Source organism: Flavobacterium chungnamense, from assembly GCF_039539165.1.
Taxonomy (GTDB): domain Bacteria; phylum Bacteroidota; class Bacteroidia; order Flavobacteriales; family Flavobacteriaceae; genus Flavobacterium; species Flavobacterium chungnamense.
In genome coordinates, this window is record NZ_BAABCS010000019.1 from 1 (window position 1) to 47,296 (window position 47,296).

43 protein-coding genes and 2 pseudogenes are annotated in these 47,296 nt (G+C 29.6%); 4 read left to right on the top strand and 41 right to left on the bottom strand.

Translation table 11 applies throughout. The features are described 5' to 3' along the window. Positions 1 to 250 precede the first annotated feature (250 nt). The 40 genes and pseudogenes from ABD771_RS10260 to ABD771_RS10450 form a co-directional block, all read right to left on the bottom strand. Positions 251 to 676 carry a cysteine peptidase family C39 domain-containing protein gene (locus tag ABD771_RS10260; protein WP_345094186.1) on the bottom strand — a complete coding sequence of 142 codons (426 nt, stop codon included), beginning with the start codon at positions 674 to 676 and terminating at the stop codon, positions 251 to 253. Beyond that, the gene (locus tag ABD771_RS10265; protein WP_345094188.1) at positions 673 to 1,296 is read right to left on the bottom strand and encodes a LuxR C-terminal-related transcriptional regulator; all 624 of its coding nucleotides are present in this window, start codon (positions 1,294 to 1,296) and stop codon (positions 673 to 675) included. Before ABD771_RS10265 ends, ABD771_RS10260 begins: the two co-directional genes overlap by 4 nt. 814 nt (positions 1,297 to 2,110) lie before the next feature. After that, positions 2,111 to 2,479 carry a hypothetical protein gene (locus ABD771_RS10270; RefSeq protein WP_345094190.1) on the bottom strand — a complete coding sequence of 123 codons (369 nt, stop codon included), beginning with the start codon at positions 2,477 to 2,479 and terminating at the stop codon, positions 2,111 to 2,113. A gap of 378 nt (positions 2,480 to 2,857) precedes the next feature. Further along, positions 2,858 to 3,322, bottom strand: a complete 465-nt coding sequence (locus ABD771_RS14335; protein ID WP_425556479.1) for a VanZ family protein — start codon at positions 3,320 to 3,322, stop codon at positions 2,858 to 2,860. Between the two features lie 28 nt (positions 3,323 to 3,350). Then, positions 3,351 to 5,014, bottom strand: a pseudogene (glmS, locus tag ABD771_RS10275) (glutamine--fructose-6-phosphate transaminase (isomerizing)). A 17-nt stretch (positions 5,015 to 5,031) separates the two neighbouring features. Beyond that, positions 5,032 to 5,703 carry a sugar transferase gene (locus ABD771_RS10280; RefSeq protein ID WP_345094192.1) on the bottom strand — a complete coding sequence of 224 codons (672 nt, stop codon included), beginning with the start codon at positions 5,701 to 5,703 and terminating at the stop codon, positions 5,032 to 5,034. Between the two features lie 10 nt (positions 5,704 to 5,713). Beyond that, on the bottom strand, positions 5,714 to 6,925 hold the full coding sequence (locus tag ABD771_RS10285; protein ID WP_425556477.1) for a UDP-N-acetylglucosamine 4,6-dehydratase: 1,212 nt from the start codon (positions 6,923 to 6,925) through the stop codon (positions 5,714 to 5,716). An 11-nt stretch (positions 6,926 to 6,936) separates the two neighbouring features. Next, the gene (locus ABD771_RS10290) at positions 6,937 to 8,088 is read right to left on the bottom strand and encodes a LegC family aminotransferase (protein WP_345094194.1); all 1,152 of its coding nucleotides are present in this window, start codon (positions 8,086 to 8,088) and stop codon (positions 6,937 to 6,939) included. Then, complete coding sequence (locus tag ABD771_RS10295) at positions 8,085 to 8,804, bottom strand: sugar transferase (protein WP_345094196.1); 720 nt, start codon at positions 8,802 to 8,804, stop codon at positions 8,085 to 8,087. The genes ABD771_RS10290 and ABD771_RS10295 overlap by 4 nt, the downstream gene beginning before the upstream one ends. Before the next feature lie 4 nt (positions 8,805 to 8,808). Next, positions 8,809 to 9,447 (bottom strand): MBL fold metallo-hydrolase, encoded by a 639-nt coding sequence (locus tag ABD771_RS10300; protein WP_345094197.1) that lies wholly within the window; start codon positions 9,445 to 9,447, stop codon positions 8,809 to 8,811. After that, positions 9,431 to 10,834, bottom strand: coding sequence for an AMP-binding protein (locus tag ABD771_RS10305; RefSeq protein WP_345094199.1), 1,404 nt, complete (start codon positions 10,832 to 10,834; stop codon positions 9,431 to 9,433). The genes ABD771_RS10300 and ABD771_RS10305 overlap by 17 nt, the downstream gene beginning before the upstream one ends. 4 nt (positions 10,835 to 10,838) lie before the next feature. Further along, positions 10,839 to 11,591 carry an SDR family NAD(P)-dependent oxidoreductase gene (locus ABD771_RS10310; protein ID WP_345094201.1) on the bottom strand — a complete coding sequence of 251 codons (753 nt, stop codon included), beginning with the start codon at positions 11,589 to 11,591 and terminating at the stop codon, positions 10,839 to 10,841. Between the two features lie 4 nt (positions 11,592 to 11,595). Then, complete coding sequence (locus ABD771_RS10315; RefSeq protein WP_345094203.1) at positions 11,596 to 11,838, bottom strand: hypothetical protein; 243 nt, start codon at positions 11,836 to 11,838, stop codon at positions 11,596 to 11,598. A 73-nt stretch (positions 11,839 to 11,911) separates the two neighbouring features. Further along, positions 11,912 to 12,985 carry a ketoacyl-ACP synthase III gene (locus ABD771_RS10320; protein ID WP_345094205.1) on the bottom strand — a complete coding sequence of 358 codons (1,074 nt, stop codon included), beginning with the start codon at positions 12,983 to 12,985 and terminating at the stop codon, positions 11,912 to 11,914. A 17-nt stretch (positions 12,986 to 13,002) separates the two neighbouring features. Then, the gene (locus ABD771_RS10325; RefSeq protein WP_345094207.1) at positions 13,003 to 13,989 is read right to left on the bottom strand and encodes a hypothetical protein; all 987 of its coding nucleotides are present in this window, start codon (positions 13,987 to 13,989) and stop codon (positions 13,003 to 13,005) included. A 12-nt stretch (positions 13,990 to 14,001) separates the two neighbouring features. Next, positions 14,002 to 14,634, bottom strand: a complete 633-nt coding sequence (locus tag ABD771_RS10330; protein WP_345094209.1) for a NeuD/PglB/VioB family sugar acetyltransferase — start codon at positions 14,632 to 14,634, stop codon at positions 14,002 to 14,004. Between the two features lies 1 nt (position 14,635). Next, positions 14,636 to 15,379 carry an SDR family NAD(P)-dependent oxidoreductase gene (locus ABD771_RS10335; protein WP_345094211.1) on the bottom strand — a complete coding sequence of 248 codons (744 nt, stop codon included), beginning with the start codon at positions 15,377 to 15,379 and terminating at the stop codon, positions 14,636 to 14,638. 21 nt (positions 15,380 to 15,400) lie between these two features. After that, positions 15,401 to 15,631, bottom strand: a complete 231-nt coding sequence (locus ABD771_RS10340) for an acyl carrier protein (protein ID WP_345094213.1) — start codon at positions 15,629 to 15,631, stop codon at positions 15,401 to 15,403. 90 nt (positions 15,632 to 15,721) lie between these two features. Beyond that, the gene (locus tag ABD771_RS10345) at positions 15,722 to 16,870 is read right to left on the bottom strand and encodes a glycosyltransferase family 4 protein (RefSeq protein WP_345094216.1); all 1,149 of its coding nucleotides are present in this window, start codon (positions 16,868 to 16,870) and stop codon (positions 15,722 to 15,724) included. Beyond that, a complete protein-coding gene (locus ABD771_RS10350) occupies positions 16,860 to 17,798 on the bottom strand; it encodes a hypothetical protein (protein ID WP_345094219.1) in 939 nt (312 codons plus the stop codon). The genes ABD771_RS10345 and ABD771_RS10350 overlap by 11 nt, the downstream gene beginning before the upstream one ends. Further along, complete coding sequence (locus tag ABD771_RS10355) at positions 17,795 to 18,862, bottom strand: glycosyltransferase (protein WP_345094220.1); 1,068 nt, start codon at positions 18,860 to 18,862, stop codon at positions 17,795 to 17,797. Before ABD771_RS10355 ends, ABD771_RS10350 begins: the two co-directional genes overlap by 4 nt. A gap of 3 nt (positions 18,863 to 18,865) precedes the next feature. After that, positions 18,866 to 19,975 carry a polysaccharide (de)acetylase gene (locus ABD771_RS10360; RefSeq protein ID WP_345094222.1) on the bottom strand — a complete coding sequence of 370 codons (1,110 nt, stop codon included), beginning with the start codon at positions 19,973 to 19,975 and terminating at the stop codon, positions 18,866 to 18,868. 2 nt (positions 19,976 to 19,977) lie between these two features. After that, positions 19,978 to 21,090: a hypothetical protein gene (locus ABD771_RS10365; RefSeq protein WP_345094224.1), complete on the bottom strand. Its 1,113-nt coding sequence runs from the start codon at positions 21,088 to 21,090 to the stop codon at positions 19,978 to 19,980. A 206-nt stretch (positions 21,091 to 21,296) separates the two neighbouring features. Beyond that, the gene (locus ABD771_RS10370) at positions 21,297 to 22,532 is read right to left on the bottom strand and encodes a glycosyltransferase (RefSeq protein WP_345094226.1); all 1,236 of its coding nucleotides are present in this window, start codon (positions 22,530 to 22,532) and stop codon (positions 21,297 to 21,299) included. A gap of 38 nt (positions 22,533 to 22,570) precedes the next feature. Beyond that, the gene (locus ABD771_RS10375) at positions 22,571 to 23,980 is read right to left on the bottom strand and encodes an O-antigen polymerase (RefSeq protein ID WP_345094228.1); all 1,410 of its coding nucleotides are present in this window, start codon (positions 23,978 to 23,980) and stop codon (positions 22,571 to 22,573) included. A gap of 119 nt (positions 23,981 to 24,099) precedes the next feature. After that, on the bottom strand, positions 24,100 to 24,717 hold the full coding sequence (locus ABD771_RS10380; protein WP_345094230.1) for a lipopolysaccharide biosynthesis protein: 618 nt from the start codon (positions 24,715 to 24,717) through the stop codon (positions 24,100 to 24,102). A 44-nt stretch (positions 24,718 to 24,761) separates the two neighbouring features. Continuing rightward, complete coding sequence (locus tag ABD771_RS10385) at positions 24,762 to 25,451, bottom strand: hypothetical protein (protein ID WP_345094232.1); 690 nt, start codon at positions 25,449 to 25,451, stop codon at positions 24,762 to 24,764. 4 nt (positions 25,452 to 25,455) lie between these two features. Beyond that, the gene (locus ABD771_RS10390) at positions 25,456 to 26,151 is read right to left on the bottom strand and encodes a CatB-related O-acetyltransferase (RefSeq protein WP_345094234.1); all 696 of its coding nucleotides are present in this window, start codon (positions 26,149 to 26,151) and stop codon (positions 25,456 to 25,458) included. 81 nt (positions 26,152 to 26,232) lie between these two features. Further along, positions 26,233 to 27,366 carry a non-hydrolyzing UDP-N-acetylglucosamine 2-epimerase gene (gene wecB / locus ABD771_RS10395; RefSeq protein WP_345094265.1) on the bottom strand — a complete coding sequence of 378 codons (1,134 nt, stop codon included), beginning with the start codon at positions 27,364 to 27,366 and terminating at the stop codon, positions 26,233 to 26,235. A gap of 504 nt (positions 27,367 to 27,870) precedes the next feature. Beyond that, a complete protein-coding gene (locus ABD771_RS10400; RefSeq protein WP_345094236.1) occupies positions 27,871 to 29,001 on the bottom strand; it encodes a polysaccharide biosynthesis C-terminal domain-containing protein in 1,131 nt (376 codons plus the stop codon). Continuing rightward, on the bottom strand, positions 28,998 to 29,951 hold the full coding sequence (locus ABD771_RS10405) for a hypothetical protein (protein WP_345094238.1): 954 nt from the start codon (positions 29,949 to 29,951) through the stop codon (positions 28,998 to 29,000). The genes ABD771_RS10400 and ABD771_RS10405 overlap by 4 nt, the downstream gene beginning before the upstream one ends. Next, positions 29,951 to 31,360, bottom strand: coding sequence for an MBOAT family O-acyltransferase (locus ABD771_RS10410; protein WP_345094240.1), 1,410 nt, complete (start codon positions 31,358 to 31,360; stop codon positions 29,951 to 29,953). Before ABD771_RS10410 ends, ABD771_RS10405 begins: the two co-directional genes overlap by 1 nt. 72 nt (positions 31,361 to 31,432) lie before the next feature. After that, positions 31,433 to 31,834 carry a WxcM-like domain-containing protein gene (locus tag ABD771_RS10415; RefSeq protein WP_345094242.1) on the bottom strand — a complete coding sequence of 134 codons (402 nt, stop codon included), beginning with the start codon at positions 31,832 to 31,834 and terminating at the stop codon, positions 31,433 to 31,435. 23 nt (positions 31,835 to 31,857) lie between these two features. Next, a complete protein-coding gene (locus ABD771_RS10420) occupies positions 31,858 to 32,889 on the bottom strand; it encodes a polysaccharide biosynthesis protein (RefSeq protein ID WP_345094244.1) in 1,032 nt (343 codons plus the stop codon). A 52-nt stretch (positions 32,890 to 32,941) separates the two neighbouring features. Further along, positions 32,942 to 34,219 (bottom strand): nucleotide sugar dehydrogenase, encoded by a 1,278-nt coding sequence (locus ABD771_RS10425; protein ID WP_345094247.1) that lies wholly within the window; start codon positions 34,217 to 34,219, stop codon positions 32,942 to 32,944. Positions 34,220 to 34,229: 10 nt separating this feature from the next. Next, on the bottom strand, positions 34,230 to 35,618 hold the full coding sequence (locus ABD771_RS10430) for a UDP-glucose 6-dehydrogenase (protein WP_345094249.1): 1,389 nt from the start codon (positions 35,616 to 35,618) through the stop codon (positions 34,230 to 34,232). Between the two features lie 9 nt (positions 35,619 to 35,627). Beyond that, entirely contained in the window at positions 35,628 to 36,599 is a 972-nt protein-coding gene (locus tag ABD771_RS10435) for an SDR family oxidoreductase (protein WP_345094251.1), read from the bottom strand. An 85-nt stretch (positions 36,600 to 36,684) separates the two neighbouring features. Beyond that, positions 36,685 to 37,094, bottom strand: a pseudogene (locus ABD771_RS10440) (adenylyltransferase/cytidyltransferase family protein). A 71-nt stretch (positions 37,095 to 37,165) separates the two neighbouring features. After that, positions 37,166 to 37,624 carry a UpxY family transcription antiterminator gene (locus ABD771_RS10445; RefSeq protein WP_345094253.1) on the bottom strand — a complete coding sequence of 153 codons (459 nt, stop codon included), beginning with the start codon at positions 37,622 to 37,624 and terminating at the stop codon, positions 37,166 to 37,168. Positions 37,625 to 37,699: 75 nt separating this feature from the next. Then, positions 37,700 to 37,948 carry a hypothetical protein gene (locus tag ABD771_RS10450; protein WP_345094255.1) on the bottom strand — a complete coding sequence of 83 codons (249 nt, stop codon included), beginning with the start codon at positions 37,946 to 37,948 and terminating at the stop codon, positions 37,700 to 37,702. Positions 37,949 to 39,058: 1,110 nt separating this feature from the next. On the opposite strand from ABD771_RS10450, the gene ABD771_RS10455 reads away from it, so the two are divergent. Beyond that, the gene (locus ABD771_RS10455) at positions 39,059 to 39,805 is read left to right on the top strand and encodes a LytR/AlgR family response regulator transcription factor (protein WP_345094257.1); all 747 of its coding nucleotides are present in this window, start codon (positions 39,059 to 39,061) and stop codon (positions 39,803 to 39,805) included. Positions 39,806 to 40,005: 200 nt separating this feature from the next. Here the strand turns inward: ABD771_RS10455 and ABD771_RS10460 are convergent, their stop codons facing one another. After that, the gene (locus ABD771_RS10460; protein ID WP_345094269.1) at positions 40,006 to 40,173 is read right to left on the bottom strand and encodes a hypothetical protein; all 168 of its coding nucleotides are present in this window, start codon (positions 40,171 to 40,173) and stop codon (positions 40,006 to 40,008) included. A gap of 31 nt (positions 40,174 to 40,204) precedes the next feature. On the opposite strand from ABD771_RS10460, the gene ABD771_RS10465 reads away from it, so the two are divergent. From ABD771_RS10465 to ABD771_RS10475, 3 genes are all read left to right on the top strand, one after another. Next, entirely contained in the window at positions 40,205 to 41,794 is a 1,590-nt protein-coding gene (locus ABD771_RS10465; protein WP_345094267.1) for a polysaccharide biosynthesis/export family protein, read from the top strand. 5 nt (positions 41,795 to 41,799) lie between these two features. Continuing rightward, positions 41,800 to 44,184, top strand: a complete 2,385-nt coding sequence (locus ABD771_RS10470) for a GumC family protein (protein WP_345094259.1) — start codon at positions 41,800 to 41,802, stop codon at positions 44,182 to 44,184. A 409-nt stretch (positions 44,185 to 44,593) separates the two neighbouring features. After that, a partial coding sequence (locus ABD771_RS10475; protein ID WP_345094261.1) for a beta strand repeat-containing protein occupies positions 44,594 to 47,296 on the top strand: 2,703 nt, incomplete at its 3' end.

The window sequence follows — 47,296 nt, forward strand, 5'->3', positions numbered from 1 at the left end:
AGCAAAAGTTTAGTTAAAATATTAAAATTCAACACTTTAAATATACTAACTTTTGCTTTTTTACCCAAATATTTTTACACTTTTATATCGAACTCACGTTATTTAATAAAATTCTAAACAATTAACTTATAGGTATTTAAATACAGGATGTTTTTTTTACAAATAGAGACAAAAAAATCCTCATAAAATTGAGGAAGTTTTATATACCTGTACTAGTAATTTACAAATTGATTATTAAGGAATCTATAATTTAACAAATAAATGCGAGACAATCCTTTTCAAACCAAACGTCTTCAAAACTTTCTTTTGTAAGAGAATAATATCCTTTTCTAGAATCCCAAATATGAAAGCCATTTGTATTACTGAAAGAATTAAAAAGAACATAATGTATATTCCCTTTTTGGCTTAAAAATTTAATTATTATGGGATGGTTGTATTCAATTATATCATTTAATTCAATATCTTTGCAAATCACGCCGATTAATCCACTATTTTTGGCAACTTCATTTAATAATGCATATGAAGTTTTAGGATAATACTTTTGAATCAAAAAATTTAAATTATTTATAGAAGATGTCCCATTATAAAACTTAATTACCTTTAATAGTGATTCAAGTCCTCCATCTGAAGGTTGTTCAGTTTGTACAATATATTTTAATAAAACATTATTAATCATTGTAGAAGTGTTTTATAATTTGATTTTTTGAATAATTTGGCTAACTCTATAATGTTATTCACTTTGGTTTTTTCAAAGACTCTTTTTCTGTAGGTACTTACAGTTGATGTTGCAATTGATTTTTTTTCTGATATAGAAGTTATCGTTTCCCCATTAATTAACATCAATCCAATTTCCAATTCTCTCTCAGACAAAAGCATCTCAAGTGTTTTAAGTTTGGTGAATTTTTTGATTTTGAAAGAGTTTTTACTTTTAAAATTTTGTAAATTGAATACAATTTTTTTAACTATTTCTTTTTGAGTATTAGAAACTGTAATAATTTCTATTGAACTGTGTTTGATTAATTTTACTGTTTTAATATTTAAAGCTGTATGCAAAAAAATATAAATTTTTGTTTTTAACTTCAGTTCTACTATTTTTTTTATCAAATCAATATCCTGTTCATTATTATTTTTTAAATCAAATATTAAAATATCAAAAAAATCAAACTGAATTTTTTCAATAATATCAGAACTTTTGTGATAGTGAATGCAGCTTCCTAAAACTGCTTCTCGGATTATTGAAGATAATCCTTTTTGAACTATATCGTTGTCTACTGATAGCAATACATTAATATTCATGGTAATAAAATTGAAATGTCTTTTTTGTTAAAGTATAATAAATAATGACCTTGAAATTAGTTGCTAAGATTGATAATAGATTTAAATTTTATTAAGAGAATTGTTTTTTAAAGTTTAATTAAATTCACATTTCTATTCATAGCTAATTTTTTTGTTATAAAAAAAGTCAGGCAAACTAATGTTAAATTTGCCCCCAAAAAAACATCAAAAATTAATTTAAAAAATTAATTTGTTTACCTGACAAAGAATTTTGTTTACTTACTTTTAATAATGAAGTAAACAATTAAATATTTTTTTCTTACCGCTATTTCTTGAAATAAATAAAAATATAAGAAATATTATTTATGTTGAATTTAATAAATCATAACTATTCAACAATAAATTAGTTCTTTAATTCTTTGTAAAATTATTGGATATGTATCGCTGTATCTTATTTATTCGTTGAGATTGACTTAAGTATAGACGAATAATATTTATTTGTAGGCAAAAAAGTTGGCAATAAATGTTAAGAAAGAATTAATGTTAATAATTTAAAATAAGAGTTAATCTAAACCCGTAATAAATTAATAATCAGTACACAATAAATCTCTATTTTAATAGCATTTTTGTTGTCTACTAAAAATAAAGTAACGAAAATTTTGTTTTAACTGCTTGAATATTAAATTAATTTGCCATCTAATTTTGTTTAATCCATTGTATTAAATCGGCTCTTAATTTATATAAATTGGTTAAAAATGCTATTCATTAATATTTTATATGACTCCCGAATTTAAATTAATCTTATTTAATAAAGCTGACTTTTTTCATCTAAAAACTATTTAGTAAATTTAACATCAATACTATTATTTATCTTTCTTTTTGATTTCTTTTTGCTTATGTCAAGACAATGTATTACCAATAGATCTAATAATATAGATATTTTTAATTCTAAATTATTTTGATTAATATCTGCACATGGTAATAAATATATTGCATCACTTTTAAATAAGTTTTGAATATTTTTAATTTTTAATTCGTTATTAAGACCTCTTGCTTCTGGATTGATTTCTGACAAAGGATTATATACTCTAAATCCCTTAGACATCATGTCTAATTCGGCATTTTTGAATTTTTCTATTGTGTCATCATGGAATATTGCTGGTATATCACCTATAATATAGATACTTTTCTTATCTGTTTTCATTATTGAACATTAAATAAAATTGTTTAGATTGGAATTATATAAGTTATATCAAGATTTGATTCTAATTTTATTTTTATTTCTGAAACCATTATAAAAAAAACTAAAAGAATATAAATTTCTAAACTATTTGATTTATATCTATATCTTAACATATTTATAAATATTAGCTTAAAATTACTTTTAAGCAATAGCTCATAAAATTGAGGTTTTATAAAAAACGGGTAAAAAGAAATCTCTATTTAACCAAATCATAAAAAAACTGAAAATTAGCAATCTATTAAAATCACTAAAAAACATTCTTATTTACCCGTAAAATTTATATTAAGTATTAATTTTCTATAAAATTTTGATTGTCTTGACAACCCTATAATCTTATCTTTAATATGGCTTAGTACATTTTTTAAACTTAAAAACTTTTTTTGGACAATTTAGCAAGTAGGCACCTAAAATACCACCTGAAAAATTTAAAATTATATCATCTACTTCCATAATACCTAAGTTGAAGAGATATTGTGAAAATTCTATACTAAACGATGTAATGAATATGTAAAAACATTTTTTCTTAAATGTTAATTTTTTTTGCAATACAATTTCTAAAGCTTTAGAGAAAGGGAAAAATAAGATGATGTTACCGAAAAACTCTCTTAAAAAACTTATTTTATGGCAAAAATTTGAGTTCTCACAATTTAAAAAAAAAATATAGCTTTTATAAAATGGAATAATATTGATACTACCGTAAAAGTTTTCATTCAATCTGTAGTCCAGAAGAAAAACTATATGAAAAACTAAAAAAAAATATAAAAGACATATTATAATTAAATAGCTCCTTTTTTTTTGAGTCATTGTATTATCAAAAAATTTGAAAACTTTACTATTCAACCGTTACCGATTTTGCTAAATTTCTTGGCTGATCAACATTACATCCTCTTAACACAGCAATATGGTATGATAGAAGTTGCAACGGAATTGTAGTTAAAAGTGGTGAAAGCGCATCAGAAACTTCGGGAATTTCAATCACATGGTCTGCAAGACCTTTTACTTGAACATCACCTTTGGTTACAATGGCAATAATTTTTCCGCTTCTTGATTTAATTTCTTGAATATTACTAACCACTTTGTCATAATGTCCTTGCTTAGGAGCAATAACAACTACTGGCATTTTTTCGTCAATTAATGCAATCGGTCCGTGTTTCATTTCTGCAGCTGGATAGCCTTCTGCATGAATGTAAGAAATCTCTTTTAACTTTAAAGCTCCTTCTAAAGCAACTGGGAAATTATATCCTCTACCCAAGTATAAACAATTGGGCGCATCTTTATAAATAGTAGCAATTTCTTTANAGCATGAGTGTATGCTCCCGCATGAGTTTCTCTAGATATTGACGAACCTACAACGTTACAAACACCAAAAACAAAGGCCCCTTTTTCTTTAGCTAATTTGATTGCCGCTAACGTATCTGCCGTTTCTCCAGACTGTGAAATAGCGATAATTACATCTTTATTTGTAATAATTGGGTTTCTGTATCTAAACTCAGAAGCATATTCTACTTCAACAGGAATTCTTGCAAATTCTTCAATAACATATTCGGCAACTAAACCTGCGTGCCAAGAAGTTCCACATGCAATAATTAGTATTCTATCTGCATTAAGAAATTTTTCAATATTATCCTCAACTCCAGCCATTTGAATCAAGCCGCTGTTAGCGTGAAGTCTTCCCCTATAAGTGTCTTTTATTACATTTGGTTGCTCATAAATTTCCTTAAGCATAAAGTGATCGTAACCCCCTTTTTCTATCTGCTCTAAATTCATTTTCAATTCTTGAACATAAGGATCAACTAAAGAATCGTCTTTAATTTTTCTTATTTTCATTGGCTTGTGTAAACGCACAATTGCCATTTCTTCATCTTCTAAATAAATAGCATTTGAAGTATATTCTATAAAAGGAGATGCGTCTGATGCTATAAAAAACTCACCTTCGCCCACTCCAATTGCCAAAGGACTTCCTAGACGAGCCACAACTATTTCGTTTGGCTTTTTTAGATCAAAAACACAAATTGCATAAGCTCCGACAACTTGATTTAAGGCAATTTGAACCGCTTTACCAAGTTTTAAATTGTCTTTTTTCTGAACATCTTCAATAAGATTAATCAAAACTTCGGTATCTGTATCCGATTTGAAAACATAGCCTCTTTTGATTAATTCTTTTTTAAGTGGTTCATAATTTTCAATAATTCCATTATGAATAATTGCTAAATCTCCAGAATTAGACAAATGTGGATGTGAGTTTACATCATTTGGAACTCCATGGGTTGCCCAACGTGTGTGCCCCATACCTATGGTTCCATTAGTTATAATTTCTTTGGATGATTTTTCTTCTAAATCAGAAACCTTTCCTTTAGTTTTGGAAACTTTTAAATCTGTTCCGTCATACAGCATGATTCCAGCACTATCATAACCTCTGTACTCTAATCGCTTTAATCCTTTTATAACGATTGGGTAAGCTTCTCTATACCCAATATATCCAACAATTCCACACATATATTACTTTTTGTTAATTAAAATTCTCTTTTGGGAAGAGATTTAAAGATTTTATAAACTAAATTACTTTTCGAATTAATAATGACCCATGCAGTTATCACAATTGTTTTAAAGTCTACACTAAAACTTTGATTACTTTGATACCAGATTTCTAATTTACCTTTAAAAGGATATAATTTATTAGAATAAAAATCCCAAGTATCTAATCCTTTTTCCTTGATATTAGAAATTAATTGTTCCTCATCTCTAAAAACAATAGATCCAATACCTGTCAAACCTGGTTTTACATTATAAATGACTTTTTTAACATTCTCTGGATAGGCATTAAAACTTTGTGGCATAACAGGTCTAGGTCCAACAAAACTCATGTCACCAAGAAGAATATTGATTAATTGAGGTAATTCATTTATTTTACTTTTACGCAAAAATCCTCCCATCGGAGTTATTCTTGGATCTTTTTTTGTTGTCATGATGCCTCCTGCCATGTTTGGGCTATCTTTTAGCATGGTCGCAAATTTTAGAATAGAAAAGTTTTGGTTCTTAAAACCTACTCTTTCTTGTTTGTAAAAAATGTATCCTTCACCTGTTAATTTTAATCCAATAACTATTGGAATTAATAAAGGAGATAGAATTAATAGCATTATGGACGACATTAAAATGTCGCAAGTACGTTTGAATATTAAATACATTTTTTATTATTTACATTTTTTGGTCTAAACTTTTTCCAGTTTCAATATGTTGAAAATCGGGTAAGTATTTTTTTAAGCTATCAACTATAGATTGTTTATCATATTTACCCAGATTCATAGTGTTTTTTAGATCCGCGACACAATCTTCAATTTGTGAAATAGGAAGTTTTCGAGCATTTTTTATCACTCCTAAACTTTCAAATTGTTCCATTTCTATTTCGTCTATTTCTGTATAAAACTCTTCATACAATTTTTCTCCTGAGGTGTCTGAATCGAAAAAGTAAACCGGATAAGGTTTGCTTTCTTCTAATTGATGAGCAAGAGTTCTAGCTTCATCATCTGAATTACAAAGTTGAATGTCTCGATTAGAAGCCTTAAAAAAATCTAAAGTGATTGTTTTAAAAAAGGCTTGTTCTTCTTCCTCTAATTTTGGAAAGAATATTTCACCACTCTCACCAAGCATGCACGCTAACATACAGATTTGGCCACTTTCTTCTGGAGATACAAAAAAGCGTTTTACATCGGAAGGACATGATATGGGTTGATTTTTGAAAAGTCGTTCGATATAACCTGCCAATAATGAGCCATTAGAAAAAGCAACGTTGGCAAATCTTGCGGTTGTAATTTGAATTTCAGAACTGTATGCCATGATTACTTCCTCCATTAATTTTTTGGAAGCTCCCATAACATTTACAGGATTTGCAGCTTTATCTGTTGAAACACAAAAGAAATGCTCTGGTTTATGTTTTAATAACAAATCTAAAAATGCTTTGGCTTTAAATACATTGTTTTCAATCATTGCCTCAATAGAAAATTGATCTTTTTCACTTCTAACGTGTTTATGTGCTGCAAAATTGGCAACAATATGAAAAGGACCATGCGTCAAAAACATTTTTTCAAAAACCGGATCACCAAAACTCATTGGATAGGTAATGTAGTCTTGCGGAACGTATTGATTTGGTGCACTTCTTAAGTCGCGAGTTAATTCGGTTAATCCGTTTTCATTGGTATCAACTACTACTAATTTACTAGGTTTGAATTCTAGAATTGCTTTGATGTATGACGAACCTATAGTTCCAGCACCTCCAATAACTAGAACATTTTTGCCCTTAATTTTTTCAGTTAATTGCAATTTGTATTTTTCAATATCTGGAGCAAATAAACTTGTTGGCCTTTTCGTAATATATTCCTTAATAAACATTGGAATGTCTATAATATTCATTTTTATATGATTTAAAGTTTTGAATAAAATGTTTTTATTGTTTGAACAACAATTGCCATTTCTGCTTTAGTTATTCCTGCCGAGCTTGGAATACTGATAGAAGTTTGATAGATTTCATTAGAATTGTTATTTTCAGTGACATATATATCATTTTTAAACATTTCTAATTGATTCATTGGTAACCAAAAAGGACGAGATTGAACACCATTTGAATTCAAATAATCTAAGAGTTCACGCATGTATTTAGTTTTGAAAGTAAACAACCAGCAATTAGCTACTACACAAGGCAAAACCATTTGAAATTCTATATCACCAATTTCAGAAAGCTCTGAACGGTAATAGTCATCCATTCTTTTTTTATTTTCTAATAGTGTTGGAAATTGCTCCATTTGTGCAACACCAATAGCGGCTAAGATATTAACCAATCTATAGTTATATCCAATCTCATCGTGAATATATTCCATCGCACTAACTTTTGCTTGAGTTGTTAGATGCTTTGCCTTTTGGGCTAACGCTTCGTCGTTTGTTACAATAACTCCACCTCCACCTGTTGAAATAATTTTATTTCCATTAAAACTAAAAACACCAAATTTTCCAAAAGACCCTGCATGTTGCCCTTTATGGTAAGAACCAAGGGCTTCAGTACTATCTTCAATTATAACAAGATGATAAGCAGTTGCAAGTTCTTGTAATTTATCCATATCACCCATGTTCCCCAAAACGTGTACAGGCATAATGGCAAATATGCGTTTACCATCTTCTTTTCGATACGAATTCCATTGTCCGTTAATGCATTTCAATTCTGATTCTTGGGATAAAAAAGACTCTAAAAGAGCTAAGTTCATTTGCCAAGAATCGGGTAAAACATCAATCAATATTGGACTTGCACCAGTGTATTTAATAGCATTTAAAGTGGCTATAAAAGTAATGTTGGGTGTGATAACATAATCTGAAGCTTGAACACCTGCAACAACTTGTGCTATATGTAAACCAACGGTACCATTCATACAAGCAATACCATATTTTACACCTGCAAAATCAGCAACTAATTGTTCAAATTGGTTTACATACGAACCTGCTGAAGAAATCCAGCCAGTGTCTAAACAGTCTTTTACATACTTCCATTCGTTTCCTGCAAGTTGTGGTACTGATAAAGGAATCATATTTTTTTTAATTTTAATAAATAATTTTGTGTTAGTATTTCAGGTCGATTTGGCAAAGAAGGAAATAATCGAAAAATAAAGTTGATTTGATTGGTAAGTACCGACCAGAATGTGGCAAATAGAATTTTAAAATCTAATAAAAATGATTGACGCGTGATGTACCAACTTTCCAACTGTCCTTTGAAAGGAAATATATACAATTGATAATATTCTTTTGAGTCATATCCTTTTTCGTTGTAGATGGTGACCAGTTTTTCTTCATCTCTAAAAATTAATGAGCCAATTCCTGTAATTCCTGGTTTTGTGGAAACTATCTTTAAACGAGCCTCTTCACTGTACATTCCAATTCCTTTGAGTAACAATGGTCTTGGACCAATAAACGACATATCACCAATTAAAACATTCCATAATTGAGGCAATTCATTTATTTTTGTTCTTCGTAACCACACTCCTGCTTTAGTAATTCTTGGGTCATTTCTAACTGTTAAACTACCATGTCCTATTTTAGAACTGTTTTTTAGCATGGTTGCAAATTTCAAAATATAGAACGATTTCATGGATTTTCCTATTCTCTCTTGTCTATAAAATATTTCTCCTTCTGCTGTAAACTTTAATAAAATAATTATCGGAATAAAAACAGGAACTAATAATAGTATTCCAATTAATGCAAACAGAAAATCAAAAAAGCGTTTTAAATAAAGGTATTTACTATTCATTTTTCTAATGCTCTAGGGTTAATTTTAATTTTTTTCTAATGCTCTCTGTCATTTGAAAATCATCTCCATGTCCTGGAAGTATGGTTTGGTTTTGTATTCGATTTAATAATTTAGTAATTGAGATAAGATAATCACTTTTGTTACTATGAGGAAATGCTAAATAAGGCTTTCCTTCCTCTAAAATAGTGTCGCCAGTAAAAACAAAGTCTTTTACAAAAATTGAAATCCCTCCAGGACTATGTCCCGGTGTTATCATTATTTCAAACGTTAAACCTCCAAGTTGTATCAATTCTCCATCGTATACTTTTCGCTTTTTTTGAAGGATTTTAAAAGGTTTCAAATCTTGAATATAACAAGATAGATTCTGCTTTTCATTTTCAATATTTATTGCACAAGCTTCAGAACAATACAAGTCAAAATCATGATAATCTCCAAGTTCATTAATTCCAGAACAATGATCGCAATGCTCATGAGTTAAAAAAACTGCTACTAATTGCTTATTATTATTTTTTAAATATTCATTAAGCAAATCGGTTGGATAATTGCCAAAATCAATCATTACAATTCTGTTATCATCAATAGATACCAAGTAAGTATTTGATTCTTTGTAAGGATTTATTAATCTATCAATCTTCAATTGCATTCAATAATATTTTTCCTGTTTCGTTTCTAGGAAACTCAACAATGTATTTAATTGTAACACATTTGTGATACAAGCCGGTTTTTTGAATTATAAATTCTTTTACTTCTGACAAAAGGTTCTCGTTAGCTATGTAAACATTCATAATAGAATCATTTCCTTTACAAACACATTCTATATGAAAGTTATCTTTAATCAATAATTCTAACTCGTCTAGTGAAACTCGCAAACCAAATAATTTCAAAAATCTTGATTTTCGACCTATTATAAAATAAAATCCTTCATCGTCTCTTCTAACAATATCTCCAGTTTCAAGGTATCCTTTTCGTTCATCTTCTTTATTTAAATCTAAAATATTTTCTGCATAACCAAGTGTTACATTTGGTCCTTGAAAAACCATTTCACCAGTCGCCTCGCCATCGTTGGTAATTATCCCTTGATTATCAATAACAGTTAGTTTTCCGTTTGGAATTGCTTTTCCAATACTTCCTTTTTTTCTTTCCACTTCGCCACTATCAAGGAAAGCCATTCGAGCTGTTCCTTCTGTTTGACCATAAGTTGGAATAAACTTTAGATTATTATCTTTTGCATATTGAATACAATCTTGTAATAAATCTTCAGACATCTTTCCTCCACCTTGTGTTATTAATTTTAAAGAAGGGAAGTCCATTTTAAAAAATCGTAATTTTTTAAGAATTTCAAAAGTATAGGGAACACCTGTTATACTTGTTGGTGATTTGCTTTTAAGCATATTCCAAAATGAAGTATCTGTCATACTACCATTAAAAAGTAATAGTGTTGCTCCTGCTTCTAAATGACTATTTATTACAGACAAACCCATGGTATAATACATTGGTAATAAAACTACAGGACGATCATTATGATTCAATTGGAAAAACGAAGCTACATTTGATGCGCTTGTACAAATATTTTGATAACTGTGACGCACCATTTTAGGACTTCCAGTAGAACCAGACGTTGGAAGTAATAAAGCTAAGTCTTCAAACAGTGTTATTTTGGTTTGAGAATATTCTATAATTCTATAATTTTTGTACTCATAAACCACAGCTGTGTTAAACCAACTCCACATTTTTTGGGGAATTATTAAATATTGTGGTTGGTAATTATTTAACAACTTATCTATTAATTCTTGATTTGTTAGAGGATTTAATAATACTGGTACAGCTCGATTTGATAAACATGCTAAATAAAGTGCTACAGATGGTACGGAATTCTCAGAAAAATGAAAAACCAGTGATCTAGTAGGAATTAAATCCTTTACAGAATTAATAAAACTGGATAACTCACCGTAAGTTAGCGAAAGATTTTGCTCATCTAGTAGAGCAATTTGTTCCTGATTGTGTTGTTGGAAATTATAAAAATATTTCATAAAATTAAAAAACTATACTACCATCAATTCCAATTATTTGTCCTGTGATATAGGCTGATGCATCAGAAGCTAAAAAGACGCTCAGATTAGCAATTTCATCTGGCTCAGCTAATCTGCCCATTCCTATTTGGTCTGTTTTGTTTTTAAATCTTGATTCCATTTCATTTAAAAAACGATCGGTTGCTACCATTCCTGGAGCTATAGCATTAACCCTAATTCCTAGCGGTGCCAATTCTTTGGCAGCAGATTTTGTTAAGGCAATGACTGCGCCTTTAGTTGTTGCATAAGCGGTTTGACCAGAAGCACCTTTTTCGCCTACCAAACTTGAAATATTTATTATTGAACCTTTTTTTTGTCGAGACATAATTCGTGAAACAAGCTGCGTTAAAAACAATACTGACGTTACATTTACTTCCCACATTTGCTTAAATCGATTCATGTCAATCATAGGAATCATTTCATAGGTTACCATTCCTGCATTATTAACCAACACATCAATTCTACCTTCTTTTGATTTTATTTCGATGATTTGTTTTTTTACAGTGTCATAATCTGTTACATCCAAACATAAAAGAATTACTCTTGTATTATAATTGTTTGATAATTCTATAGACCAATCTTCTAGGGAAGCTATGTCTCTTGCTACAGCGTACACAACTGCACCTTTTTTTGCTAACATTGTTGCAATAGCCTTTCCAATTCCTTTGGAAGCACCTGTTACGACACAAATTTTGTTTTCCAACAATCGTTCTTCCATACTATTATTCTAATACTATATCGTATTTTTTTAAAATTATTTTTCCGTTTTCAAAGGATTTAAAACCAAGAATATCTTCTGTATCTAAAATTACGTCAAACATATCTTCAATTGATGTTACCAAATGAAGTTGAGTAATTGAATCCCAACTATCAACATTTGTGGAAGAAAATGAGTCATTGAGTACCTCATCTTCAACTTCAAATACATCCTTAAAAACAGTTTTGTAATTCTCTAAATTTTCCATATTTATATATTTTTGAAAGTAATTGACCAAAAGTCATTTTATTATTAATTTAATTATAGACACAGTATATCGTCTAGTTGTACCTTAAATCATATTCATCTGTAAATAAAATCGGTAAAATTGCATTTGTATTAATTACTACATCTGCACACGCCCATGATAGACCAGCTCCAAATCCGCTAAAAAACAAACTCATTGTAAGGTTTTCTGTGGCGGAAAAATGATCTGCCAAAACAAGAGGAATAGAATTACTGCTATTATTTCCATATCTATCTAAAGAAATAGGAATTTTCGACATCGGGATTTTATTTTTTCTAGATAATTGCTTTAAGATGTAAAGGTTTGCTTGATGTAAAACAAAATGATCAAAGTTTTCGGGAGTCTTATTAATTTCTATCAAAAAATCTGAAATTAACTTCGGAACATCTGAAATTGAAAATCCGAATACTTCCATCCCTTTCATGTGGGTGTTATAGTCCGATCTTATTATACCGTCACTCCAACTTACCGACTCAACAGAAGCGTTAAGATTTCTATATGCCCCAGACGGAGTAATAATGCTTTTAAACCTATTTCCATCCGAACGAACACCAAAACTTGCTTGGATATTTTCATCTGTTTTTTCTAATAATAAAGTAGAGCCACTATCTCCAAAGAGCATTATCATTGTTCTGTCATGTTCGGAAATTGTTTTTACAGAAGTATCAGCGGTAATTAATAATGCTTTTTTAGAATTGGATGAATTTAGAAGACTCATTGCGGTTTGCAATCCAAAAAGGAATCCTGAACATGCTAGATTGATATCAAAACACATACAATTTTCGCTAAGATTCAATCGTTCATGGATGATATAGGAAGAAGCAGGTGTTCGATAATCGGGCTTCTGACTTACAAAAATTAATAAGCCTATTTCAGAGACGTCTATATTTCTTTCATTTATAAGTCGTTTTGCCGATAAATAACCTAAATCTGAAGCTGTTTGCTCAGGAACAGAACGACAAACGCTACCAACACCAGTCATTTCAATAAATTTATCTACGTTTTCTTTACCAAACTGACTATAATAGGATTGGCTTTCTAATAGCTTAGTTGGTAATGCAACAGAAACTCCAGAAATTTTAATGTTATTTATTTTACTTAAAATCATGTCTTTTGGTTTGATTTTTACATTTCATGTGTCACAAAGCCATTATCAAAAAAATTATTTGTTGCAATAGTTTTTACTATTGCTGATTCATCTATCTTGAACTCTGATATCATCATTGATAATCCTTCTCCAAAACTTATGGTCATCACATCAATAATTTCTTGAGCTCCGTTTTCAAAAATTTTTTCAAGCAGCAAAGGAATAGAAGCAGAAAAAGCGTATTGATTAGTATCAATAAAATAACAAGTTAAATTATTTAATGTACCTATTTCCTTTACTGCAAGTGCAATATTTCTATTCCATGAATTAACCAAAACAACAGGCTTCACAGAATTTTGCTTTAACTTATCAGAGATAATATTGGTTATTTTTGTTTTAAATGCGGTATCAATCTCTGGAAAATCTATATGAAGATTTTCTTTTGATTGACAATCTCTTTTGTTAATTAGATGATCAAATAAGTTATTTGTTCTAAATCCACCTGATGGGATTACATATTTTTGCCAATGATTGCTCAATGATAAATTTTCTATTTTAAATAATTCATCAGAATCTAATTTTTCAAGGAGCATTGCAGATGAACCATCAACTATTTCGTTTTGCAAATAATCATTATCAGAAAGTTGTTTGGATGTAGTATCTCCAAAAATGCATAATGCAAATTTTGTATTATTTGTTGTTAATAAGGCAGATCCAATATTTAAAGCTGTTTCAAAACCACAAGCACCAATAGGAGTATCAAAAGCTAAACAATCAATAGGTAATTGCAGTCGGTGATGTAAAACTAGAGCAGTAGCCGGTCCGCGATAATCAGCGGTTTTAGAAATAAAAAGTACTATCCCAATAGTGTTAATGTCAATAGTATGTTCATTAATTATTTTAAGTGCTGCTTCATATCCTAAGTCGGAACTAGTTTGTTCACTTAATGAATGTTTAGATTCGTTAGATGGTAAAGCAGTAGCGATAGCATTTATTTTTATTGATTTATGTTCAAATTTTACCATGTGAGAACTTTTTTAAAAATTAATTCTTTTGGCAGGATTTCCGAATACTGTAGTCCCAGCTTTTACTTTAGAAATTACTACACTACCCATTCCTACAATAGCTTGTTCTTCAACAACAACGTTTTGTAGCAATTTTGCTCCGGCGTTAATTGTAGCATTATTGTTTATTTTCACATAACCCGCAAAAAAAGCAAAAGAGTTTATCTGACAAAATTTTCCGATTTTCACATCGTGTCCCATGATAACCGAACTCTGCAAAAAAGAAAAACTATCTATTTCGACATCGCTAGAAATCACGCAGTGACTTTTTATACCAATCCCTATACCTAGTTTTACACTAGGTGAAACTATTGCTGTTGGATGAATTAAATTGATGAACTCACCACCCTTAGAAATTATGGTTTCAACAACTCGTTTTCTAACAATTACATCGCCAATAGCACAAAAAAAACAATCGTTTTCTTCAACTGAGTAATCAATAACAGTCGATAAAATTTTTGGATACCCCATCGCTTCTATTCCAGTATCATCCTTACTTAAAAATCCTTTGATTTTGAATAGAGTTTCATTTTGAGAACATATTTTGGCTAAATCATATATTTCTCGAGCCAGTCCACCTGCACCTATAATTATTAAATTTTTCATTTTATTTTATTGAAAAGCCTCCGTCAATTACTATTGAACTCCCTGTCATCCATTTGGATTCATCAGACATTAAGTAGATTGAAAGATGTGCAACATCTTCTGGTTTTCCGAATCTACCTATTGGATAATTTTTTTTGTGTGTTTCTAATTGCTCCTCACTAATATTATTTTCCTCCAAAATATTTGTTTCTACAAATCCTGGCATTATTGCATTCACTCTAATTTGTTTGGGAGCTAATTCGAGTGCCAAAGCTTTCGCAAAAGAATTTACTGCGCCTTTTGTTGCTATATACATTGCATTTCCTAGAGTAGCTTTTTGAGTTGCAACTGATGATATAAAACAAATAGAACCTCCGGAGTTAATTTTTTTATTTTTTAATAATTTCTGTATTAATAAAATTGAACTTTGAATGTTTACATTAAACATGTAATCTAAAACATTCTTTTTTATATATTTTACCGGCATCGTTTTTACAATTCCAGCGTTTAAAACTATTCCATCAAGCAAAGGAAGTTGTTCAACAAGCATGTCTAGGCTAGCCTCATCACTCAAGTCAGCATCTATAAACAGATGTTTACCCTCACTAAGCATTTCTTTAGTCTCTAATAATTTCTCTTTATTTCTTGCTGTCCCAATTATATTTGCTCCTTGTTTAGAATTCTCGATCGCAATTGCTCTTCCTATACCAGAAGACGCACCAGTTACTAAAATATTCTTATTGGAAAGACTAAAAATTGTTTTCATAAATTATAAAACTCTTGGTAATTATGATTTATTTTTTGCTTTGATAGTTTCTATAAGATCGGCAATTGTTGAAAGATTTTTAAAATCGCTATGTTGTATATGAACACCAAAATCATCATCTATCATAGCGATAAGAGATAAATTTGTTAATGAATCCCAATTGTCAAAATCTCTAAATTTGTCAGTTAAATTTACATCTTGATCTTCTGCTTCTAAAACTTCTTTGAATAATTCAATAAATTTTTGTTCCATGATTGTGTGTGTTTTTGTTATTATTATATTATTTCTACATTGATACAGAATAAAAAATTTTTCAAATATTTAATTCTTACCCGTTACCTTCTATCTTTTTGTGTAGAGTTGGTTGATGCCATTCCAAATTATTGTTCTTTCAAAATTTCTGGACCACTCTAAACCATTTTCACCATATTGGATTGTGATTTCTTTGTTTAATAGCAAATGTTTCATTGCGAATTCAAGTTCCATCTCGGCTTTTGGATTCACTAAAATTCCATTGAAGTTATCAGAAACGGCGTCAATTGTTCCTGTTCCTGTGGTACTTATAACAGGAATTCCCATTGCAGCTGCTTGCACCAGAACATTTCCAAAACCTTCCCACCATGCCGGTAAAACAAAAACATCTAACGCCAAAATATATGGAGGCACTTCGTCCTGTAAAACACGACCTATATTAAATATTGCTGGGTGATTATTTATTTTTTCTAACAAGGTTTTATCAGCAATTTGATCGGTCTCAAAAGGGCCAACTAAAAGCAATCTAGTATTTGAATTCTCTTCATAAATTTTACAGAAAACATTATAAAGTTCATTAATTCCTTTTCTATCTACTATTCTACCAAGAAAGCCATAAACAAATTTATCTTTCAAGTCATATTTATCAACAATCTCTTGTTTCTTATCTATGTATGTTTGATTTAAAGGATCGAATAACTCAAGATTTACCCCATTACTACTTCCTTTATTGATAACATTAGATTTTTTTTTAGAGAAAATATCGGCGGCAATTCCTAATTTTTGAACTGAATCGCTGATGCAAATAACTTGATGTGCACACAAAGAAGTTATTTTTTCCATAGCAATTAAAATCTTTCTCTTTACTCCATTTTCATGTTCAAAGCGAAAACCTCTACAAGTATAGATTCTGTTTTTTATACCTAAAATTTTACCTGCAATCATTCCTAAAAGAGCTACTTTAGGAGTTCCTAGATTTATTATATCTGGTTTTACTTCTTTAAAAATTCTAATTATTTTTAGTAAAGTTTTCAAATCCTTCCATAAAGATATTTCTCTTTCTATATTTATAATAAGATGGGTGCAACCTTCCTTTTTACAAAAATTTGCAGATCGTTCGCTATACGGAGCTAAAAGGTAAGTTTCATAACCAAGAGACTTAAAATAAGCTAATTGACCTAGTAATAAATTTACAGAGCCTTCTGCAGTTATTCCTACTATTAGTTTTTTAGATTTCATCTTGAAAATGGTTTTCGGTAATGTTGTAAAAAGCTATCATGTTTTTTAATTGGGCGTCATTTCCGCCATTAATTACATTTTGGGTAACCAATTTCACAGTTTGCGTGCCTTTAACTACCAAGGGATCTTTATTATATTTACTATTTGTTACCAATTTTTTACTACCTAATAACACCATTATTTTCATCCATAAATCGTCGGCATGAGGTGCCAATTCTTTAATTTTTTCAATATCATTAAAATCTTTGTAAAGATCACTTTTACTGTAGAGTGTTCCATAACCTCCAGTTTGAACTATTAAATTAGAAGGTTTTGTATCGATGCTGTTATGCAACCATTTTTTGTATGGTTCAACTTTACCAGAATTAATTTTTAATTTATGAGCTCTATTGGTTGGTACACAATTAGAATATTTATTTTTCAACGCTACTAAATTTAGAATTAAATCCTTTTCATAATATAAGTCATCATCTAATGTAATTATATAATCATTAGGAAACTCTTCAAGTGCATAGAGGTATTTTTTATGTGATCTTAAATCCTCCTTTATAAATTTAATGGTCAAGCCTCTATCTTGTAAATTCAATAAATTTTGAGGCAATTTTTCGTCCTTAAATTGGTCACTTGATAGCCAAAGTAAAACCATATCGGGTTTAAAGGATTGTCTTAAAATGGTCTCAATAGAAATCCAAACATCATTTATTCTAGCAGGAAAACTTGTAAGCGATACAATATATTTTCGCTCTCTTTCTTCTGTTTTATTTATTCCTATACCTACACTTTTTGCAGTTTTTTCAAAATAATACGGTAGTACGTTGTCATAACAGCGCTTCACCACTTTTGCGGCAACTCTATTAATAATTTTGGATACAATACCAAATCTTGTATCGTGAGGCAGCGAATAATAAATTTTATAAAAAATGTTCATAACAATTTTAGGAATTCCATGTATTTATCTACAATTACATCTTTTTTCCAATTTCTTGCTCTTTGGGATGCTTCTTTACTAAACTGTTCTCTTAGTGTTTTGTCTGTCATTAGTTTTTGAAGTGTTTTAGACAATCCTTCGATGTCTCCTAAAGGTACCACTTCACCAGATACGCCAGGTTCAAATAGAGATTCATAAGGAATACTATCAAAACAAACTACTGGCAATCCTGCAGACATAGCCTCGCACAAGGCATTAGGAAAACCTTCTAATAACGAAGGTAAAACAAAAACAGATGCTTTACACAGCCACTCATCTATAGTAGTAATGGCTCCAAGAAATAGCACTTGATCTATAATTTTTAATTCTGAAGTAAGATTTTTTATTAGTTCTAATTGAGGACCTTCTCCAGCCATAACTAATTGCCAATTTTCTTTTTCTGAAATATTAGCAAAGGCTCTAACTAATGCTTCTGGATTTTTCTCCCAAGAAAAACGTCCAGCATAAAAAATAATTTTCTCTTTTTCAACGTCATATTTTTTAATGGCTCTTATAGCATTGGGTATTATTATTTGATTAAAATGTACACCAAATTCTTTTCTTTTGTAATCAAACGACCTCTGTGTTTGAGCTATAAATCCAGATGCTTTTGGATAGAATATTTTTTTTAACCAATTTATGTACTTTGGAAATTTAAAATCTGGACTTGTTCTATCTGAGATATAAACAGGCACTTTTAAACCTATTGATGCCATGAGAGCAAGTGGATTAAATAAATCACCAAAACACAATACACTATTAGGCTTTTCAATTTTAATTTGTTTTCTTAAATAAAGAAACAATCTAGGATAAAAAAGTATTTTATTTAGTAATCCTCCACTTCTTTTAAAGTTAGGTTCTTTAACAATAACAGCTGCATCTAATTCATAGAATGAAATACTATTTAAACAGGAAACATAAGTTACTTTAACGTTCTTTTTTATAAATTCATTAGACAAAACCGATAATGCTCTCTCTATTCCACCCATTTTTCTAGATGGAGCAATTATTAGTATTTTTTTCATTTTCTAACTATATAATTCATGAAGAGCGGCACTATGTAAAAACTGTACGTCTGGCCACTTCTTTATTATTTGTTTTAATAACTCTTGTAATAAAATAAGATTTCTATCACGATTAGTCTCTTCTAATCCGCCACAAAAATTAATTCTATGGGTTCCAATTATGGCTGGTTTATTCCATCTAAAAGCTATTGCAATACTCTCCATACATTTATCAACCCAATCTATATCATGATTTAATGAAGGTTCAAACAGGCAGTTTCTTTGAAAATAATATTGTCCAAATTCATTTTTTTGACCATTAAAATGAAATATTTTCTTAAAAGAAGTACCTCCTTCAATAGGTGAATTTTGAAATCTAGATCCTTGTAAAAACTTCACCTCGTTTTCTTGGAGTATTTGTTCAATTTTTTTATCCCAAACATAGCATGGCGCAATGGATGATTTAGATTTAAAACCAAAAATGGATTCAAACAAGGCAAGACCTTCATGAATACTTTGTTTAATAATTTCTAAATCTGCTTCCGAATTGTAATCATAAGAAGCCATCAAGTTACTTCTCTTGTTAAAATGATTTTCAAAATCAATTGAAAAACAATTGTGTTGAAATGCTCTTATAAATGCAGAATTATTATTTTGTAATCTTTGCATCCACATAGTTAGATTTAAATGTTCTCTGCAATGAAATTGAGGAAAAAAATACTTCTCGTCGATCCCTTTATTAAACAACTTAAAAGCGTTTTCAGAACCTTTATTATATGAATAGGTCTTTGTAAATGGCTCAAAGAAATAATATTTATAATTGGACTCCTTGATTTTTTGAAAATCTGGATTCGCTACAACAGTATTTGCTGTTATAATAGGTGGATTTTTATTTTGGTCTTTAAATTGACTTAAAACATCAAATAATTTATCTAAATCTCTTTCTGACTCAATTGTATCATACATTGAGAATGGATCATTATTCTTGATTAACCCTTGCTCTAAAAAGCTATTTCGAGTTTTTATATCTGGAATACGAATAGAACCCCAATCGTCAGATTCTAAAACCAAATATTTTGAATTTAGTTTTTTTCCTCTAAAATTAATAAGATGTTTTTTTAGTATTTCTTTCAAAATTATTGATTCTGATTTAAAATTATTTCTGTTAATTGTTGACTATTAACAAATTCAACTTCTGGCCATTTCTTTAAAATTGCTTTTAACAAAACTTCCAAATCCGATAAAGTTTTATCCCTTAGAATTGAACTAATTCTACTTGTAAAATTAATTCTATGACTATTGATTACTGCAGGTTTCCCCCATCTAAATGCTATTTCAATTTCTTTTAGACATTCGTCTACATGGTCTACACGATTCTCTTTATAAGTTTCGAATGTGCAATTTCGACGCCAAAAAATCAAACCATTCATTGTGGTATCACCCCAATAATGATCTATTTTTTTTAAACTCAATTTTTCTGGTCTAAATTGCTGACCAGATTGTATGACATGAACTCCGTTGTTTTTTAAAACCTCAAAAAGGTGCTCACCATAAATAGATTGTGAAGGACAAAAAGATTTTGATTTGAAACCAAATAAAGTTTCAAAGTCTTTTAACCCTTCTTCTGTTCTCATTTCAATGTTTCTTTGATCATCCTCTTTATGATATTCAAAAGCTGCCATAAAATTTTTTACTCTTGAGTTTTCTACACCGCCTCCAATAATAGAATTATTTAAAAATCCTTGATGCTCAATATCATTGATATCTTCAATTCTTGATATGTATCGCTCAGGGTGCAAATGTTCTTTTCCATGGAATTGCGGGTAAAACAAATTACTTGAAATACCTACATTTTTCCATAATTCAATTAATTTAGACTCCCCATACTTTTTGTAGGTTTCAGTAATTGATTCGGAATGGTATTCAAAATTAGAATTTTTAATTTTCTGGAAATCGGGATTAGATGTAAGGGACAAAGCAGTAATTACTGGCTGATTTCCATTACAATCTCTAAACTTTGCCAATACCTCAAAAAGTAATTCCAAATCTTGAGTTTTTTCTAAACCATCTAATTGAACAAACTTGGATTTAAGTATATGAGGGTTAACTTTAGCGATTTTTTCTAAAGCCTCTTTGGAAGACATCCTAATACTACCCCAATCATCAGACTCAATAACAACAATTTTACGGTTAGTTTTCCAACCTCTAAAATTTATATAATTTTTTGCTAATTTGGTTACTAATTTCATTTTTTGTACTTAATATTATTACATATTATATATTAAAAACTCAGTATTTTCTTTAAAACAATGTTCAGTACTTTGTTTTAACTTTTAGACAAATACAATTTCTATCAAGGTTGAGCAAATTAATTCCAACAAGTATTTACTTTAAGATTATTTATTAATAAATACCCATTCTTCATCGGTAAAATCAATATTTTTCAAATCAATCCTTAATTCTTCTTTATTTCATGAAAAAAACTATTTAATCTTTTCGCTTGAACATCTTTATTAAAAATAGTTTCTGCAACTTTTCTTCCATTTACACCTACTTGATAAGCCAATTCCTCATTCGAAAGTGCTAATTCTAAAGCCGTTGTCAACGAAGAAACCGAACTAGGTTCACAGAAAAAAACAGAATCATTGTCTTTTAAATAAAAAGGAATCTCTCCTACTCGTGTTGCCACCACAGGTTTACACGTTGCCAAATATTCGCCCAATTTAGTTGGAAAACCACCTTTTGCTTGATAAGAATCGGGACGAGGTAAGACTAATAATTTTGCGTTCATAACTACCTTAATTACATCTTTAGCATCTATGGCCTTTGCATACAAAATTCTTTTCTCGAGTTTTGCCTTCTTGATAAGCGATAAATGTTTGCCTGTATCATAAGTCCAAAAACCAAACAAACACAAATGTATATCTGGATACTTTGCAGCAATTTCTCTAAAGGATTCAATAAGGATGTTCACTCCATCTTTAGCATCGTTCATCGAACCCAAAAAAGCAATATAAGGTGCTTTTACATTTTCAAACTTTGGGTAGCTCAGATTCAAATCAAAACGCTCTAAATCAACGGTCATTGGAAGATGGATGACTTCTGTATGTAACCCTATTTTATCCTTAAAATAATCACAAAGCGTTTGTGTCATCAAAGCAAGACCATCAAGCTTTTTCAAAATATGCCCTTCAAAATACGCATTAGTCTTGTTTGCAGCACTTGTTTGCCAGAAAAAGCGAGTACTATTGTTATGTAAATGAATATCAGGAAATTCGTTAATTTCCATGAAAAAAGATTGTAGTGAAGTTTTTTCAAGACTGTTAACCACTTTAAAATTAATAATATCATTCTTGATCCATATAATATTTTCAGTATTTAAATCAATGAAATATTTTTTATAATTTTTTTTTATTTTTAAGTACGTTAAATGTTTAAGACCATACTCATAAAGCCTTCTTTTATTGAGCGACGTGTTTTCATATTCAGAAAGGTATACATAGTTTAGACCTTCATGAATACCCTGCTTTTTGAATAAAGTCTTTTCAGATAAACTATAGTATCCTCCAGTAATCAACAAGGTTATTTTATAGTCAAAGTTCAGAAGTCCATTTAGCAATCCAAGTAATCTATTTGAAGAAGCACCAGGAGTAGAAAAAGGATTTTGCTTAGTTAAAACAGTCAAACGCATGTTGCTTAGTTTTTTAAATGAATAATTCAGCACCTATATCAGTGTTGTATCTGTAATCTTTGGTTAAATTTCCAGTTAAGCGAAATATTTTTCGTAAATAAACGAGAAAAAATAAAAAACATTACTAACCCTTCTATCATGTAATCGGCATAAAACGAATTAAAATTTGATGCTGCCCAAAAATTAAAGCACATAAAATACCAAAATATAACATAGATGCTAATAGTATCTTTGTTCTGTGTTTTCAAAAATAATTTGTGCGTATAACGTGTAAAAAACAATAAAAATAAAATTGTTCCTACATAACCGAAATCAAGTTTTAAATCTAAATAGATAGAATTTGTCGTGTAATATCCCTCTTTATCATTTTCCCATAAATAAAAATAATCAATTGGATTTACATCATATCCGAAAAAGTTTCCAATATTTTTTTCAAAACCAATATAAGTAGCAAAAGGCACTTTCATGTCGAATAAACTATTGAATGTAAAATACCCATAACCAAGTTTAGCTTCGTCAAAGGTATCTACATTTCTCAGCTGATAACCATAGTAGTGAGCACCCATATATTCAATCAATCCGGATACAGAGTTCAAAATAGGATTGTCAAAATTACTTGAAAAACTATCTTGATTATTAAATTCACTTCGAGCATCAGAAACAAAAGTAGAAAAAATTGATAATGTAATGGCCAGAACAGCAATCCTAACTAGCAACCATCTTCGCTTCACAGCAGGAAGAACAAGAGGCAACGTAAAAAAAAGACCTATCGCATATAATTTAATTCCAATGAACAACGGATTTCGACCTCCACTGGTCAATACATATAATAACGCTACGATTAAAGGAATATAGATAAAAATATCTTTAAAGGGCAATCTCTGATTGGATAAATACTTAAGTCCTAAAAAATATCCAGAAAAAATGGAAAGAACGGGATAAAAAAATTGGGTATACTTGATTAGACTTAAGAGTAAATCTGCTTGAGTCCCAAAGTAATTGGTCTTATCACTTGTATTTAAATCTCTAATTTCTGCAATATTAAACGATGAAACACCAATACTATACCATGTATATAGCATCTGAAGTATTGCCCCAACTAACATAACAATTAAAAGCTTTTTATATAAATTGTAATTGATTTTAAAGTTAAAGGTTTTATTGATTGAGTAGCTTTCATATTTATAAAATAATTGCCAAAGAGAAAAAAAAACACTCGTAAAAATTACAAAAATATTTAACTCATTGATGGAATCAATATCTTTAATAATCGCTAAGTCAAATTTAATTAGGAAATACTGTGAAATAGTAGAAAAAAGCCAAATTAAAGCAAAAAAAGTCCCGGGATGTGCAATCATTTTCAAACCCAACTTGAAATAGAAAATAACAAATTGTGCTAGTAAAACAATAAAAGCAATTATAAAAAGTATAGAATCAAATTGTAACATTCGTTTAGATTAAAAAAGCAAACTTAGAGGTTCTGCTTAATTTTTAAAGCAATTTCCTTCGTATCTTGCTGATCAACTGTAGAATTGAAAAGCATAAAATTAATAGATTTGAAAAACAATCAATGATTAAATATCCCTTTAGCGGTTCCGTTCAGTATTTTTCTAGATTGTATTGGTGCAATAATTACTGTATATAGTGAAATCAGCAATAATGCTATAGGAATAGATTTCAACCCTAATTTAAAATTTTGAATCAAAACTATTACTAGAGGAATATAAATTATAGTTAAAACAGTTAGAGAGATTGTTTGTAATAGGACTTTTCCTGTACTATTTACAAAAACATTAAAGATCATTCCAAACGTAAATACACTCATGTAAATAAAAATTAAAAGGGAAAGGGAAAAAGGAATCTCAACCTTATCACCAACCCATAAATGATAAATTCTGTCTGAAAAAAGTAAAACCAAAAATGAAACCAAACATATAAATAACCACACTTTTATTAATTTTTTTTGTGCACTTTTAATCCAATCTAAATCTTTTTGCATCCAGGCATTGGTATAGGCAGACCAATAAGGTGAAGAAATAGCTGAAAAAACAATATTCATCATAGAAAAAAGGTTAAAAGCAACATTATAACCCACCACTTCGCTTGATCCAATGTAGTTGATAATTATAAAATTAGAGGACTGAAAAAGAACAAGCATGTTTAATTGTACAATAAAAAACTTCAATCCTAATGAGTATAAATTTTTTAGAAGTTTTAATTCTACATACTTTATACTTGGAGATAAATTTTTATTTTTAAAAAAAAAATAATACTAACAATGACCAAAATAAAAACTGGAGAAAATGAAAATACTAAACCCAAGGTAAAAATATTTGCATGGAAATTATTTTTTACAATAAGTAAAGAAATCAAAACCAAAATCTGACTCAAAACCATAATCAACTTCGTTGTAAATAGTTTTTGAAATGCATCAAAAATTGGATTAATCAATTGCAAAATAAATCGAACTATAAAAACATAAACTACTATATTTGCCGTATAAACTAAAAGCTCTTTTGAAACAATAGCCTCATTTGGGCTACCAAAAATTTTAACAAAGTCTAGCTTTGTAGCCACAAAAAAATAGACCAAACTAAGCAAAGACATTATACACAACATAGTAAAATAGGAGGTACTTATTAACTTTCTTGCTAGTAAAGTATCCGAATTTGCCAACGCTTCTCCGAGTCTGTTTTTGAGACCAGTACCCAATCCCAAATCAAAATAGCCAAGCCATACGAAAACAGAACTTATAGTCAACCAAACGCCATACTCTTCTACTGGAACAATAGAAAGTGAAATAGGCAGAATTACGAAACTTGTTGCTACAGTTGCTAGTTGAAAAATTAATGTTAATATAATATTTTTCCCTAGTTTCTTGTTTCTAACATTTTTAAGATTAAATAATTTTTCAATCATTTTTTTATTTATTACTTGTTTTTAAACTTAGACTATAGTCTTTCAACTTATCTAAATCCTGCATTATTTCAAAATTTTCTTCTAAAAAAGAAATATCAAAATCCCACCACTTTAGTTCATTTAAAAAAATAATATCATCGGTATTGAATCTATATTTTACTATTTTAGCTGGAATTCCTGCAACAATTGCATAATCAGGAACATCTTTTGTTACTATCGCACCTAATGCTATAATTGATCCATTTCCTATAGTAACATTATTAAAAATGGTTGTATCTGAGCCAATCCAAACATCATTACCTATATTTATATTCCCTGACACCTCATTAAAATACATTTTATCCGCAAATGTTTTAAAGCCTTTATTATTTGCATAAAATGCTGGATGAGTAGAAGGCATTTCTATTGGGTGTATTCCTATGCCAATTTTAACATTCGAACCAATACTGCAAAACTTTCCTATTATTGCATCTTTTACACGAGTGTTAGTATTAAAGTAGGTATTGTCCCCAATCTCTGCATTTACGATAGAACAATCAGCACCGATAAAAACATCTCTCCCAATCACAGAATTCCTTATAATACAGTCATAGCCTATTAAAGTTCTTTTTGCTTTATAAAATTTAGACAGTTTATAATGTAAAAATGCTTTTCTAATTCTATTATTACCAAAAATATACTTAAAATATTGAATATACATGATTTTTTGTTTGTTGTTTTAGTTTAAATGTTTTGACGGAGTAAAACAAATAACAATACATATAATATTAAGTAAAAATATTTATTCGCGCCAAACATTTCTTTTGACATAATCAGTATAACTAAGGATAATTCTCACTACTTTATCAGAAACATTGGGCATCGAATAATCAGCCACGGCTCTAAAATTTCTTTCGTTACCCACCTTTTGTCCTAAAACTTGCGTTAATCCTTGCAATATTCTTTCTGGAGATAAACCAACCATCATTACTGAAGCTTCTTCCATTGCTTCAGGACGTTCGTGGGCTTCCCTAATATTTAAGGCTCTGAAATTTAAAGTTGAAGATTCCTCCGAAATGGTACCACTATCGGACAAAACTGCAAAAGAACGCATTTGTAAAGCATTATAATCATGAAAACCTAAGGGTTTTAAAAATTTAATTTCTTCACTTACTTCAAGTTTCATTTTCTCCATCATGTTTTTAGTTCGAGGATGTGTTGAAACAATAATAGGCATTTTGTAATGTTCTGCAATAGCATTTAGGGAATCTATTAATCCCCTAAAGTTTTTTTCAGAATTAATATTTTCTTCTCTATGCGAAGAAATTACAAAAAAATTTCCTTCTTCTAAGCCTAATTTATCTAAAACCTTTGAGGCCTTTATTTGTGGTAAATAATGATGCAATACCTCAAACATTGGAGAACCTGTCTTGATAATTCTATCAGCAGACAAACCTTCACGTAATAAATATTCTCTAGCTATACTGCTATATGTTAAATTGATGTCGGAAATATGATCTACAATTTTTCGATTAGTTTCTTCAGGTACCCTCTGGTCAAAACAACGATTTCCTGCTTCCATATGGAATATAGGTATATGTCTTTTTTTGGCAGGTATAGCACACAAACAAGAGTTGGTATCTCCTAAAACCAAAAAAGCATCAGGCTTAACTTGTTCTAATAATGGGTCTATTTTAATCAAAATAGTTCCAATAGTTTCGGTTGCAGTTTTACCGGCTGCATCTAAAAAATAATCGGGTTTACGCAATCCCAAATCCTCAAAGAAAATTTGATTCAATTCATAATCATAATTCTGACCAGTGTGAACAATAACATGTTCTATGGCGTCAGAAGCATCTAATGCATCTAATACTCTTGATAAACGGATGATTTCTGGACGGGTTCCAACTACCGTCATTACTTTTAGTTTAGTGATTGGTGATTGGTGATTGGCGATTGGTGATGTCATATTTTTTGGTGATTAGTGATTAGTGATTAGTGACTAGTATTAAACTACTAATTACCAATTACAAATCACTATTGAACTAAGTAGATATTGATTGATTTAATTAATCCTTAAAACATTCTTGAAATGAAGATTAATTATTCTATTTTTTTTACATCTCATAAGAGATCTATTTTAGATTGCCGAATATTATTAATTGGGTTTCTAATTCCTAAGCACTTGCTAATACTATGTGTAAAAATTGTTTAAATTCTGATTTTTCTTTTCAAGTAGTTCCTTCCGCAATGTGAGAAGGAATTGAAATAGCAGCGCTTATCATTTATGAAACTAATCTAAATAACCTTTCTTTTGGATATTTTTAGTAATTCTTTATTAAACAATTAAATATTCAATAGTTTTTACCAAACATTTAAATCTTTATGTGTTTTTTTTGTGATTAGTTATTAGTAATCAATCGTTGTGACTAGTTACTAATTACAAATCACTAGTCACTGATTCAAAATACGTATCTGGATCCTTTGGATTGTAAAATTCATTTATCCAAAAATTGGTATAGAGTAGTTCTTCTCCTATATTTTTTATGTTATGTGTGTACCAGATTGGCATATCCACATATGCAGGTTGTTTACCATCTAAATAAAAATTCAAAACTTCATCTGTTCCTATTTTTCTTAGCTGTATTAACGCTTTTCCTTTTATAACAGCGAAGCGTTCAATTTTTCTCGTATGAAAATGATTTCCTCTTGTGATTTCGGGTACAGTAGTTGAAAAAGATACTTGTCCTCCAACTCCTAATCGTGTCACTTCTACAAATGAACCTCTTGAATCTGTATGTTGTATAAATTTTATAGGATAATGTGAAGAATAATCGATATAAGATCGATAAGTATTGAAAAGATTAACTTCAAAAATAGAATTCAACATGGGTATTTCTCCATTATCAAAATATCTTTCCTTATAATCTTGTAACATAGATAATACTTCTGAAACTTTATATCTTGCGGTAGGATTTACCGTATAACTTTCGTTTGTTTTACCTAAATTTATTTGATTTAGAATTTCATTTACTAACTCTCCAACATAAATTAATTGTACTTCTCCATCGATGTCTATAGTAGGAGTTTCATTATGGGTTAATTTATAACAAAACGTTGCAATAAAAGAATTATAATTTGGAAAGCAAAATGGACCAAAAACATTCGGAATTAACATTCCAGTAAATATTCCTCCAACTGAAGTTGCCCAAGTGGCTAATAATTGTCGTCCTTCTTTTTTGGATTTACCATATAAATTATCGCGTTCTTCTTGCGATGAGGAGGAAAATAACACATGTGCTTTAGACTTAGTTCTTTCTAATGAAGCGGTTAGACGTTGCACCAATTCAATATTGTTCTTATAAATAAATTCTTGACTCTCATGCCTATTCATTGCTGCTAAATGTACAATCACATCACATTGAGATACAAATTTATCTAAAGCATCAGAATCTTCAAAAAAATCTTTTTTAAACTCAATGCGTTGGTAAATTTCTGGCGTAAGTCCAATAGTATTATATAAATGCTGCCCTACAAATCCGTTTTGTCCTGTTATACCTATTTTTTTCATTTTATTCTCTTTTTCGATGCAGATAATAAATATTTAACATTCAAACTATCAACAACTTGATTTGAAAAAAAAGTAGCACCTTTAACGTTTAAATGCAATTGATCGTGAAATAATTCAGGATTTTTTGAAAATAAGTTGCTTTCAGTAAAATTTATTACTTGTATCTGATTATTTTTTAAATAATCAAATAATTTATTCTTTATTTTATTAGTCTTATCATAATCAATATAGGATGGAGAAATTATTACAAGAAATTGTACTCCCTTTTTGTCACAAAGTTTTTTCATTTTTGTAACATATTCTAATTGGCTACTTAAAATGGTATTTATTTTTATTTTCATTTCATTTGAAAATAATTCAGGTTTATAATAGAACTGAACAAACGTTTTTAGATTTATTGATTGCGGTAGTGCAGTATAACCATCTTTCTTTTTTGCTGCAAACTTGTCATAGAACAAATCAAATAAAGTAGAATTGTATTTTAGTGTATTAATCCAAAAAGTTATTTCTTTATTGTCCGGATTCTTTTTAACAATTTCTGAAAAACTTGGATATAGAGAGCATAAAGGCATCAAAGAAGTTAATTTTTCAAATTGTTTTTCATCTACCAAAATATTTGGTGCTATGTCTAAAATTACAAGTTGAGGGGAAGATTCTTTAAGTCGTTCGTTTAAAACAGCATGAGTATATAAAGTTCCATATCCTCCTTGCCCTCCGTTGAAAGTACTTAAATTACATTTTTTTGATATCAGTTCAGAATTATAGTGATTTTGAGCTCTTGAACTACCTAAAATTAATATTTTGGAAGTGTCTTTTATAGTATTGTTTACAACACCTAAAAATCCTGTTTTTAATTTTAAAACGCTATTTTTTGCAACAATTCCAATAGTAAAATCGATTCCAAAAAAAAGAATTAAAAATAAAAGTACATTGATTAAATTTTTTTTCATTAGAATTGAAAATATATAAATTGTCCTCCATCAAATACCCCCATATAAAAAATTGCTAGAACTAAAGCAACAAATAATGTAATAATTCCAAAAGAACATTTTTCGTTTTGCAAGAAATTATCATTACCTTTTCTTTCTGCAAAAACATCTAATACTACTAAAATAGAAATTGCTATAAACCCGTAAAACAAAGTTTTAGGATCTAAAAACACGTTGTTATCTATTTGTACCGCTTTTTTTAGAATTATTATAGCGTCAGAGACACTGTTGGATCGGAAGAAAATCCAAGCAAAACTAACCGCTATAAAAATAAACATACGCTTTAGGATTCGCAAACTAAGATGTTTCTCCAACAAAGATTTCTTTTTTTTATTTTTTAACAGGTTTTCAATAATTAAATACAATCCGTGTAATCCACCCCATAACAAAAAAGTCCAATTGGCACCATGCCAAAGACCACTTATTACAAACGTAATCAACAAGTTTAAATATCTTCTTGAAACACGAACCTTGTTTCCTCCTAAAGGAATATAAACATAATCGCGAAACCAACTAGATAAAGATATATGCCAACGTTTCCAGAAATCTGTAAAAGACAAAGCCATATATGGGCGATTAAAATTGAGCATAAGATCAAAATCAAACCATTTTGCTATACCTTTTGCTATGGTAGAATACCCTGCAAAATCGCATAAAATCTGAAAAGAAAAGCAAAAAGTAGCTAACCACATTGTTAATCCATGATGTGAATTCACGTTATTGTAAACACTATCAACATATAAAGATAATCTATCGGCTATGACTAGCTTCATGAAAAAGCCCAAAATAATATATTTAGAACCTTGTATGAAATTAGTAGCTTTAAATTGTTGGACCTTTCTAAATTGGGGTAATAAATTTTCACTTCGCTCTATTGGTCCTGCAACCAATTTAGGAAAAAAAGCTATAAAAAGAGCATAAATACCAATATTACGTTCTGCTTTTAATTTGTGATGATACACATCAATTGTGTAACTTAATGTTTCAAAAGTATAAAAGGATATTCCGACTGGAAGCAACCATTCTATCAGAGGAAATTGTGAAGACTTACTTAATAAAGTAGAATTTAAATTTATTGAAAAAAAATTATAATATTTAAAAAAGAATAATACCGATAAAGAAGATAGTATTGAACCATAGAGATATCTCTTTTGTATGTATTTTTCTGAAGTATTCTCAATTTGAATAGCAGCAAAAAAGGAAATTAAAGTAGTAAATAGAATTAATACTAGGTAATTATAATTCCAACTCATGTAGAAATAATAACTGGCAACCAACATCAAAATCCATCGAAATCTTTGTGGAATAATCCAGTATAATGGAAAAAGAAATAATATAAAGTAGATGAAATGGAACGAATTAAATAACATAATTGTATTTTAGTAATAACTATTTCTAAGTAAAAATTTAATAGTTTTTTAAATCAAAAAGGTAAACTGCCTTTATAGCATGTATTTCCATTCATCTTTAACAGCACCTAATTCAAAATCAGAAAAAGCCAAGAGTTGTGCCTTTTTTTCTAGAGTGTGAATACAAGTAACGAATCCTGCTGGAATATGTAAAACATCTAAGGAATTGGACAATAGTTTAAATGATAGAATTTCTTGAGAATAATCTTGATTTTCAAAAGCAAGAATTGGTTTCACGTCAATTTGAAAACTTCCCACAATTGCTATAAACCAACGTTGCTCTATTTTATGACCTTGCCAACCTCGGATGCTATTACTAGTGTTGTTTTCAATGGTGTACATTCTTTTAATGACTGACATATTAAAATCATTATTAAATTTCACAATACCTCGCTCATCTTTATGACAACCACCGAAAATTAATTTTGGTTTCATAGATTATTTAGTATATAAAATATTTATCCTAAATACGAATCTACTGCTTCTCCAAATACTTCTTTACGAATTAAAGGCAGTTTAGATACTAATTTTTTCAATCCTTCCACTCCTTGTTGGTTCGCATTATGGGAATGGTAGTCTTGAATTACTGCAATTTCTGCGTCTCCCTCGGAGAAATACTTAGCATAATTTAAATCGCGATTGTCAGCTGGGATACGATAAAAATCACCCATATCTTCGGCTTTCATCATCTCTTCTCTAGTACATAACGTTTCATATAGCTTCTCACCATGACGGGTCCCAATTATTCTGACTTCTGTTTGTTTCTCAGTCAATTCCATTAAAGCAGTTGCCAGGTCACCAATAGTTCCTGCAGGAGCTTTGTTTACAAATAAGTCTCCTGAATTGCCATGTTCAAATGCAAATAAAACCAAATCAACTGCATCATCTAACGACATAAAAAATCGGGACATTTTAGGGTCGGTGATTGTAATCGGCTGGCCTTTTAGAATTTGATTTAAAAATAATGGGATAACAGAACCTCTTGAGGCCATCACATTTCCATAGCGGGTTAAGCAAACAACAGTATCGGTTAAGTTCCTTGCCTCTGCAACCGCTACTTTTTCCATCATTGCCTTTGAAATACCCATAGCATTAATAGGATAAGCTGCTTTATCGGTACTTAAACAAATAATTTTTTTTACTTTGTTAACTGCTGCAGCGCGAATAACATTTTGGGTTCCTTCAACATTTGTTTTAACCGCTTGCATAGGGAAAAATTCACAAGAGGGCACTTGTTTTAATGCTGCTGCATGAAAGATGAAATCTACACCACGAGTTGCAGGTTCGACACTATTAAAATCACGTACATCGCCAATATAATATTTTATTTTATCGTTTTTATATAAATTTCGCATATCGTCTTGCTTTTTTTCATCTCGAGAAAAAACACGAATTTCTTTAAAATGATTCGTAAAAAGGAATCGATTTAGAACAGCAGATCCGAAAGATCCTGTACCACCAGTTATAAGAAGGATTTTATCAGATATCATAACTTTATTTTAATATTTTTTATTATAAATTAAATTTTACTAAATCAATATCCTACAATTTTGCATCTGCTTCTCCCAATACTCCTTTAACATCATACAAAATACTAATAGTATTTTGCAAAGTAGTAAAATCAATATCTATAAATTCCTTGTGAGATACCCCTAAAACAATCGCATCAAATTTTTGATTGGGTATAGTATTGGTTGATTTCAATCCATACTCATGAAAAACTTCTGCTGGATTTGCCCACGGGTCAAAAATAGAAACTGAAACACCATAATCTACTAAGGCATTAACCACATCTACAATTTTAGTATTACGAACATCGGGACAATTTTCTTTAAAGGTTATTCCTAACATTAATAACTTAGAACCTTTAATAGAAATCCCTTTTTTAATCATCAACTTCACTACTTGCGAAGCAACATATTCTCCCATACTATCATTTAAACGACGACCTGCCAAGATAATTTCTGGATGATAACCAGCTTCTTGCGCTTTTTGAGCTAAATAATAAGGATCAACACCTATACAATGTCCGCCAACTAAGCCCGGTTTAAAGGGTAAAAAATTCCATTTGGTACCTGCAGCTTCTAGTACAGCATGAGTATCAATATCAAGTAGATTAAATATTTTTGCCAATTCATTTACAAAAGCAATATTGATATCACGTTGTGAATTTTCAATTACTTTAGCAGCTTCTGCAACTTTAATACAAGGTGCTAAATGCGTTCCTGCTACAATAACGCTTTTATATAAATCATTTACTTTTTCTCCAATTTCTGGAGTAGATCCTGCGGTGACTTTTAGGATTTTTTCTACTGTATGCTCTTTATCTCCGGGGTTAATACGTTCAGGTGAGTAACCTGCAAAGAAATCCTTATTGAATTTTAGACTAGAAACTTTTTCTAAAACTGGAATACACTCTTCTTCAGTAGCACCAGGATATACAGTCGATTCATAAATAACAATGTCACCTTTTTTTAATACTTTGCCTACTGTTTCACTGGCTTTGTAAAGTGGTGTTAAATCGGGACGATTGTTCTTATCTACGGGTGTCGGAACGGTTACAATGTAGTAGTTACAATCAACAATATCTGTTAATAAATCTGAACAATGTAATCCAGTTGTGTCGGTATTAAAATCTTTTACCAAAACAGCTTGCAAGTCTTCATCACTAACTTCAAGGGTTTTGTCAATTCCAGAATTTAATTCTGTTATTCGGCTTTTATTGATATCAAAACCTACTACTTGATACTTTGTGGCAAAAAGACGTGCTAAAGGCAATCCTACATATCCTAAACCAATTACTGCAATTTTAGTACTCATTATTTCACATCTATGAACCAATGGCTTTATAGATAAAGCCAATTTGTTCTAATTCTTTTTTATTTAATAAATTTCTACCATCAAAAATAAATGCAGGTTTTTGCATTTGGTCGAATATCTTTTTCCAATCATATGACTTAAATATATCCCATTCGGTTACTATTAGAATCGCATGAGCATCTTTACATGCATCAACATAATTAGAACTTACTTTTAACCCTTTTATATTTTCAATTTCCGAGCGACTTTTCAAGGAATTTAAGTCTGAATATATTTGATTTTCTTCTACTTTAGGGTCAAACACAACTAAGTTTGCTTGTTCTTCAATCAAATCATTGGCAACATAAATGGCAGGAGATTCTCTAGAGTCATTAGTGTCTTTTTTGAAAGACCATCCTAAAAGAGCAATTTTCTTTCCAGATAGTGTATTATATAAAGTTTTCACTATGTTTTTTGAAAAGCGTCTTTTTTGATAATCATTCATAATGATTACTTGTTCCCAATAATCAGCTACTTCATTTAATCCATAGGATTTTGCAATGTAGACTAAATTTAAAATATCTTTTTGAAAACAAGAGCCACCAAAACCAACAGAGGCTTTTAAAAATTTTGAACCAATTCTACTGTCCATACCAATAGCTCTGGCTACTTCGTTGACATCAGCGCCTGTTTCTTCACATAATTCACTTAAAGCATTAATAGAAGAAACTCTTTGCGCTAAGAATGCATTAGCAGTTAACTTTGATAATTCAGAAGACCAAACATTTGTTGTTAAAATTCTATCTTTTGAAACCCAATTTGCATAAATGTCAACTAACTTACTTATAGCTTCTTGACCTTCAGGCGAAGATTCTCCTCCCACTAGAACTCTATCTGGCTCTTGTAAATCTCTTACAGCAGTTCCTTCGGCTAAGAATTCTGGGTTGGATAAAATCTGAAACTTAAAACCATTTCCCGTATTTTCTAATATGTTTTTTATAGCTTCGGCTGTTCTAACTGGCAATGTTGATTTTTCAACAACAATTTTGTTGCCTTTAGAAACTCTTGCAATTTGTCTGGCACACAATTCAATATACTTTAAATCTGCAGCCATACCCTTTCCTTCACCATAATTTTTTGTGGGTGTATTAACGGATATAAAAATCATATCGGCTAAATCAATAGCTGAATCAACATCAGTAGAAAAAAATAAATTTCTTCCACGAGACTGAGAAACTACATTGGCTAAACCTGGCTCGTAAATTGGAAGATTATTTAAATCGTCATCATTCCATGCGGCTATTCGTTTCTCATTTAAATCAACAACAGTAACCTTAATGTGTGGACATTTTTGGGCAATAACAGCCATGGTAGGTCCTCCTACATAGCCAGCTCCAATACAACAAATATTTTTGATCATTTCTTGATATTATAAATTTTTCCAATACCAATCTACAGCTTGTTCTAAACCTTGCTTCATGGAAAATTTTGGGCTATATCCTAATAATTTTTTTGCTTTATCAATACTTGCTAAAGAATGTGGTATATCACCGGCCCTGTTAGGACCGTGAAGTATTTCTACAGACTGTATTTGAGTATTGTATTTTGATAAAATTTCTTTTAAACTTCCTACTAATTGATTTAAAGTAGTTCGATCACCAAAAGCTGTATTATAAACTGTATTTATAGCGTCCGGATTGGTTGTTAGCATAGCCAACTCATTCATTTGAATTACATTATCGATATAAGTGAAATCTCTTGAATAATTTCCATCTCCATTAATTATTGGATTTTCAAGATTCATAAATTGCTTTACAAATAATGGAATCACTGCTGCATAGGCACCATTTGGATCTTGTTTGCGTCCAAAAACATTAAAATATCGTAAACCAATTGTTTCTAATCCATAAGTTGAGCTAAAAATTCCAGCATAAAGTTCATTTACATATTTTGTAATTGCATAAGGAGAAAGTGGTTTACCAATTACATCTTCAGTTTTTGGTAATACCTCTGAATCGCCATAAGTTGAGGAACTTGCAGCATAAATAAAACGCTTAACCTTAGCGTCACGTGCGGCAACCAACATATTTAAAAAACCCGAAATATTTACATCATTAGTAGTTATTGGGTCTTTGATAGATCTTGGAACCGAACCTAATGCCGCTTCGTGTAAAACATAATCACAGCCTTCAACTGCAATTTTACAATCTTCTAAATTCCGAATATCACCTTCAATTAATTGGAAGTTGGAATTAGTAAATAAATGTTCTATATTTTTATGATGACCGGTAGCAAAATTATCCAAACAAACAACAGCGTATCCTTTGTTAAGAAAATGTTCACATAAATTGGAGCCAATAAAACCTGCTCCTCCTGTGATTAATATGTTTGTTTTTTTCATTAGTTTTAATACAATTTATGAAACTCTATTTTTTATTTTTTGACGGATCTCAACTAATAAATAATGATAAAGAAATTAATTATTATTATATTTTTGAAGCAATTAAATGTCTTAAAGCAGAACTTGAAAAACGATGGGCGCGTTTGTTAAAATACAAAGTGATGTTAGAACTTTCGCAATAAGCACGAGCCGTAAAATTTTTATCCTCATATTCATCCCCAACAATTCTAACTTGAATAGGAAAACTTTTAAGTATATCTTCCAAATCCTGTTCGGTTGTATAAGGAACGATTTCGTCCACATGTTTACAGCCCTTTAATTGAATATATCGTTCAACGACCGATGGATGGGTTTGTTTTTTTCTGGACGATCAATAGTTGGATCAGTTTGCAATCCAACAATCAAGTAGTCGCATTGGCTTTTTGCTTCTTCAAGCATTTTTACATGACCTGCATGCAATAAATCGAAAGCGCTAAAAGTAATTCCTATTTTCATTTTTTCCACGGCTTCGCCATATGAGTCACACAAGTGATGCATATGGTACAAACTATTTTACTATTTTTAACTTAATATATTATCGAAACCAATACTCCTAGCTGTTCTAGAGCAATAGTTACATGCTTTGCATTTACCTTTACAACCGTACCCTCGTTATTTTGGAAAGGGCCATCGTTTATTTTTAATCTTGAACCAACAGCAATAGTCTCGATTTTTAATGAGGAATACGACTTAGTCAAAGATTCTCTTAAACCAATAATCTCGTAATCATATACAACTGCAGGTTTCCCCATCCAAAAAAGATAACGAACTACTCCTGGAACATCAAATACCTTAAATCTATTTTCAAAATCAACTCTAATAAAAACATAAGATTTTATCAAAGGGACAATTATTTTTTTCTTTCGATCCGACCATTGCCTAACTTCTTCAACAACAGGGCAATAAGCCTCAATATTAATTTTTTGAAGACGTTCAAGTACCTTTAGTTCTTGCTGTGGCTTAGTATATATGACGAACCAATTCAAATTATTTATTTTTTTATGTTTGAAGAACTTGTGTTTTAAAATTTTAATCTAACGGAAAGAATATTAAAATCATAATTATTGATCAATCAACTTACTCAGATATTCTTGATCAGCTTTAGTGTTTTCTTCTAAAATATCTTTATTCTTAATGATACGTCTTAATAAAAAAATAATTTCTTTTTTTACTCTTTCATAACTTGCCTTTCTTCTATCGTCTTCGTAGTTAATCAACTCTTGTTCATAAAACAATAATGATTTATAATCTTCTACAACTTGGTTGAAAGCCGTGAAGTGCTTAATTGAAAGTATAGCGACATTGTTCATTATATATTTTTTTACTACAAATTTTGAATAAATAAGCAGTAATAAACCTTTCAAAGTAATAAATGGAATTAATAAGGGAATATTTGAAATAAATAAACGTTGTGTCAATTTTGCAATTGAATGTTATAAATAAATAATACAATGATTAGAATTAATTATATTTGTAGTAAATCTGTTTTCAAACAGCTTATTTCTTTAACTGATGAAAAAAATTAAAGATGCTGATAAAAAACTTGATTCCGATAAATCTGCAAAACAATTTAAGCAAAAACCATTTAATAAGCTTCGTGTTTTATTCGTTTGCAAAACGCAATTTAAATAGAGAATTTTAAGATGCAATGCAATAAATTTTAAACAAAACATCGCTTTTTTCAATTTAGTGATATTATAAAAAGAAGTACATTCTCAGCAACATTCAATAATACAAAAGTGGAGTTCTAAGTAAATAATTTAAATAGTTAACATCAGTATTGCAGCATGCATAAAGACATTTTGAGTTGCTTGGGAAAACCTAAAGAAGAAAAACAACAATAGCTTCTTAGAAGAGTAAAATGACATTATAATTAATTTATGTTTTGACAAAAGATAAAATGATTATAAAGCATTTGAGATTTTACAACCCAAAAATAAGTTTTATAACTCGAATAAAAGATAATGCTTCTTATACAAGGGTTGATAAGAAAATTTATAAAGGTTTTAAAAAAATGACATTATAAGTTAATAATAAAAAAAGGTAAAGACTTAAGCTCATTAAGATTACAAAAAAGTTACTTTTTATTATCAAGAAAACAAAAGAGAATTTACATATATAATCCATTTTTTTATCGAAGATTAGTAACCATTCGTCTACACTTAAGTCAATTTCAACGAATAAATAAAACACATCAATACATATCCAATAAATTTATAAAAAAAAACTAATATTTAAAATCGCTTTTTTTATAAAACTCCTTTAAATACTTACAATGAACTATCTTTATAATTACTTGTTAAAACTTCTTACAATAATTAAATTAATGTCCGAATATTACCTAATAAAGACCAAATATTAAATTAAACAGATGAAAACAAGGTAATTTTTATTTATTTTGTATTTAAAACCCCTAAAATATGAAATTAGACATAATTTTTTTCAAAACCGAAAAGTTACTAAACGATGAGATAATTAACTTTACAAATTCTTTTTCAAACCACACACTAAATTTAAAATTTGCTAATTCGTTAAAAGAATTAAATAGTGTCTATGATGTAAAAAAAATAAACATTCTTTTATTAGACACATCAACTGATTATCTTGATGTAATAAGTTTTTTAAACGATACCCAAATAATTGTATCAAAAATTATAATTTTATCAAAAGTTAAAGAACAAATTTTTGATTTTTTAAAATATAATATCTTTAATTTTTTGGTTCTACCTTCAAGTATATCTGAGATTTTATCTTGCCTAAATAAATGTATTAATAAAATAAATGATGAGATAAACCTGCATGAACTAAAAATTGCTGAAACTAAATTCCAAAAATTCATCCCAATAAACTCAACAAAAAAGATTGAACTTATTAGACTAGATGAAATAATCTGCTTTGAGGCAGATGGCAGATATACACTAATTTATTTGAACAATGGAGTAAGTAAAATGGCAAGTAAAAACTTGGGCGAATTTCAAAAACTATTAGATCCAGATATATTTTGTAGAATTCATCATAAATTCATAATTAACTTGAATAATTTGGTAAATATCATAAAATCAGATGGTTATTATTGTGAGATGAAAAACAATAAAAATGTTCCAGTTTCAAAAAGAAAATTAGATGATTTGAATGCAGCCTTAAATATTGGAAAACATTTATTTTAGTTTAAATCAATTTACTGCCATTTATTCAAAAATATAATTCACTTATTACTAATCTAAGAAAAGCAATTTAGTGGCTTCATACCTTTGTTGTACTTAAAGAAAACTAAGGTGAAAAATATATTAAGTCATTTTTTAAATTCTTATCAAATTCAACAGGAATATTGGTATCTCTTTTTTTTTATTGTTTCCTGGTTTATCAGCTACGTATCTTTTCCAGTTATTATAAATATTTCAAACGAAAAAAATCTTGTAGCTACACCTTCTGAAAGAAGTGCACATATAATCAAAACTCCAACGTTGGGAGGCGTTGGAATTTTTATAGGTTTTATTTTATCATTTACTTTATTTGGAGCAATATTTAAAAACATACAAGCCTATCACTTAATAGGATCTGTAGTGGTGTTATTTTTTTTAGGACTAAAGGACGACATATTAGTTTTACCAGCTAAAACCAAATTTTTGGTACAATTTTTAGTTGCACTTTCAGTCATATTAAGTTCCAATTTAACAATTAACAATTTATACGGGTTTTTAGGAATCTATCAGATAAATGAATTTTTATCCGTTGTATTAACAGTTTTTGTATTTATTCTCGTAATTAACGCATACAATCTAATTGATGGAATAGATGGATTAGCTGGAATAATAGCCATTTGTTTTCTAATTTTTACTGCTGTCATTTTTTACTGCTCAAAAAATACAGCTATGTGCATTATAACGTTAACACTACTAGGATCTATTGTGGCATTTTTAAAATATAATCTATCAAAGAAGGACAAGATTTTCATGGGAGATACCGGATCTATGATTGTAGGGTTTCTATTGGCATTTTTAACAATTAATTTATTAACAATAAAACAAGTAATTATTTTGAACGCAACATATGAAATAAATCCAATATTAATGATTTCATTATTGTTTTATCCTTTAATAGATACTGCTAGAATTTTTTTTATTAGAATTTTTATATACAAAAAAAGTCCATTTAAAGCAGATAAAAATCATATACATCACAGACTTTTAGAGTTAAATTTTAAACATTGGCAAGTTAGTGTTTTTGTTGGAATTGTAACGCTAATATTATCAACTTTGAGCATCTTAATTGATGATTTAAATATTCATTTTCAACTGTTAATTATTGTAATTTTAGGAACAACTTTTTTTTCTATTCCACAATTAATACAAAAAAAAAGACAATTGATGCTTAGTTCTTTGAGAAAAGGAATGTTTTTTTTAATCGCTACACTAGCTTTTATCTCAGCAACATCATGTTCTTCAAAGAAGGATTTATTATATTTCCAAAATGGCAAGAAAAATGCCATTGAAGATAATAGAATATTAGATCAGAAAATCGAAACTAACGATATACTTTCAATAAAAATTGTATCATTAGATATCGAATCTTCTAGAATTTACAATATTGATTTGCTAAACGGAATTACTAGTGGTACAGTAAATCCTGAAATCATAAAAATTAATGGTTATCTGGTGAATGACGAAGGTTTTATTACATTACCAGTTTTAGGTCAATTAAAAGTAAACGACAAAACCACAAGAGAACTTGAACTGTTTTTATCTAAAAAATTAATGAATGACGGCCATTTAAAGGAGCCAACAGTAACTGTAAGATTACTAAACTCAAAGTTGACTGTATTGGGTGAAGTTCGTCAACCAGGGACATTCACTTTTTATGAAAAAAATTTAACGTTATTACAAGCTATTGGAATGGCGGGTGATTTAACAATCAATGGAGAAAGAAAAGATGTTTTACTAATAAGATATGAAAACAACACTAAAACTATAAATCATATTGACCTTACTACTACTGACTGGATGAGCTCCAATCTTTTTTACGTAAAACAAAATGATGTAATTATAGTGAACCCTAATAATGCAAAAATCAAATCTGCAGGAATTATTGGCAATGCAGGAACATTGATTTCGGTATTTTCTTTATTACTAACTGGATTTTTATTAATAAAAAATTAAACACATTGGATCAAAAATTTGAAGAACAATTAGATTTAAAAAAAGAAATTTTTAACTACTTATATTACTGGAAGTATTTTGTCTTGTCTACTATAATTACATTAACATTTGCTAGTATATATTTAAGATATTCTAATCCGATTTATGTTGTCGAATCAAAAATAAAAATCCTACAGGAATCCGACAAAGGCTTAAAATTACCTTCTGAACTTCTAGGTTTGATGGCTGGTAAAGCTCAGGTAAACATGGATAACGAAGTAGAAAATATAAAATCTAGAAGATTATTCGGTCCTGTGGTTTCAGAGTTAAATCTTACTACTTCTTATCTTTCAAAAGGAAAATTCAAAACTATTGAATTGTGGAATGCTCCTATAAAAGTTACTTCTCTTTGTAATAAAGATTCATTAAACAGCGTAAATTTTACTTTGACCATAAAAAAAAATGGTTATTTAATTTCTAGGCCTAATGAGAAACCGATTTTTTTTAACGGCTCACATGTGAAAGGTAAAATTAGTAATGTAGATTTCATTATTGAGCCTAATTTAAATTACGATAAAAACATAAAACAAAAAACGTTCTTAATTCAAATAAACCCTTACATATATACTGTTGAATCTCTAAAAAGTAAAATTAGTGTTGAAACTGTTGGAAAAGAAAGTGAAATACTGTCTATCAAAATCCAAGAAAGTAATAGAAAAAAAGGGGTTGAAATTCTAAATAAAATTGTTGAAATATTCAACATTGATGGTATAAAAGATAAAAGGGAAGTAAATAAAAAAACTGTAGATTTTATTGATAACCGATTTAAGAATTTAACATTCGAATTGGACAGCATTGAAAATCAAAAAAGAGATTTTAAAAAATCTAAGGATATGAGCTTTATTGAAGCTGATGCAGGAATAGAAGTGACAAAAAAAGCTAATTCTGATTTAAATTTATTTAAAATTGAAACTCAAATTGAATTATCCAACTTGCTTAAGGAAGCATTAAATACATCTAAAACAACTATTTTGCCAGCCAATATTGGTTTAGACAACATTATTATAACTAACTTAATTAGTGAATATAACACCTTTATATTACAAAGAGATAAGTTAATCAAAACAGCCGGAAATGAAAATCCAACATTAAAAGGATTAGAATCTCAAATAAGTATATTAAAAAGCAACATTAATGAATCAATAACGACCTACAACAAACAATTAAAAATTAGTTTATCACAACAACAATATGATTTTTCAAAATCATCAAATGATGTACTTGAAATCCCTTCTAATGAAAAAATATTAAGAAGTATAGAAAGGCAACAAAAAATCAAGGAAAACTTGTACCTATTATTACTTCAAAAAAGAGAAGAGTCTGCAATAGCTTATGCAGTAACTGCACCTTCAATAAAAGTTATTGAATATGCTTTTGCTTCTCTTAAACCTATTGCACCAAAAAAGAATATAATTTATTTAGCAGCGCTTGCACTTGGACTATTGATTCCATTTAGTATTATTTATATTTTGAATCTTTTTGATAATAAAATTAAAGATCAAAACGACATAGAATTTAAAAATTCACAAATACCTGTTATTGGTGAAATCCCTTTCTTCAAAGATTTCAAACTATTTGCTGAAAAAAACGATAGATCAGTTAATGCTGAAAGCTTTAGAATTTTATCATCAAATGTGAATTTTTCTCTACCTCCTAAAGAAAATAAATTAGGACAAGTGATACTGGTAACATCTTCTATTATGGGTGAAGGTAAAACTTTTATAGCAACAAATTTAGCCTTAGCAATGGCAAGTTATAATAAAAAAGTTCTTCTTATTGGTGCAGATATGAGAAAACCAAAACTTCATAATTCGTTAAATATGGATAAAATTGAAAAAGGGTTATCAACATATTTACACAACTATGAAATTAATTGGAAAGATACTTTAGTAAAAGAAAATCCCTACAATGAAAACCTTGATATACTATTTTCAGGATTAATTCCACCTAATCCATCTAATTTAATATCCAATGGAAGATTTGATAAGTTAATTAATGAAGCCAAAACAGAATATGATTATATTATAGTAGACACAGCTCCAACAATATACGTAAATGACACTTTATTAATATCAAACAACGCTGATTTAACTATCTATTTAACAAGGCATGATCATACAGAAAAAAATCTTATTACCTATGTTGACTCTTTAAATGAAAACTCCAAGTTAAAAAATATTGCTTTTATAATAAATGGTATTGGATCTAACGGTAAATATGGCTATGGTTATAATTACAAATATTCGTATAATTATGGTTATGGTTATGGTTATGGAGAAAATACAGAAACTAAAAAAAATAACGCATACTGGAATGCTTTAAAGTTAATTGGGAAAAAGGCTAAAAAATAGGTTATTTTGTAAAAAAATTAACAACTTTTACCAATTCTTACAAAGAAATGTACAGTTATTACAATGCAAAAAAAACATTTCATTAATCCGTTAAATTTACAAATGTTTATTTCATAGTTTTTCTAATTTACTCAATGTAAATTATATAGTAACTCTTATTTAGGGTATAAAGTTACTTTAAACCTCCTCTTCACAGAGGAGGTTTTTTTATACACTTATTTAAAAAAATGACCACTTATTAACTAGTTAGAAAATGACCTATTTAACATATTAAATTTGCAAAATTATACTATAAACTTATTATATTTTTTAATATAGATTAACATTTATAATTTATTGTAAAGCGAAACTATAATGTACTAGTGTTTATAATAATTTTAAATTGTGTAGTTTACTCATTTTTATTTATATGAAAAGATTTACAAAATTTGATTCCTTGTATCTGCGAATCATTTATTTATTATTTTTTATGTTTAGTGTTGCGATGTCAGGGCAAACCTTTTCTGATAATGCTTCAAATTATAGTAATTCATGGTCGAATGGTTCAAATCAGGGTTCGGGTTTTGGCTCATGGTCATTAACTTCGGGAGTTAATTCCGGAAGTTTTATTGGAAATCCAGCAAATAATGGTATGGGGACCAATGGCATTGGTACAACTGCTTTTGGAATGTATGCAACAGGAAGTGGATATTATAACGCTTATCGTTCTATCAATAATGGAATTCAAATAGGTGATACTTTTACCTTCTATTGGGCGATAAATTGGGATGCTTTAAGTGGAGCTAAAGGATTTGATCTTAAATCTGGAGGAACTACTATTTTCAATGTAAATAATGGCAATTCGGCTACCATAACAACAACTAACGGTACAGCAAATACGAACTATGGTACCGCTGCAATGCTTGTGACAATCACGAGAACAAGCGCAAATCTTTATTCTTTTTCGATGACTTCTAGAAGTGGTGGTGCAACCTATACTACTACTATTACTAGTACAGCAACTATTGATGGATTTAATATATATATAGGTAATCAAAATGGGGATGCGCAAAGAAATATGTATTTCAATGGTTTTTCAATAACTAAACCAATTACAGTAGCAAATGGTAATTGGAATCAAACCGCAACGTGGCTAAATAATACAGTTCCGCCGGCAGGTGCTTCGGTTACTATTGATCATAATGTTATAGTAAATACTGATATTAGTTTACGATCTGTTGTTATTAATTCAGGAAAAACACTAACAGCTTCTGATGCTACACCCCGAACAATTACAATCTCAAATGATGGGTCAATTACTAACAATGGTACTTTAGTTGGAAGTAATGGTACAATTTCATTTGCTGGGGCAGCAACCGTTTCTGGAACGATTACATTCAATAATTCGAATCTTTCGGGCGGGGTAAATTTTGGAACCGGTTCAACTATTAATGGAACTTTGACTATAAATAATGGTGGTTTTGTAAATTCGAGTGCTCCTTTTTATAGTTCGAGTTCTATTCTACGATACTCTATAGGTGCAAGTTACGGTAGAGGCGCCGAATGGTCTGCAACTTCTGGCAGAGGTTATCCTAACCATGTTCAAATTTCTGGTAATACTACTTTAAACGCGCACAACAACGACAATACGCAACGACAAATAGCAGGTAATTTAACAATTGATTCAGGTTCTACTTTTACTACAGGTTCAATGGATATTGCTAATCAATCAATAAGTATTATTGTTTTAGGAAATGTTATAAATAATGGAACATTTACCTTAGCCACTTCTTTGGACAGGGTTCGATGCGCTAATTTTAATAATAATAGCGGTGCTATTACTACTTTATCCTCATTGTCTGGTGGGGATCTAGAACTAACAGGAAATTTGATTGACAATGCAACCTTTAACGCCAATACAAGGGCAGTATTTTTTACAGGTACTGGAACACAAGAAATCAGCGGAACCGGTATATTTAACATCGATTATATGGTAGTTAATAAACTTAGTGGTTCTGTAAAATTATTGAATAACTTACTTTGCGAAGGACCAAATGGTGGCAATGCAATTACTTTAACTAATGCATCAGATATTCTAGATCTTAATGGTTTTACTGCCACATTTGGTAAAGCAGGCATCACATCTACTTTTGCTGGAAATGGTTTTATAAGGTCAACTGCAACATCTAATTTGATTGTTAATGGTCTTGGTGCTTTCGGGACTATTCGTTTTGAATCTGGTAATAATATTATCGCAGGTCTTACAATTAATAGAACTGGTTCAGGAACACCAGGTGTAACTTTAGGTACTGCTTTAAATGTTAATTCAACGTTTTCATTAAATAGTGAGGCAACCTTAACTTTAAATGGTAATTTAACGGTTAGTTCGGCCTCAGATAATTCTGTATTAGGTACCATTGCAGGAACTGGAAATTTAGTAAAAACAGGTGCTGGTAATTTAATTTTTTCTGCTGCTAATGGGAATAATACAAGACATACCTATTCAGCAGGAACCACAATTAATGGTGCTGGTACTGGTACTATTACTGTTACAGGGCTTGCAAACATAACCTCTGCTGCAATTACATCAACTACACAAGTGATTACTTTCACATCTTCGACTCCCGCTAATGGCACCTACCAATTATTACCGGGAAATCTAACAGTAGGTGCTCAAAATTTTACTCATAATGCAAATGCTACTAAAATTGTTTCATTTGACTACAGTAATAGTACAATTACTGTTGGAACAGCCACTATTACAACAGGTATTATAAACCCAACTACAACTTGTGCTGGTTCAGTAGTTACAGTTCCTTTTAGTTCTAGCGGAACTTTAACAGGTACCTATACAGCACAATTATCTAATGCAAGCGGTAGTTTTACATCGCCTGTTAATATTGGATCAAGTACAACGTCGCCAATTTCAGCAATAATTCCAGGAGCAACTGCTTCGGGAAATGCTTACAGAATTAGAGTTGTTAGTCTAACCATCCCAATAACTGGATCAGATAATGGTACCAATATCACAGTAAATCCAATTTTAACGGCAAGTGTTAGTATTGCTGCAAGTGAAACAGCAATTTGCCAAGGAACAAGCGTTACTTTTACTGCTACACCTACAAACGGTGGT

Coding starts and splice junctions, on each gene's coding strand:
- ABD771_RS10260 (WP_345094186.1), bottom strand. CDS start 676: ATGATTAATAATGTTTTATTAAAATATATTGTACAAACTGAACAACCT.
- ABD771_RS10265 (WP_345094188.1), bottom strand. CDS start 1,296: ATGAATATTAATGTATTGCTATCAGTAGACAACGATATAGTTCAAAAA.
- ABD771_RS10270 (WP_345094190.1), bottom strand. CDS start 2,479: ATGAAAACAGATAAGAAAAGTATCTATATTATAGGTGATATACCAGCA.
- ABD771_RS14335 (WP_425556479.1), bottom strand. CDS start 3,322: ATGACTCAAAAAAAAAGGAGCTATTTAATTATAATATGTCTTTTATAT.
- ABD771_RS10280 (WP_345094192.1), bottom strand. CDS start 5,703: ATGTATTTAATATTCAAACGTACTTGCGACATTTTAATGTCGTCCATA.
- ABD771_RS10285 (WP_425556477.1), bottom strand. CDS start 6,925: ATGAATATTATAGACATTCCAATGTTTATTAAGGAATATATTACGAAA.
- ABD771_RS10290 (WP_345094194.1), bottom strand. CDS start 8,088: ATGATTCCTTTATCAGTACCACAACTTGCAGGAAACGAATGGAAGTAT.
- ABD771_RS10295 (WP_345094196.1), bottom strand. CDS start 8,804: ATGAATAGTAAATACCTTTATTTAAAACGCTTTTTTGATTTTCTGTTT.
- ABD771_RS10300 (WP_345094197.1), bottom strand. CDS start 9,447: ATGCAATTGAAGATTGATAGATTAATAAATCCTTACAAAGAATCAAAT.
- ABD771_RS10305 (WP_345094199.1), bottom strand. CDS start 10,834: ATGAAATATTTTTATAATTTCCAACAACACAATCAGGAACAAATTGCT.
- ABD771_RS10310 (WP_345094201.1), bottom strand. CDS start 11,591: ATGGAAGAACGATTGTTGGAAAACAAAATTTGTGTCGTAACAGGTGCT.
- ABD771_RS10315 (WP_345094203.1), bottom strand. CDS start 11,838: ATGGAAAATTTAGAGAATTACAAAACTGTTTTTAAGGATGTATTTGAA.
- ABD771_RS10320 (WP_345094205.1), bottom strand. CDS start 12,985: ATGATTTTAAGTAAAATAAATAACATTAAAATTTCTGGAGTTTCTGTT.
- ABD771_RS10325 (WP_345094207.1), bottom strand. CDS start 13,989: ATGGTAAAATTTGAACATAAATCAATAAAAATAAATGCTATCGCTACT.
- ABD771_RS10330 (WP_345094209.1), bottom strand. CDS start 14,634: ATGAAAAATTTAATAATTATAGGTGCAGGTGGACTGGCTCGAGAAATA.
- ABD771_RS10335 (WP_345094211.1), bottom strand. CDS start 15,379: ATGAAAACAATTTTTAGTCTTTCCAATAAGAATATTTTAGTAACTGGT.
- ABD771_RS10340 (WP_345094213.1), bottom strand. CDS start 15,631: ATGGAACAAAAATTTATTGAATTATTCAAAGAAGTTTTAGAAGCAGAA.
- ABD771_RS10345 (WP_345094216.1), bottom strand. CDS start 16,870: ATGAAATCTAAAAAACTAATAGTAGGAATAACTGCAGAAGGCTCTGTA.
- ABD771_RS10350 (WP_345094219.1), bottom strand. CDS start 17,798: ATGAACATTTTTTATAAAATTTATTATTCGCTGCCTCACGATACAAGA.
- ABD771_RS10355 (WP_345094220.1), bottom strand. CDS start 18,862: ATGAAAAAAATACTAATAATTGCTCCATCTAGAAAAATGGGTGGAATA.
- ABD771_RS10365 (WP_345094224.1), bottom strand. CDS start 21,090: ATGAAATTAGTAACCAAATTAGCAAAAAATTATATAAATTTTAGAGGT.
- ABD771_RS10370 (WP_345094226.1), bottom strand. CDS start 22,532: ATGCGTTTGACTGTTTTAACTAAGCAAAATCCTTTTTCTACTCCTGGT.
- ABD771_RS10375 (WP_345094228.1), bottom strand. CDS start 23,980: ATGTTACAATTTGATTCTATACTTTTTATAATTGCTTTTATTGTTTTA.
- ABD771_RS10385 (WP_345094232.1), bottom strand. CDS start 25,451: ATGATTGAAAAATTATTTAATCTTAAAAATGTTAGAAACAAGAAACTA.
- ABD771_RS10390 (WP_345094234.1), bottom strand. CDS start 26,151: ATGTATATTCAATATTTTAAGTATATTTTTGGTAATAATAGAATTAGA.
- ABD771_RS10400 (WP_345094236.1), bottom strand. CDS start 29,001: ATGAAAAAAATAGGTATAACAGGACAAAACGGATTTGTAGGGCAGCAT.
- ABD771_RS10405 (WP_345094238.1), bottom strand. CDS start 29,951: ATGAAAAAAAATTTAATCAATGTACTTTTATTTTTAATTCTTTTTTTT.
- ABD771_RS10410 (WP_345094240.1), bottom strand. CDS start 31,360: ATGTTATTTAATTCGTTCCATTTCATCTACTTTATATTATTTCTTTTT.
- ABD771_RS10415 (WP_345094242.1), bottom strand. CDS start 31,834: ATGAAACCAAAATTAATTTTCGGTGGTTGTCATAAAGATGAGCGAGGT.
- ABD771_RS10420 (WP_345094244.1), bottom strand. CDS start 32,889: ATGATATCTGATAAAATCCTTCTTATAACTGGTGGTACAGGATCTTTC.
- ABD771_RS10425 (WP_345094247.1), bottom strand. CDS start 34,219: ATGAGTACTAAAATTGCAGTAATTGGTTTAGGATATGTAGGATTGCCT.
- ABD771_RS10430 (WP_345094249.1), bottom strand. CDS start 35,618: ATGATCAAAAATATTTGTTGTATTGGAGCTGGCTATGTAGGAGGACCT.
- ABD771_RS10435 (WP_345094251.1), bottom strand. CDS start 36,599: ATGAAAAAAACAAACATATTAATCACAGGAGGAGCAGGTTTTATTGGC.
- ABD771_RS10450 (WP_345094255.1), bottom strand. CDS start 37,948: ATGAACAATGTCGCTATACTTTCAATTAAGCACTTCACGGCTTTCAAC.
- ABD771_RS10455 (WP_345094257.1), top strand. CDS start 39,059: ATGAAATTAGACATAATTTTTTTCAAAACCGAAAAGTTACTAAACGAT.
- ABD771_RS10460 (WP_345094269.1), bottom strand. CDS start 40,173: ATGTTTTTAAATATTGCTCCAAATAAAGTAAATGATAAAATAAAACCT.